52 protein-coding genes, 2 tRNA genes, 2 pseudogenes and 1 other annotated feature (2 of these 57 cut by a window edge) are annotated in these 57,671 nt (G+C 41.8%); of the genes and pseudogenes, 23 read left to right on the forward strand and 33 right to left on the reverse strand.

Annotated elements, in window-relative coordinates; translation table 11 throughout:
• Positions 1 to 517, forward strand: partial view of a purine nucleoside transporter PunC gene (gene punC / locus Xsto_RS03430; protein WP_099124105.1) — the 3' end only. The gene continues 662 nt to the left of window position 1, outside the view; 517 of the gene's 1,179 nt are visible here — the last part of the coding sequence; its start codon lies beyond the left edge, outside the window; its stop codon occupies positions 515 to 517.
• 352 nt (positions 518 to 869) lie between these two features.
• Positions 870 to 2,021 carry a cyclopropane fatty acyl phospholipid synthase gene (gene cfa, locus Xsto_RS03435; protein ID WP_099124106.1) on the forward strand — a complete coding sequence of 384 codons (1,152 nt, stop codon included), beginning with the start codon at positions 870 to 872 and terminating at the stop codon, positions 2,019 to 2,021.
• Positions 2,022 to 2,094: 73 nt separating this feature from the next.
• Here the strand turns inward: cfa and Xsto_RS03440 are convergent, their stop codons facing one another.
• On the reverse strand, positions 2,095 to 2,739 hold the full coding sequence (locus Xsto_RS03440; protein WP_099108158.1) for a riboflavin synthase subunit alpha: 645 nt from the start codon (positions 2,737 to 2,739) through the stop codon (positions 2,095 to 2,097).
• 243 nt (positions 2,740 to 2,982) lie between these two features.
• Between Xsto_RS03440 and Xsto_RS03445 the strand changes: the two genes are divergently transcribed.
• The 3 genes from Xsto_RS03445 (at position 2,983) to Xsto_RS03455 (ending at position 4,704) form a co-directional block, all read left to right on the forward strand.
• Positions 2,983 to 4,356 carry an MATE family efflux transporter gene (locus Xsto_RS03445; protein WP_099124107.1) on the forward strand — a complete coding sequence of 458 codons (1,374 nt, stop codon included), beginning with the start codon at positions 2,983 to 2,985 and terminating at the stop codon, positions 4,354 to 4,356.
• A 160-nt stretch (positions 4,357 to 4,516) separates the two neighbouring features.
• A tRNA-Val gene (locus tag Xsto_RS03450) sits at positions 4,517 to 4,593 on the forward strand.
• Between the two features lie 34 nt (positions 4,594 to 4,627).
• A tRNA-Val gene (locus Xsto_RS03455) sits at positions 4,628 to 4,704 on the forward strand.
• 1 nt (position 4,705) lies between these two features.
• Here Xsto_RS03455 and Xsto_RS03460 read toward each other — a convergent pair.
• On the reverse strand, positions 4,706 to 4,924 hold the full coding sequence (locus Xsto_RS03460) for a hypothetical protein (protein ID WP_099124108.1): 219 nt from the start codon (positions 4,922 to 4,924) through the stop codon (positions 4,706 to 4,708).
• Between the two features lie 295 nt (positions 4,925 to 5,219).
• On the opposite strand from Xsto_RS03460, the gene pykF reads away from it, so the two are divergent.
• Both pykF and Xsto_RS03475 read left to right on the forward strand, forming a co-directional pair.
• The gene (gene pykF, locus Xsto_RS03470) at positions 5,220 to 6,629 is read left to right on the forward strand and encodes a pyruvate kinase PykF (protein WP_099108161.1); all 1,410 of its coding nucleotides are present in this window, start codon (positions 5,220 to 5,222) and stop codon (positions 6,627 to 6,629) included.
• 510 nt (positions 6,630 to 7,139) lie between these two features.
• Positions 7,140 to 7,379, forward strand: coding sequence for a major outer membrane lipoprotein (locus Xsto_RS03475; protein WP_099108162.1), 240 nt, complete (start codon positions 7,140 to 7,142; stop codon positions 7,377 to 7,379).
• A gap of 79 nt (positions 7,380 to 7,458) precedes the next feature.
• On the opposite strand, the gene Xsto_RS03480 is transcribed toward Xsto_RS03475, so the two are convergent.
• The 3 genes from Xsto_RS03480 to ydiJ all read right to left on the reverse strand — a co-directional run bounded on the left by Xsto_RS03480 (position 7,459) and on the right by ydiJ (position 12,136).
• Positions 7,459 to 8,523, reverse strand: a complete 1,065-nt coding sequence (locus tag Xsto_RS03480) for a L,D-transpeptidase family protein (protein ID WP_099124109.1) — start codon at positions 8,521 to 8,523, stop codon at positions 7,459 to 7,461.
• A 116-nt stretch (positions 8,524 to 8,639) separates the two neighbouring features.
• Positions 8,640 to 8,996 (reverse strand): hotdog fold thioesterase, encoded by a 357-nt coding sequence (locus tag Xsto_RS03485; protein WP_211284283.1) that lies wholly within the window; start codon positions 8,994 to 8,996, stop codon positions 8,640 to 8,642.
• 71 nt (positions 8,997 to 9,067) lie between these two features.
• Entirely contained in the window at positions 9,068 to 12,136 is a 3,069-nt protein-coding gene (gene ydiJ / locus Xsto_RS03490; protein WP_099124110.1) for a D-2-hydroxyglutarate dehydrogenase YdiJ, read from the reverse strand.
• Between the two features lie 206 nt (positions 12,137 to 12,342).
• Between ydiJ and ydiK the strand changes: the two genes are divergently transcribed.
• Positions 12,343 to 13,410, forward strand: a complete 1,068-nt coding sequence (ydiK, locus tag Xsto_RS03495) for an AI-2E family transporter YdiK (protein WP_099108165.1) — start codon at positions 12,343 to 12,345, stop codon at positions 13,408 to 13,410.
• Between the two features lie 503 nt (positions 13,411 to 13,913).
• On the opposite strand, the gene ppsA is transcribed toward ydiK, so the two are convergent.
• On the reverse strand, positions 13,914 to 16,292 hold the full coding sequence (gene ppsA, locus Xsto_RS03500; RefSeq protein WP_099124111.1) for a phosphoenolpyruvate synthase: 2,379 nt from the start codon (positions 16,290 to 16,292) through the stop codon (positions 13,914 to 13,916).
• Between the two features lie 236 nt (positions 16,293 to 16,528).
• On the opposite strand from ppsA, the gene ppsR reads away from it, so the two are divergent.
• From ppsR to Xsto_RS03535, 7 genes are all read left to right on the forward strand, one after another.
• The gene (gene ppsR / locus Xsto_RS03505) at positions 16,529 to 17,392 is read left to right on the forward strand and encodes a posphoenolpyruvate synthetase regulatory kinase/phosphorylase PpsR (RefSeq protein WP_099124112.1); all 864 of its coding nucleotides are present in this window, start codon (positions 16,529 to 16,531) and stop codon (positions 17,390 to 17,392) included.
• A 160-nt stretch (positions 17,393 to 17,552) separates the two neighbouring features.
• On the forward strand, positions 17,553 to 18,599 hold the full coding sequence (locus Xsto_RS03510; RefSeq protein ID WP_099124113.1) for a 3-deoxy-7-phosphoheptulonate synthase: 1,047 nt from the start codon (positions 17,553 to 17,555) through the stop codon (positions 18,597 to 18,599).
• Positions 18,600 to 18,969: 370 nt separating this feature from the next.
• Complete coding sequence (locus Xsto_RS03515) at positions 18,970 to 21,042, forward strand: TonB-dependent hemoglobin/transferrin/lactoferrin family receptor (RefSeq protein ID WP_099124114.1); 2,073 nt, start codon at positions 18,970 to 18,972, stop codon at positions 21,040 to 21,042.
• A gap of 55 nt (positions 21,043 to 21,097) precedes the next feature.
• Positions 21,098 to 22,171 carry a hemin-degrading factor gene (locus tag Xsto_RS03520; protein ID WP_099108169.1) on the forward strand — a complete coding sequence of 358 codons (1,074 nt, stop codon included), beginning with the start codon at positions 21,098 to 21,100 and terminating at the stop codon, positions 22,169 to 22,171.
• Entirely contained in the window at positions 22,168 to 22,986 is an 819-nt protein-coding gene (locus tag Xsto_RS03525) for a heme/hemin ABC transporter substrate-binding protein (RefSeq protein WP_099108170.1), read from the forward strand. The genes Xsto_RS03520 and Xsto_RS03525 overlap by 4 nt, the downstream gene beginning before the upstream one ends.
• A complete protein-coding gene (locus tag Xsto_RS03530; protein ID WP_099108171.1) occupies positions 22,983 to 23,984 on the forward strand; it encodes a FecCD family ABC transporter permease in 1,002 nt (333 codons plus the stop codon). The genes Xsto_RS03525 and Xsto_RS03530 overlap by 4 nt, the downstream gene beginning before the upstream one ends.
• A gap of 8 nt (positions 23,985 to 23,992) precedes the next feature.
• Positions 23,993 to 24,778: a heme ABC transporter ATP-binding protein gene (locus tag Xsto_RS03535; RefSeq protein WP_370630587.1), complete on the forward strand. Its 786-nt coding sequence runs from the start codon at positions 23,993 to 23,995 to the stop codon at positions 24,776 to 24,778.
• 86 nt (positions 24,779 to 24,864) lie between these two features.
• Here Xsto_RS03535 and Xsto_RS03540 read toward each other — a convergent pair whose 3' ends face one another.
• Positions 24,865 to 25,482 carry a hypothetical protein gene (locus Xsto_RS03540; RefSeq protein ID WP_099124115.1) on the reverse strand — a complete coding sequence of 206 codons (618 nt, stop codon included), beginning with the start codon at positions 25,480 to 25,482 and terminating at the stop codon, positions 24,865 to 24,867.
• A 561-nt stretch (positions 25,483 to 26,043) separates the two neighbouring features.
• On the opposite strand from Xsto_RS03540, the gene Xsto_RS03550 reads away from it, so the two are divergent.
• Positions 26,044 to 26,409, forward strand: coding sequence for a helix-turn-helix domain-containing protein (locus Xsto_RS03550; protein WP_099108175.1), 366 nt, complete (start codon positions 26,044 to 26,046; stop codon positions 26,407 to 26,409).
• 79 nt (positions 26,410 to 26,488) lie between these two features.
• Here Xsto_RS03550 and lplA read toward each other — a convergent pair whose 3' ends face one another.
• The 22 genes and pseudogenes from lplA to Xsto_RS03655 form a co-directional block, all read right to left on the reverse strand.
• Positions 26,489 to 27,505 carry a lipoate--protein ligase gene (gene lplA, locus Xsto_RS03555; protein ID WP_099124116.1) on the reverse strand — a complete coding sequence of 339 codons (1,017 nt, stop codon included), beginning with the start codon at positions 27,503 to 27,505 and terminating at the stop codon, positions 26,489 to 26,491.
• Positions 27,506 to 27,582: 77 nt separating this feature from the next.
• Positions 27,583 to 28,068, reverse strand: a complete 486-nt coding sequence (locus Xsto_RS03560) for a C40 family peptidase (protein ID WP_099108177.1) — start codon at positions 28,066 to 28,068, stop codon at positions 27,583 to 27,585.
• Complete coding sequence (arnF, locus tag Xsto_RS03565) at positions 28,068 to 28,463, reverse strand: 4-amino-4-deoxy-L-arabinose-phosphoundecaprenol flippase subunit ArnF (RefSeq protein ID WP_099124117.1); 396 nt, start codon at positions 28,461 to 28,463, stop codon at positions 28,068 to 28,070. Before arnF ends, Xsto_RS03560 begins: the two co-directional genes overlap by 1 nt.
• A complete protein-coding gene (gene arnE, locus Xsto_RS03570; RefSeq protein WP_099124132.1) occupies positions 28,460 to 28,807 on the reverse strand; it encodes a 4-amino-4-deoxy-L-arabinose-phosphoundecaprenol flippase subunit ArnE in 348 nt (115 codons plus the stop codon). The genes arnF and arnE overlap by 4 nt, the downstream gene beginning before the upstream one ends.
• The gene (arnT, locus tag Xsto_RS03575; RefSeq protein ID WP_099108179.1) at positions 28,807 to 30,468 is read right to left on the reverse strand and encodes a lipid IV(A) 4-amino-4-deoxy-L-arabinosyltransferase; all 1,662 of its coding nucleotides are present in this window, start codon (positions 30,466 to 30,468) and stop codon (positions 28,807 to 28,809) included. Before arnT ends, arnE begins: the two co-directional genes overlap by 1 nt.
• Before the next feature lie 6 nt (positions 30,469 to 30,474).
• Complete coding sequence (gene arnD, locus Xsto_RS03580) at positions 30,475 to 31,368, reverse strand: 4-deoxy-4-formamido-L-arabinose-phosphoundecaprenol deformylase (protein WP_099124133.1); 894 nt, start codon at positions 31,366 to 31,368, stop codon at positions 30,475 to 30,477.
• A gap of 5 nt (positions 31,369 to 31,373) precedes the next feature.
• Positions 31,374 to 33,371: a bifunctional UDP-4-amino-4-deoxy-L-arabinose formyltransferase/UDP-glucuronic acid oxidase ArnA gene (arnA, locus tag Xsto_RS03585; protein ID WP_099124118.1), complete on the reverse strand. Its 1,998-nt coding sequence runs from the start codon at positions 33,369 to 33,371 to the stop codon at positions 31,374 to 31,376.
• Positions 33,368 to 34,348, reverse strand: coding sequence for an undecaprenyl-phosphate 4-deoxy-4-formamido-L-arabinose transferase (gene arnC, locus Xsto_RS03590; protein ID WP_099108181.1), 981 nt, complete (start codon positions 34,346 to 34,348; stop codon positions 33,368 to 33,370). The genes arnA and arnC overlap by 4 nt, the downstream gene beginning before the upstream one ends.
• A 5-nt stretch (positions 34,349 to 34,353) precedes the next feature.
• Positions 34,354 to 35,493, reverse strand: a complete 1,140-nt coding sequence (gene arnB / locus Xsto_RS03595; RefSeq protein WP_099124119.1) for a UDP-4-amino-4-deoxy-L-arabinose aminotransferase — start codon at positions 35,491 to 35,493, stop codon at positions 34,354 to 34,356.
• Positions 35,494 to 35,645: 152 nt separating this feature from the next.
• Entirely contained in the window at positions 35,646 to 36,413 is a 768-nt protein-coding gene (gene btuD, locus Xsto_RS03600; protein WP_099124120.1) for a vitamin B12 ABC transporter ATP-binding protein BtuD, read from the reverse strand.
• 53 nt (positions 36,414 to 36,466) lie between these two features.
• Positions 36,467 to 37,486 carry a vitamin B12 ABC transporter permease BtuC gene (gene btuC, locus Xsto_RS03605; RefSeq protein ID WP_099124121.1) on the reverse strand — a complete coding sequence of 340 codons (1,020 nt, stop codon included), beginning with the start codon at positions 37,484 to 37,486 and terminating at the stop codon, positions 36,467 to 36,469.
• Between the two features lie 65 nt (positions 37,487 to 37,551).
• The gene (gene ihfA, locus Xsto_RS03610; protein ID WP_086953402.1) at positions 37,552 to 37,848 is read right to left on the reverse strand and encodes an integration host factor subunit alpha; all 297 of its coding nucleotides are present in this window, start codon (positions 37,846 to 37,848) and stop codon (positions 37,552 to 37,554) included.
• 4 nt (positions 37,849 to 37,852) lie between these two features.
• On the reverse strand, positions 37,853 to 40,240 hold the full coding sequence (pheT, locus tag Xsto_RS03615; RefSeq protein WP_099124122.1) for a phenylalanine--tRNA ligase subunit beta: 2,388 nt from the start codon (positions 40,238 to 40,240) through the stop codon (positions 37,853 to 37,855).
• A 14-nt stretch (positions 40,241 to 40,254) separates the two neighbouring features.
• Positions 40,255 to 41,238, reverse strand: coding sequence for a phenylalanine--tRNA ligase subunit alpha (pheS, locus tag Xsto_RS03620; protein ID WP_099108186.1), 984 nt, complete (start codon positions 41,236 to 41,238; stop codon positions 40,255 to 40,257).
• An 85-nt stretch (positions 41,239 to 41,323) separates the two neighbouring features.
• Positions 41,324 to 41,448: a sequence feature (Phe leader region), on the reverse strand.
• The gene (gene pheM, locus Xsto_RS22805; protein ID WP_139204069.1) at positions 41,398 to 41,445 is read right to left on the reverse strand and encodes a pheST operon leader peptide PheM; all 48 of its coding nucleotides are present in this window, start codon (positions 41,443 to 41,445) and stop codon (positions 41,398 to 41,400) included. It overlaps the preceding feature by 48 nt.
• 120 nt (positions 41,449 to 41,568) lie before the next feature.
• Positions 41,569 to 41,925: a 50S ribosomal protein L20 gene (gene rplT / locus Xsto_RS03625; protein ID WP_010847342.1), complete on the reverse strand. Its 357-nt coding sequence runs from the start codon at positions 41,923 to 41,925 to the stop codon at positions 41,569 to 41,571.
• 46 nt (positions 41,926 to 41,971) lie between these two features.
• The gene (rpmI, locus tag Xsto_RS03630; RefSeq protein WP_006118955.1) at positions 41,972 to 42,169 is read right to left on the reverse strand and encodes a 50S ribosomal protein L35; all 198 of its coding nucleotides are present in this window, start codon (positions 42,167 to 42,169) and stop codon (positions 41,972 to 41,974) included.
• A gap of 93 nt (positions 42,170 to 42,262) precedes the next feature.
• Complete coding sequence (infC, locus tag Xsto_RS03635; RefSeq protein WP_099108187.1) at positions 42,263 to 42,802, reverse strand: translation initiation factor IF-3; 540 nt, start codon at positions 42,800 to 42,802, stop codon at positions 42,263 to 42,265.
• Between the two features lie 3 nt (positions 42,803 to 42,805).
• Positions 42,806 to 44,734: a threonine--tRNA ligase gene (gene thrS, locus Xsto_RS03640; protein WP_099108188.1), complete on the reverse strand. Its 1,929-nt coding sequence runs from the start codon at positions 44,732 to 44,734 to the stop codon at positions 42,806 to 42,808.
• Positions 44,735 to 45,064: 330 nt separating this feature from the next.
• Positions 45,065 to 45,703 (reverse strand): hypothetical protein, encoded by a 639-nt coding sequence (locus Xsto_RS03645; protein WP_099108189.1) that lies wholly within the window; start codon positions 45,701 to 45,703, stop codon positions 45,065 to 45,067.
• Between the two features lie 165 nt (positions 45,704 to 45,868).
• A pseudogene (locus tag Xsto_RS03650) lies at positions 45,869 to 46,378 on the reverse strand (cupin domain-containing protein).
• A gap of 346 nt (positions 46,379 to 46,724) precedes the next feature.
• A complete protein-coding gene (locus tag Xsto_RS03655; protein WP_422646214.1) occupies positions 46,725 to 47,402 on the reverse strand; it encodes a transglycosylase SLT domain-containing protein in 678 nt (225 codons plus the stop codon).
• Between the two features lie 292 nt (positions 47,403 to 47,694).
• Between Xsto_RS03655 and Xsto_RS03660 the strand changes: the two genes are divergently transcribed.
• From Xsto_RS03660 to Xsto_RS03680, 5 genes are all read left to right on the forward strand, one after another.
• Positions 47,695 to 48,609 (forward strand): metal ABC transporter substrate-binding protein, encoded by a 915-nt coding sequence (locus tag Xsto_RS03660; protein WP_099124123.1) that lies wholly within the window; start codon positions 47,695 to 47,697, stop codon positions 48,607 to 48,609.
• Entirely contained in the window at positions 48,606 to 49,505 is a 900-nt protein-coding gene (locus tag Xsto_RS03665; protein ID WP_099124124.1) for a manganese/iron ABC transporter ATP-binding protein, read from the forward strand. The genes Xsto_RS03660 and Xsto_RS03665 overlap by 4 nt, the downstream gene beginning before the upstream one ends.
• Positions 49,502 to 50,377, forward strand: a complete 876-nt coding sequence (locus Xsto_RS03670; RefSeq protein ID WP_099124125.1) for a metal ABC transporter permease — start codon at positions 49,502 to 49,504, stop codon at positions 50,375 to 50,377. Before Xsto_RS03665 ends, Xsto_RS03670 begins: the two co-directional genes overlap by 4 nt.
• Positions 50,374 to 51,249 (forward strand): metal ABC transporter permease, encoded by an 876-nt coding sequence (locus Xsto_RS03675; RefSeq protein WP_099124126.1) that lies wholly within the window; start codon positions 50,374 to 50,376, stop codon positions 51,247 to 51,249. Before Xsto_RS03670 ends, Xsto_RS03675 begins: the two co-directional genes overlap by 4 nt.
• Before the next feature lie 144 nt (positions 51,250 to 51,393).
• Positions 51,394 to 52,257: a fructosamine kinase family protein gene (locus tag Xsto_RS03680; protein ID WP_099108195.1), complete on the forward strand. Its 864-nt coding sequence runs from the start codon at positions 51,394 to 51,396 to the stop codon at positions 52,255 to 52,257.
• A 360-nt stretch (positions 52,258 to 52,617) separates the two neighbouring features.
• On the opposite strand, the gene Xsto_RS03685 is transcribed toward Xsto_RS03680, so the two are convergent.
• Positions 52,618 to 53,157, reverse strand: coding sequence for a YniB family protein (locus tag Xsto_RS03685; RefSeq protein ID WP_099108196.1), 540 nt, complete (start codon positions 53,155 to 53,157; stop codon positions 52,618 to 52,620).
• A gap of 361 nt (positions 53,158 to 53,518) precedes the next feature.
• Here Xsto_RS03685 and Xsto_RS03690 point away from each other — a divergent pair.
• Positions 53,519 to 54,058, forward strand: a pseudogene (locus tag Xsto_RS03690) (metal-dependent hydrolase); the annotation flags it as partial.
• Here Xsto_RS03690 and Xsto_RS22810 read toward each other — a convergent pair.
• Positions 54,034 to 54,132 (reverse strand): pentapeptide repeat-containing protein, encoded by a 99-nt coding sequence (locus Xsto_RS22810; RefSeq protein WP_422646215.1) that lies wholly within the window; start codon positions 54,130 to 54,132, stop codon positions 54,034 to 54,036. The pseudogene Xsto_RS03690 and the gene Xsto_RS22810 sit on opposite strands and share 25 nt — an antisense overlap.
• Before the next feature lie 410 nt (positions 54,133 to 54,542).
• Here Xsto_RS22810 and Xsto_RS03695 point away from each other — a divergent pair, with 410 nt between their 5' ends.
• Positions 54,543 to 55,910 carry an L-cystine transporter gene (locus tag Xsto_RS03695; RefSeq protein ID WP_099124128.1) on the forward strand — a complete coding sequence of 456 codons (1,368 nt, stop codon included), beginning with the start codon at positions 54,543 to 54,545 and terminating at the stop codon, positions 55,908 to 55,910.
• A gap of 101 nt (positions 55,911 to 56,011) precedes the next feature.
• Here Xsto_RS03695 and htpX read toward each other — a convergent pair whose 3' ends face one another.
• Together htpX and prc are read right to left on the reverse strand one after the other, a co-directional pair.
• Positions 56,012 to 56,896 carry a protease HtpX gene (gene htpX / locus Xsto_RS03700; protein WP_099108199.1) on the reverse strand — a complete coding sequence of 295 codons (885 nt, stop codon included), beginning with the start codon at positions 56,894 to 56,896 and terminating at the stop codon, positions 56,012 to 56,014.
• Between the two features lie 209 nt (positions 56,897 to 57,105).
• Positions 57,106 to 57,671, reverse strand: partial view of a carboxy terminal-processing peptidase gene (prc, locus tag Xsto_RS03705; RefSeq protein ID WP_099124129.1) — the end only. It continues 1,534 nt past the right edge of the window; 566 of the gene's 2,100 nt are visible here — the last part of the coding sequence; its start codon lies beyond the right edge, outside the window — the gene reads right to left on this strand; its stop codon occupies positions 57,106 to 57,108.

Here is a 57,671-nt window from a genome sequence, read left to right on the forward strand (position 1 = left end):
CGCCGGCTTTTTTGCCTGGTTAACAGGTTCACCAACTATTTTGAATAGTATGGGTTATGACGCGACAGATATCGGTTTAAGTTATATTCCACAAACTTTGGCATTTATGGTGGGTGGGTATGGCTGCCGTATTTTGTTAGAAAAAGTTAAAAGTGAAACTATATTCCCTATCTTATTGGCAGGTTATGCCATAAGCATGATACTTATCTATTTAGCTGCTTGGTTCTATCCTTCTTTCATCGTTATTCTTATTCCTTTTTGTGTTATGGCAGCAATGAATGGCGCTTCTTATCCGATTGCTGTAGCAAATGCTCTTTCCATTTATCCGAAAGACAGCGGTAAAGCTGCCGCATTGCAAAATGCTTTACAATTAGGCCTTTGCTTTATTGCCAGTATGCTTGTTGCTATGTTTATGAAAAGTCCTCTCTTATCAACGACAACAGTGATGGTAGGTACCATTATCCCAATGGTGATAGGTTATTATTTACAAAAGAGAAAGGATGATATTGTTAACTAATTATCAATCAATTAGTTACTCTACAATATAATACCTAAGAATATTCTCAACGAATGGCCATATGATGATATGGCCTTTTTCTTGCTTATTGTTTAAATATTATTTCACTCATATACTCATATGGATTCATTATTCTAAAAACTCGGAATTTGAGGTTTAGAAGAGCAATGAAGCTCTCTTTTATATCACGGACGAACGGCATAACTGCCTTTAAGTCATTTTCTGATTAGTTTCAATATTCCTACGGATTTCAAAATGCAGTTTAACGGCAAGAAAACAAATCCCGGGAAGCATAAATAACCAGTAACAAAGAGGTACCTCAAAATTCCACCACATAAATGTTGGAGAGTATATGAGTTCATCTTTCGTTGAAGAAAATAAAAAAATCACTGACCAGTGGCATAGGATTGCGAATGACCTGCTTCAGGAGGCGGGTATTCAAATTAATGGAAAACGCCCTTTTGACATACAAGTCAAAAACCCTGATTTTTATAAAAGAGTATTGAAACAGGGATCTTTAGGATTAGGCGAAAGCTATATGGATGGCTGGTGGGATTGTGAGCGTTTAGATGTTTTCTTTTATAAAATATTACGGGCTGGTCTGGAACACAAAATTCCAAAAAATTTTAAGGATATTTTGATGGTTATGACTTCCCGCCTGTTTAATTTACAGTCCCCTAAACGGGCATGGATTGTAGGGGAAGAACATTACGATTTAGGTAATGACCTATTTACACTCATGCTTGATCCCAATATGCAATATTCATGCGGCTACTGGAAAGATGCGAATTCACTGGAAGAAGCTCAGTCTAATAAACTTCGGCTGATTTGCGAAAAATTACAGTTATCGCCGGGTATGACTCTGCTGGATATCGGTTGTGGTTGGGGCGGATTAGCCGCTTACGCAGCCAAACATTATTCCGTTTCCGTCACTGGAGTCACTATTTCAGTGGAGCAACAAAAATATGCTCAGGAGCGCTGTAAAGATCTGGATGTGAAAATTATCCTTGAAGATTATCGGGATCTAAACCTCCAGTTTGACAGAATCGTTTCTGTCGGCATGTTTGAACATGTCGGCTCCAAAAATTATGCTAACTATTTCGACGTAGTACGTAGGAATCTGAAGCCTGATGGTCTTTTCTTACTGCACACCATTGGTTCCAACCGGGATAAAGTGAATGTCGATGCGTGGATCGGTAAATATATTTTCCCTAATGGGCATTTGCCATCGATTGCAATGATTGCCAAAGCCAGTACCGGGAAATTTGTGATGGAAGACTGGCATAACTTCGGAGCTGACTATGATCGTACTCTGATGGCATGGTATGAACGTTTTATTACAAATTGGGATAAAATAGCTCATAATTATAGCCCCCGCTTCAAACGAATGTTCAGTTATTATCTGAATGCCTGCGCCGGGGCATTTCGCGCCAGAGATATCCAGTTATGGCAGGTTATGTTCAGCCCACGTGGAATTGAAAATGGATTAAGAGTTCCGCGTTAATATTTTACTCGTGGGTTTGGAATACCATTAAAAAGCTACAGAAGTGAAAACTGTAGCTTTTTTCTGCAATATTTTAATTACCTTCCAACTGTGATAATACTTTTTCTTGTTCTTTCTGAGCCATGAAGCGTTCAACAGTATCTACAATCGCCTGAGTCTGTGGATCAATTTCAATATTCACTTTATGGCCGATACGCTTTTTACCCAATGTCGTGCGCTCTAATGTTTCCGGTATCAAATGAACACAAAAACGATTATTTACTACATCTCCGATGGTCAGACTAATCCCGTCAATGCCAACAAATCCTTTATGCAGGATATATTTCATCAATTGTTTGTCATAAATACGGAACCATATTTCATGGTTATTTTCTGAAGTGAAAATTTTCGCAATTTCAGCTGTTGTAATCACATGCCCGGACATTAAATGCCCGCCAATTTCATCACCGAATTTTGCTGCCCTTTCCAAATTAACTAAATCACCAATCTTAAGCTCACCAAGATTAGTCAGACGCAATGTCTCTTTCATCAAATCAAAGCTAATCAAGTCACCATCAATTTTTGTGACAGTCAGACAACAGCCATTATGAGAAACGGAAGCTCCCGTTTCAATATCAGGTAATAATTCAGCCGGAAATTTGACTATATGAGTCCGAAAATGTGTTTTTTCTTCAATAGCAACTATAGGCGCCTTTCCCTGAACAATGCCTGTAAACATGGGGAACCTCTTTCATCGTTTTACATAATAAGTTAGTGTAACCCACTAATCTCTTTTAAACACTATTTCACGTGTAATGTTATTCCTCATTTAGACTAAATATCAAACAATGATTGGATTAGTAAAATGAGTCCTATACAATACCTATGTTAACAAGAGGTTGCTTTTCAAACAGTTCTGTTTGCTCGCAGAAATATTCCTTGTTTTTTCTATCGTCAATTTTTCAATTAAAAGGTGTAGTACGTGCAGAAATATTTAAATGAAGCGCGTAGTTTGCTCGCTCTGGGGATCCCCGTCATTATCGCTCAGTCTTCACAAACTGCGATGGGAGTCGTCGATACAGTCATGGCCGGTAAAGCAGGTGCAATAGAAATGTCCGCTGTTGCTATAGGGACATCAATCTGGCTGCCAGCGATTTTGCTTGCTCAAGGGATTTTGATGGCTTTAACGCCGATAGTTGCCCATATGAATGGCTCAGGTCAGAGAAAAAATGTTGCAGGCCAGATCCAACAAGGTTTTTGGCTGGCAACATTTCTTTCTATCTTTGTAATGACGATTTTATATAACTGCCGATTTATTATAGAAGCGCAGCATAATGTCGATCCTGTTCTGGCACAAAAATCCATCGATTTTATCCATGCAATTATGTGGGGAGCACCCGGTTGCCTGTTCTATCAGGTTTTACGCTGCCAGTGTGAAGGGCTGTCAAAAACCAAACCAGCGATGGTTATTGGCGTTATCGGGCTATTAGTGAATATCCCTGTCAACTATATTTTCATTTACGGTAAGTTTGGTGCACCAGAACTTGGTGGTGTAGGTTGTGGGGTTGCAACCGCGAGCGTTTACTGGGTTATGTGTCTGTTACTACTTACCTATGTTAAACACGCACCATCCCAGAAAGATATTCATACATTTGAGAGTTTTTCTCGTCCTCATTGGCATACACAAAAACGCATTACTCTGCTGGGATTGCCTATCGGTCTGGCTATGTTCTTTGAGGTGACATTGTTTGCTGTTGTCTCCTTACTGCTCTCACCTCTTGGAGTAGTGGATGTTGCAGGACATCAAATCGCGCTTAATTTCAGTTCACTGATGTTTATGTTCCCGCTGTCATTTGGTATCGCAGCCACTATCCGGGTGGGTTATAACCTCGGACAGAAATCAACTGAAGGTGCCAAAGTATCAGCTTATACGAGCCTTGCGCTCGGGTTAATAATTGCTAGCATAACCGCCGCATTCACGACAATATTCCGTGAACCGATTGCTATGATGTATAACGATAATCCTGAAGTGGTCATATTAGCATCTAATCTGATGCTATTTGCTGCTATTTACCAGCTTTCAGATTCTGTTCAAGTCATTGGCTCAGGTGTATTACGTGGATATAAAGATACGCGCTCTATTTTCGTTATCACTTTCATCGCCTATTGGATGTTCGGATTACCAAGTGGCTACATTCTGGCATTGACCAATTTTGTTACTGAACCTATGGGTCCACAAGGTTTCTGGATTGGGTTTATTATCGGATTGACCGTTGCAGCAATTATGATTGGCTACCGGATTTTGTGGTTACAAAAGCAGCCTGATCATGCTGTCCTCGCTCGTTCTACCCGTTAATTTAGTCCATTAAATTAATATCTCAAGGGAAAAAAGCTGCAAATTCACACTAAAAGATGTAAATGCGAGCAATTAAACACGAATTTGCATTTTTTCCCTTGCCAGATAGCTCAGCGATCGTTAATATTCGTCCCCGTTGTCACCCATAGAAATTTAGATTGCGTCCGTAGCTCAGTTGGTTAGAGCACCACCTTGACATGGTGGGGGTCGGTGGTTCGAGTCCACTCGGACGCACCAAATCTCTGGTTGGCATAGCAACTCAAATTTATGTGCGTCCGTAGCTCAGTTGGTTAGAGCACCACCTTGACATGGTGGGGGTCGGTGGTTCGAGTCCACTCGGACGCACCATTCACTTGATATCCTCATTTTTATCATCTGTAATACCTTTGCTATTTTTCTGATAACCACTCGAATTTTTTATAAAAACACTTTTTTCATCTGCAATATTCAAGCTACTAAAAATTATTTTTTCACTGTTGCGCAACAACTCTCTGATTTTTCTGATATGAGTATGTTCATTTTTTATTCTTCCCAGATAAATTTTTTTAAGAATCACTTTTTGATTCATTTCACAGAAATTAGCCTCTATAATACGGCCCTGTCATTAGTTGAATGGTTTCAGCCAATTAATTTACCGAATCCAGAAAAAATTGCAGATGATTAATCGCTCTAAATCCACATGGTTAATACATGCCTGGCTTGATGAAAAACAACCAATTGACACTTTTCTGCCATCCGTTTTCCATGTATGTTGCGCAACTTAAAATGCCAGACTAACAGAGCCAAGTGACACTGGCATATAATGTCAATGGTTGGTAATACACTCTTTTTAATCCATTAAAACCAGTAGTAGATAGATTGTCATGAAAAAAACCAAAATTGTTTGTACTATCGGGCCAAAAACTGAATCCGAAGAAAAACTGACCGAACTGCTTAACTCAGGCATGAACGTTATGCGCCTGAATTTTTCTCACGGTGACTACGAAGAACATGGTCAGCGTATTAAAAATATCCGCTCAGTCACTGCAAAAACCGGTAAAAAAGCAGCTATCTTACTGGATACTAAAGGCCCTGAAATCCGTACCATGAAGCTGGAAGATGGTAATGATGTTTCCCTGACAGCTGGTCAGACTTTCACCTTTACAACTGATCAATCCACTATCGGCAATCAGGAGCGCGTTGCCGTAACCTATTCAGGCTTACCAGCCGATTTATCTGTAGGTAATACAGTTTTGGTCGATGATGGCCTGATTGCCATGACAGTAAAACAGATCACCGCCACTGAAGTTATCTGTGAAGTTCTGAACAACGGTGACTTAGGCGAAAACAAAGGCGTCAACCTGCCGAATGTTTCTATCAACCTGCCTGCGCTGGCAGAAAAAGATAAGCAAGATCTCATCTTTGGCTGTGAACAGGGTGTTGATTTTATCGCTGCCTCTTTCATCCGTAAGCGTTCTGATGTTCTGGAAATTCGTGAACACCTGAAGGCTCATGGTGGTGAACATATCCAGATTATTTCTAAAATTGAAAACCAGGAAGGTTTGAACAATTTTGATGAGATCCTGGAAGCCTCAGACGGTATCATGGTTGCCCGTGGTGATCTGGGTGTTGAAATTCCGGTAGAAGAAGTCATTTTCGCGCAGAAAATGATGATAGAGAAATGTAACTCTGCACGTAAAGTTGTCATCACTGCGACTCAGATGCTGGATTCCATGATCAAAAATCCACGCCCTACCCGTGCCGAAGCTGGTGATGTTGCCAACGCAATTTTGGACGGAACTGACGCAGTAATGCTTTCTGGCGAAAGTGCGAAAGGAAAATATCCAGTTGAAGCCGTTTCCATCATGGCAACTATCTGTGAACGTACAGATCGCGTTATGGGCAGCCGGATTGAAAATACCAAAACACAGAAATTGCGTGTAACTGAGGCAGTTTGCCGTGGCGCAGTAGAAATTGCGGAAAAACTGGAAGCCCCTCTGATCGTTGTTGCAACTTATGGCGGTAAATCAGCAAGATCTGTGCGTAAATACTTCCCTAATGCACGGATCCTCGCATTAACTACCAATGAAATCACTGCCCGCCAGTTATTGCTGGTTAAAGGCGTTTCTACACAGGTTGTCAAAGAAATTGCCTCTACCGATGACTTTTACCGTATCGGTAAAGAAGCTGCATTAGCCAGCGGTATGGCAAGTAAAGGTGATATCGTTGTGATGGTATCCGGTGCATTAGTACCAAGCGGCACAACAAATACATCTTCTGTTCATGTACTGTAATTATTTTTGATTACAAAGCAGATCGCTCGGTAATTGAGCGATCTGCACTTATAAATAATCCCTCCATATTTTTGTCCCTTCCCCGCTAATAAAAAATGTGCTCCTGTAATAAGCGCAAAAAACAGCAATAAAAGATGTATAATAAACACACTAATTATTTTAAAGTTATTGACGCTAATTCGCATCCTTAAAGCATTTTACTCACTTAACCCACGGATTCTGCCAGAGAAAAATGTGTCAAAATAACAAAATAGGCAATGGGATATTATTGGTTTATTACATCAGTACAGTGAAAAACTGGAAGATACATCACGTAATGTTTGAGATTTTTCTGATTTAATTATTCCTCTCATTACCGTTTTATTGTAGTTATCTAAAAATTATTAACTTATTTTAGAGCGAAAAACAGTAGAATTTGTTTATCCGGACAAAATTTATTCTCTTTCTAAAAAAGTTTGTGTAATAATTAGATAGCTACTTGAAGATTAACTTAATCTAGAGGGTATTGTGATGAATCGTACTAAAATTGTACTTGGCGCAGTAATTCTCGCTTCTACGATGTTAGCAGGTTGTACAAGCACGGCTAAAAAGGTTGACCAGCTTTCTTCTCAGGTTCTAACTTTGGGTTCCAAAGTGGACCAACTGAGCAACGAAGTTGGCTCAATGCGTTCTGATGTACAAACAGCTAAAGACGAAGCAGCTCGTGCTAACCAACGTCTTGACAACCAAGTTCGTTCCTACAAAAAATAAATTTGTAGCATTTTCAAGAATGGCGTACTTAATAAGTACGCCATTCTTTATGTATATCTTGGATTATCTACAGCTTAGGTCAGGACTTAGTCTGATAGACCGGTGTGGGCTGATTCAACAGGGGTAGTTTAACTGGCTGAACGTTCAGAGTTTCGTCTTCACGCTCCTCCACTAACTGTGATATCTCTTTCTCCCTGTGACTGGATGAAAGCCCTTTCTCATTTACCGCTACTGGTATTCCAGAACGACGAATAATTTCCTGATCGACCAAAACAACATTGGTTCCCTTGTTTCCAATAAATTTTAATAACCCTTCCGTGCGCTTAATTGGCATGGTCTGAGGATCATCCGATTCTGTTTTTGACAAAGGCTGATGGACTTCAACATAACGTTTTCCATCCGGCTCTACTGCATATTTGATCGGTTCATTAATAATCTGAACACGGGTTCCTCTTGGAACATTGTGAAAAAGTGCTTTAATGTCATCAGGACGTAAACGTATACAACCGGAGCTAACACGCATGCCAATACCAAAATTGGCATTGGTGCCATGTATCAGATATTCCCCTCGCCCAGCGGACAGACGCAAAGCAAAATCGCCCATTGGATTATCTGGCCCGGCGGGTATTACAGCGGGCAGGATAATCCCTCGACTCGCATAATCCTTACGAATATTTGTAGTAGGCGTCCATGTAGGATTTTTAATAAGCTGGCTGACTGAAGTTGTCATTGTTGGCGTATTGCGCCCAAGCTGCCCGATGCCGATTGGATACACAATGACACTATTTTTCCCTTTCGGATAATAATAAAGCCTCATTTCAGCCAGATTAATAACAATACCCTGACGGGGAGTATTGGGAAGCAACATCTGTGATGGGATGACCAGCTTGGTTCCGGGTTTAGGTAAATACGGATCAACACCAGGATTGGCTTCTAACATCGCCAACAAACCTATTTGGTATTTAGCGGCTATGGCTTCCAGAGGAAGTCCATCATTAGGTACGACATAGATGGAATTCTCACCAATCAGGCTACTGTTAGCAGGTGGTAGCGGATATTCCACCGCATAAGCCATATTAGCTATCCCGCAGAACGACAACATGCCGATCAAGAAAGTACTGATAAAAGTCAAAAATCGCTTCATACACACTTCCTCAATGATATTTGAATGCCAGTGGTTAATTAATAGCCTCACATAAGGCTATTTTACCCCCCTTTGCCACAATAAAAACTAAGCAAACTGCTTTTATATACCAAATATTAGGACAATATCGCTGTAGTCAAACGAGATGTGCAACATAATTGTTGCTGTCCGTTATAAATATCAATCTGCCAGACCTGATGAGAACGTCCAAGATGGATTGCTTTGCAGACTCCTTTAACTATACCATCACGCACGGCTTTAATATGATTCGCATTAATTTCGACACCGACAACTTTTTGTTCACCTTCTGAGCAAAGATAGCCAGCGAGTGAACCCAGTGATTCTGCCAACACCACAGATGCCCCACCATGCAAAATCCCGAATGGCTGTTTAGTTCGTTGATCAACCGGCATTGTGCCTTCAAGGAAATCATCACCAAGCTGGGTTATTTCTATTCCAACATATCCTAACATGCAGTCATTTCTCAATTGATTTAGCATGCTGACATCTGCGCTACGTTTCCAAATTTGTTGTTTCTGAATCACTACACTATCTCCAATAAAGCTTGTAATGGGTGTTTAAGTACTTTTCCTTCTATTCGCTTCACCTGACTACGGCATGAATAACCGGTGCTAAGGCAATGCTCCAAAACAAGGTTGTTCAATGCTGGCGCCCATGAAAGCCGGTAAATACCAAGCGAGTTTTCGAGATTCTTTTTTTCGTGACCATACGTTCCAGCCATACCACAGCACCCCACGTTGACGTTATTTAAATTACCGCCAAAATGGTGAAAGATGTCACTCCACTGTTTACCGCTGTTAGGTAACGCTGTCACTTCTGTACAGTGCCCAAACAGATACCAGTCATGACTAGGTGTTACATTGTCACGTTTTTCTGTTGGAATAATTTCTGGCAATATATTAACCAACCATTCATGAACTAATTGGACATTAAAATTACCCCGATGTTCACCGAGAATATCCCTGTATTCATCCCGATAACACAGAACTAAGGCTGGATCGACACCCACCATCGGAATATCCAATTGTGCCGCCCGATTCAGAAAATCAGCCGTTTTCCGGGCTGTCTTGGCAAACTTATTTAAGAAACCTTTGACGTGTTGCGCTTTTCCATTGGGAGAAAACGGTAACAACACTGGCTGATATCCAAGTTTCTCAACCAGTCGCACAAAATCAGTGACCACTTTTGCATCGTGATAACTGGTGAAAGGATCCTGAACAATAAGTACATGCTGTTTACGCTGAGGTAAGGATAAGGTTTCAAGCTGTTCCAGTGTCGTTCCCACCGCATAGTGTCCTGCCAATTGCTGCTGCAATGTCGGATAGGAAAGCTGAGGCAGATCAGCCATACCAATAGTATGCTGGCTGAGTTTTTGCACCCATGGCTGCCGCAGGAAGAAATTAAATACGCGGGGTGCTTTTGCCATTAATGGAGTACTGTCTTCAACGTTAGCGACGATGTGATCACGCAACGGGCGTAAATAACGGCTATGATACAAAGCCAGAAAACGGGAACGGAACGATGGCACATCAATTTTAATCGGGCATTGTGTCGAACAGGCCTTACAGGCCAGACAGCCTGACATCGCTTCTTTTACTTCATGTGAAAAATCATACTCTCCCCGCCATGCCTGCCAACTATAACGTGTTTTTTCAATCAAACCACGCAGGCTGGGGCGCGACTGGTCAAGCCCATGCTCCAGTAATTCAGGTTTAACACCCTGCTCCGTCAAAAGCCGCAGCCATTCCCTGACAAGAGTAGCTCTCCCTTTGGGTGAATGGATCCGATGCTGGCTGATTTTCATTGAAGGACACATCGGGCTTTTAACGTCAAAATTGAAGCATAGGCCATTACCATTACACTCCATTGCTCCACGGAATGTGCTTCTGACATTAACGGGGATCGTTCTGTCAAAAGTGCCTCGCTTGGCCTCATCAACCTTCATCATGGGAGCATCAATGCCGATCGGCGGGCAGATTTTTCCCGGATTCAGCCTGTTAAGCGGATCAAATGCGGCTTTAATCCGACGCAGTTCGTCGTATAATATTTCACCAAAGAAAGAGGGACTATATTCTGCCCGAAAGCCTTTTCCGTGTTCTCCCCATAACAATCCACCATATTTGGCCGTCAGATGAACTATTTCATCGGAAATCTGCTTCATTAGCATTTCCTGCTGAGGATCGCACATATCCAATGCAGGCCGCACGTGTAAAACACCTGCATCCACATGGCCGAACATACCATAATTAAGCTGATGGCTATCCAAGAGCTGGCGAAATTCAGCTATATAATCAGCAAGGTGCTGAGGAGGAACACACGTGTCTTCCACAAATGGAATGGGTTTGGCTGCACCTTTACTATTGCCAAGTAAACCAACAGATTTTTTCCGCATCGCATAAATGCGTTCAATATCATCTAAATGGTGACAAGTCTGGTAACCGATTATCCCGGCCTGATTGTTCACCATCAGTTCATCAAGGCGCTGGCAGAGCGTACTAACCTGTTGATCAATTTGCTGTTCATCATTGCCACTGAATTCAACAATATTCAGCCCTTGCATATCCTTATCAGGCACATCGGTAATCAGCTCTTTTACTGAGTGCCAGATGATATCTTCCCGTGCAAGGTTGAGAACTTTAGAATCCACTGTTTCAACAGAAAGTGCCTTCGCTTCAACCATAAATGGAGCATTACGCAAGGCTGAATCAAAAGAATCATATTTTACATTTACAAGCCGCCTGACTTTTGGCAACGGCGTAATATCTAACGTTGCTTCAGTAATAAAAGCCAGAGTACCTTCAGAGCCGGTTAAGATGCGTGTTAGGTCAAAAGATTGCAGATCATCGCTATAGACATGGCGTAAATCATACCCCGTTAAAAACCGATTAAGTTTTGGGAATTTTTCAATAATTAATTCCCGTTGTTCACGACAGCGTTCGAGTACGGTTTTATAGATATGCCCAACAGTTGAATTTTCTTTCGCAATCGATTCCGCCAATGTTGTATTCATTGGGCGGGTATCAAACATTTCTCCACCCAGTAGAACAGCCCGAACACCAAGTACATGATCTGACGTTTTTCCATACACCAGCGAACCCTGACCGGATGCATCGGTATTGATCATCCCACCCAATGTCGCACGATTACTGGTTGATAATTCAGGAGAAAAGAAATAGCCGAAAGGCTTTAGGTATTGATTGAGCTGATCTTTGATAACTCCGGCTTCAACTTTAACCCACCCTTGCTCCGGGTTAATTTCCAGAATTCTTTTCATATAACGGGACATATCCACAACAATGCCATTGTTGAGTGCCTGCCCATTCGTACCCGTTCCGCCTCCCCGGGGGGTAAATGTCAGCGAATGGAAGCGCTCTTCTCCTGCAATTCTTGCCAACAGTGCAACATCAGCAGTTGAGCGGGGAAAGATAACCGCTTGTGGTAGCAACTGATAAATACTATTATCTGTCGCCATAGTGAGTCGATCAGCGTAATTACTGGCAGTATCACCTGTAAAACCGGCTTCTTTCAGTACAGTCAAATATTCCTTTACCAGTTCACTGACTCGGGGGGCTTGTGGTATACGTGGGATCATTGGCTCATTGCCCCTTTTCTAATAATTGTCCACATTGCTATAGTTATATACTACCTTCATTGTCGGGTTCAGACAGGGATCTGAACAGGCAGGCTTTTAACAATATCACAATATTTGCCAGTTTTGAGCAACATGTGAAATAACGTTATATTTATTTACCATTGTGGATCCCGACAGTATTTTTAATCGCCGAGAGAAATCATTTCATGGAAAAATCGCAACCACATCAGGATTTACCCAAGCTGCTATTTGTACTGTTCTTCATTTTACTGCTCATTACGACCAGCTTTTGGGTTTTAAGTCCATTTGTTTTAGGATTCATCTGGTCAGGAATGGTAGTTATCGCAACTTGGCCGCTAATGGAAAAAATACAGCGACGTTTATGGGGAAAACGTTGGATAGCAGTTTCCATTATGACGTTACTGCTCATTTTATTATTTGTTATCCCTATAGCATTATTGGTCAGCAACCTGCTGGAAAACAGCGCACCACTCATTGAATGGGCAAAATCTCCATCCAATATGCACCTACCTCAATTGGAATGGCTAAATAAAATTCCGGTCGTCGGTCAGGATTTATATATTAAATGGCAGAACATCATCTCTGAGGGCAGTAATATGCTCATGGCTAAAATTCCGCCTTATATCGGAAAAGCAGCCACATGGTTTTTTGCTCAGGCTGCCAATGCCGGCCGGTTTTTATTCCATCTGACCTTAATGGTACTGTTCAGTGTTCTACTTTACTGGAAAGGTGAACACGTGATGCAGGGGATTCGCCATTTCGCCATCCGACTGGCAGGTAAACGGGGCGATGCGGTTGTTGTACTGGCTGCCCGTTCTATCCGCGCCGTTGCCCTTGGCGTAGTTGTAACTGCCCTTGTACAAGCCATCGCAGGCGGTATTGGGCTAGCAATTGCAGGTATTCCCTATGCTATGGTTCTGACCGTTCTGATGTTCGTACTTTGCGTTGCACAGTTAGGGCCTCTGTTAGTTCTTATTCCGTCTATTATCTGGCTTTACTGGACAGGCGAAACAACTCTGGGAACAATTTTAGTGGTCTGGAGTTTAATCCTGGTCACTATGGATGGTGTTCTTCGGCCTTTCCTTATTCGTCTGGGTGCCGATTTACCTATGGTTTTAATTCTTACCGGCGTCATTGGCGGCATACTTTCGCTGGGCGTAATTGGTTTATTTATCGGGCCGGTTGTACTGGCTGTTTCTTACAGCCTATTGCTGGCATGGATGGATGAAGTGCCCAAACCCGAAATTAAATAGAAGTCACTAAGCTGTATTTCAAAAAAGCTCATATGTAATAATAAAACACAAAGCGCGGAGAATTATTTTTCCGCGCAATTATCATTAAAGTAAATGTATTATCTCTTGCCTATAAAAAACTCATATTAATTCCAACAGTAAATAATCTCAGAAAATTTGTTACGAGAAAGTTGCTTTTTAAATTTGTTTTTCCAATTCTGATTTATTAAGAGAATTCTTAATGAATAAACTGATTTATTAAATTAGTATTCATTTCATCGAAACTATGTTTCCCATGAATAGCAGTCTTAGTTTGTAAACGCCACAAACTGAGATGTGTGAAGTAATATATATTGCTGTGTGTAGTCTTTGCCTGTCAGCCCATGATAGGCTTTTTTTTTGGAAAAAATTCCCGTTGGAATTATATAAAATAACCTTCGCATTAAAAAAGATCGTGTTATAAAGAAAAAAGCCTGAAAATGTTTTTAACAGGCTTTTTAATTCATGTCTGAATTAGATGTTTATTAATTATTTCCTGCTAAAGAAACCCAGGTTTTCACCACCGTATCGGGATTTAATGATAAGCTGTCAATTCCTTCTTTCATTAACCACTCGGCAAAATCCTCGTGATCTGAAGGCCCCTGACCGCAAATACCAACATATTTTCCCTGACGCTTGGCCGCCTGAATAGCCATAGAAAGTAGTTGTTTCACCGCATCATTACGCTCATCGAATAATTCAGAGACAACACCTGAATCGCGATCCAAGCCTAATGCCAATTGAGTCATATCATTTGAGCCGATAGAGAAACCATCAAAATGTGCCAAAAATTGTTCCGCTAATAATGCATTTGATGGAATTTCACACATCATAATGACTTTTAGCCCATTTTCACCACGCTTCAAGCCTTGTGATGCCAACTCTGATACAACGGCTTCGGCCTGCGCCACAGTGCGTACAAATGGGATCATGACTTCAATATTTGTTAATCCCATAACATTACGTACCCGTTTGACTGCCTCACATTCCAGAGCAAAACACTGGCGGAAACTGTCAGAGACATAACGACCAGCACCACGGAAACCAAGCATCGGGTTTTCTTCATGTGGTTCGTATAACTCGCCGCCCACCAGATTCGCGTATTCATTCGATTTGAAATCAGACAAACGTACAATAACGCGTTTAGGCCAGAATGCAGCGGCCAGCGTTGCAATACCTTCTGTCAGGCGTCCGACATAAAATTCAACAGGATCATCATAACCGGTCATTAAAGATTTAATCTGTGCCTGTAATTCAGGGGATTGCTCAGAAAACTCAAGCAGTGCACGAGGATGAACGCCAATCATGCGATTTATGATGAACTCCAGACGTGCCAGCCCTACACCTTCATTCGGCAGGCAGGCAAAATCAAATGCACGATCTGGATTACCAACGTTCATCATGATCTTAACATCCAATTGTGGCAGCTCATCAACCTGCGAACTTTGGATACTGAAATCCAGTTTATTTCGATAAACAAACCCCGTATCCCCTTCCGCACAGGAGACCGTGACCAGTTCACCTTCTTTCAGGCGTTCTGTTGCATCGCCACAACCCACAACAGCAGGAATACCCAGTTCACGGGCAATGATAGCAGCATGGCAGGTGCGCCCCCCTCGATTAGTCACAATCGCTGCTGCTTTTTTCATAATTGGCTCCCAATCCGGGTCAGTCATGTCTGTCACCAGCACATCACCGACCTGAATGCGATCCATTTCACTGAGATTGTGAATAACCTTAACTGTACCAATACCGATTTTGTGCCCAATTGCACGGCCTTCCACCAGCACACTGCCCTGTTCATTAAGCTGATAGCGTTCCATCACCTGCTGATTGGAACGGACTGTTTCAGGACGCGCCTGTACAATATACAGTCGGCCATTATGCCCGTCTTTCGCCCATTCAATATCCATCGGGCGACCATAATGTTTTTCAATCAGTAGGGCCTGCTTTGCCAATTCTTCGACTTCATTATCGGCAAGAGAAAAGCAATTACGCAATGCTTCAGAAACATCTTCTGTCCGAACCTGCTGACCGTGTTCTTTGCTGTCTGCATAGACCATACGTATTTTTTTGGAACCCAGATTACGTCGAACTATCGCTGGGCGATTATTTCTTAATGTAGGTTTATGCACATAAAATTCATCAGGATTTACTGCGCCCTGCACAACCATCTCACCTAAACCATAGGCAGATGTAATAAACACAACCTGATCAAAACCGGATTCAGTATCAATCGTAAACATGACACCGGATGATGCCAAATCAGAGCGTACCATCCGCTGTACACCTGCTGACAGCGCCACGCCACGGTGATCATAACCCTGATGGACACGGTAGGAAATAGCACGATCATTAAAGAGAGATGCGAAGACATGTTTAATGGCAACCATCACCGCATCAATACCCTGTACATTCAGGAAAGTTTCCTGCTGCCCTGCAAAAGAGGCATCCGGCATGTCTTCAGCCGTTGCGGAGGAACGGACAGCGAAAGAGGCATCAGGCTCTCCTTCAGACAATTGCAAGTAAGCTTCCCGGATATCTTTTTCCAGTTGTACTGTAAATGGCGTATCAATCACCCACTGACGGATCTGTGCACCAGCCTTAGCTAATTGATTGACATCATCAACATCTATTTCATCCAATAATTGATAAATACGCTGATTAACACCACTTTGTTCCAAAAAATCATTAAATGCCTGTGCTGTTGTAGCAAAACCATTGGGAACAGATACACCAAGGTCGGCCAGATTGGTGATCATTTCACCAAGCGAGGCGTTTTTACCACCGACCCGATTAACATCATTCATGCCTAGTTGGTTATACCAAAGTACATTACATGGGGTGAGGCCATTATTGGACATTGAAACTATCCTTTTTACATTCGGAGGTACAAATCGGAAAATTAGTGCTGCTCTTTACAGCAGGAAATAGCCTAGCACAATGTATTGCTATATATGGAAAGGTGAATCGATCAACCCAGCAATATTATTTTTTTACAGGTATAATCCAAAACGCTATCTGTAGTTATTATTTGCAATAAAAACGATTCAGCCAATATTTTAATATATCCATCTACCCAATAATAAAAGAAAATACAATGATAGAGATCCCATTCCCGCAGAATCAAGAAAATGAGCCACTGGAGCGTAGTGTCTTTTTCATCTCCGACGGTACCGCAATTACAGCAGAAGTCCTCGGCCATGCTGTATTATCTCAATTTCCGATTACGATGACGTCTTATACCTTACCTTTCGTCACCAGCAAAATAAGAGCCGAAGAAATCAGAAACCAGATAAATAATCTTTATCAGGCAACAAATATCAGACCACTGGTTTTTTATTCCATAATTTCCAGCGAGGTTAAAAATATCATTACCAGCAGTGACGGCTTTTGTCTGGATATTGTCCAGACTCTCGTCGCACCGTTGCAGCAGGAAATCGGGCTGGAACCAAAACCAGAGTTACACCGTACACACGGTTTATCTAAAAAAAATCTGAGTCAATATGATGCCCGTATTGCAGCCATTGATTATGCTCTGGCACACGATGATGGTATTTCACTGCGTAACCTCGATCAGGCACAAGTCATTATTCTGGGTGTTTCACGCTGTGGAAAAACTCCCACCAGCCTTTATCTTGCCATGCAGTTCGGTATTCAGGCAGCAAATTACCCTTTCACTGCTGATGATATGGATAACCTACAATTGCCGGCTGACCTTAAACCGTTTCAGCACAAATTATTCGGCCTGACGATAAACCCTGAGAGGCTGGCTGCCATCCGTGAAGAACGCAGAGAAAACAGCCGTTATGCTTCATTACGACAATGTCGTATCGAACTTGCTGAAGTTGAAGCTCTATTTCGTAAAAATAAGATTAATTACTTAAATACCACCAATTATTCTGTCGAAGAGATTTCAGCCAAGATTATTGACAGTATGGGATTGAAACGGCGTATGTTCTGATCCAAAGGATCAGCATAATTCAGGCATCATTAAAATTTCATACACAAGCGTTTCGCTTAAATTGACGTTAATGTTTTGTTGAATTTATCGGAGGCTGAGTTATTGTAATTTCTATCACGCCAGACTGCGCCTCAAAATGAAGTAGAATTCGAGAAAGTATATGTACAAAACAGATGAGCTACGAACCCGCTCTATTGATAAGCTGATAACACCTAAAACCCTTTCTGAACAGTATCCGATATCAGAAAAAATACGCCAAAATGTGACGCTGTCACGAAAACGCATTGAAGCCATTCTCAACGGTAACGATCAACGTTTACTGGTTATTATCGGTCCCTGCTCTATTCACGATACCGATGCTGCCCTTGATTATGCATCACGCCTGCAAGTATTGCGTGAAAAATATCAGCATAGTCTGGAAATCGTAATGAGAACCTACTTCGAGAAACCGCGGACTGTTGTCGGCTGGAAAGGATTAATTTCAGACCCTATGCTGGACGGTTCCTGTCAGGTCAATAAAGGGATCTCACTTGCACGTAATTTATTAATAAATATCAACGAATTGGGAATGCCTACCGCGACAGAATTTCTGGATATGGTGACCGGGCAGTATATTGCGGATTTAATTAGCTGGGGTGCTATTGGTGCAAGAACAACTGAAAGCCAAATCCATCGGGAAATGGCTTCCGCCCTCTCGTGCCCTGTCGGATTTAAAAACGGTACTGACGGCAATACTCATATTGCGATTGATGCAATACGTGCAGCAAGTGCCAGACATACGTTCCTGTCACCGGATAAAGACGGGCAGATGACAATTTACCAAACCAGCGGAAATCCCTACGGGCACGTTATCATGCGTGGCGGAAAAAAACCTAATTACTACGCTGAAGATATTACTGCAACCTGTCAGAAACTGCGTGAATTCCGCTTACCGGAAAGGTTAGTCATTGATTGCAGCCACAGTAACTGCCAGAAAATCCACCGTCGGCAACTGGATGTCGCCAGAGATATCAGCCAGCAGATTAATTCTGGTTCAACAGCCATCGCTGGAGTTATGGCGGAAAGTTTTTTAGTCGAAGGTTCCCAAAAAATCATGTTGGGAGAACCGCTGACCTATGGACAATCGATTACTGACCCATGCCTTAGCTGGCAGGATACAGAAGAATTCCTTCATATACTGGCCGAAGCAGCTAAAAAACGTTGCTGAATACCTCTTCTTTAGTATCTATTTTTGGCTTCTGTGCATAATGGAAGCCATAACCTGTTAAAAAGTCCTTAGATTACCCATTCTTCCTTATATAAAAAATAGCTTGAAGTTAATCATCATAGAAACGATAATTATTCTCAATATTAGAATAATTATTGTTCATATTGGCTATGAAAATACTAACTGACTACCCGTACTACCACATTACCCCTTTGCAACAGCAGATCCTTTTGGCATTACATCGTGGTTCAACCTTAAACAAAATCTTATTTTGACTTAATCATAATCCTGAAAATAAGGCATATTCATGTCATGGGATTAAAACCACTCGTATGTTTTAAAACACCATTAAATCATGGAGATAACTTGCATGTCCCGGATTCAACCACCAAACCTGAAATTGTCTGCATTAAGTATTGTTATTTTAACAGGGTTGTCTTCTGCTCACGCAGCCAGCATTCCAACTGACAAAAAAGACACAACCGAAAAAAGTAAGCATAAAGATACGATAACGGTTTATGCCACAGGCAATCAGCGTGACAGTTTTGAAGCTCCAATGATGGTAACAGTTGTTGAAGGGAATTCAGCCAGCAGCAAAGTTGCAGGTAATGCTAACGACTTACTGCGTAAAATCCCCGGGATTAATGCCGCTGATTACGGGCGCGCTAATGGGCAAGATATCAGCCTGCGTGGTTACTCCCAAAAAGGGGTTTTAATGCTGGTTGACGGTGTTCGTCAGGGAACTGATACCGGGCATATTAATGGTGTTTTTCTCGACCCAGCGTTGATTAAACAGGTTGAAATCGTTCGTGGCCCATCCGCCCTGCTCTACGGTAGTGGTGCATTAGGTGGTGTGATTGCCTATCAAACAGTCGATGCAGCAGATCTCTTGCAGGAAGGGCAAAATAGCGGTTTTCGTGTTTTCAGCCGTGCGGGAACAGGAGATCACAGTTGGGGGCTTGGCGCTGCTACTTTTGGCAAAACTGAGAATCTTGATGGCCTGTTTACTTTCAGTACCCGCGATGTTGGCAATATTCGCTATGGCGGTGGTGTAAAAGGTCGAAACGATGAAAACATCGGCAATGTGATGGCGAAAGGCACATGGAAAATTGATGATATCCAGTCAATTGGTGGTGAATTGCGTTATTACCACAACAAAGCCCACGAACCAAAAGATCCACAGGATATTAATGACCATAGCGATAACGTCTTGGCAGATCGCACAACAGCACAACGTGATATTCAGCTGACTTATAAACTGAATCCGTCGAGCTATGACTGGCTGGATCTGAGAAATGATATTTATTATTCCGATATCGCCATCAATACCAAAACGAAAGAAAAAGGCTTTGAAGGCCGCAGACAAGAAACTTTTGGTATAAAACTGGAAAACCGTTCTCATTTGAGTGCTATTCCTTTTGCTGCTCATCAATTTACTTATGGCACTGAAGTTTATAAACAGAGACAAAAACCAAGCAGCGATAATCTTAATGGCTTTCCAAAAGCAGATATCCGTTTCGCATCCGGCTGGGTACAGGATGAAATAACTATTCGTGATCTGCCCGTTTCAGTTGTCGTTGGTACGCGCTATGACAACTACAAGGCTTCAAGCGATAACAAAAACAATAAGTATAAAGATATCAGTGCCGACAAATGGTCATCAAAAGGCGCTATCAGCATTACTCCTACAGATTGGTCGATGCTGTTTGCTTCCTATTCTCAGGCATTCCGTTCTCCGACCATGGGAGAAATGTATAACGACTCTAAGCATTTCTCTATAAATAAAAAAACAGAAAGGGGCTCTTTCACCCTAACAAATTACTGGAAACCTAATCCTAATCTTCGCCCTGAAAGCAATGAAACTCAGGAATTTGGGTTTGGGTTACGTTTCGATGATTTATTGCTTTCCAACGATGGCCTGAAATTCAAAGCAAGTTATTTTGATACCAAAGCAAAAGATTATATTTCTACCACTGTCACTCCTGATATGAGGTTTACAACATCAATCAATATTCCTAACGCCAAAATCTGGGGTTGGGATGTTTCAATGAATTATGGCACTGACTGGTTCTCGTGGGATCTGGCTTATAACCGCACCACAGGTAAAGATGGACAAACTGGCAAATCTATTGATGAGCTCAACCCGGATACCGTAACCAGTACATTAGATATCCCTCTTTCTGATACCGGCGTATCTATTGGCTGGGTAGGCAAATTCACTAGCCAGACTAATTTTAAAGATAAAAATGGGAAGAAAAATGCTTTCCAACAGTCAGGTTACGGCGTCAATGATTTCTATATCAGCTACCACGGCGAAAACCAGCTAAAAGGTATCACAACTTCTGTCGTGCTCGGCAACGCTTTTGATAAGCAATATTACTCAACATTGGGTGCTCCACAGAGTGGCCGTAATGCCAAACTGTTCATCAGCTACCAATGGTAAATAATAAAAGTACTATTTTTAAACTATACCCCATTTTTTTAAGGAGCTAGCAACTGTGAATCAGTCACTTTATGAACGTTACCAACAGGCAAAAGCAGATAATAAAGCCAAATATGCACGCGATCTGGCGGCTTATCTTAATGTCAGTGAAGGAGAATTACTGCACAGTCGTGTCGGTATCGACGCGAAACGTCTGAACGTTGATGCTCCTACTCTGCTGCAAGAACTGGCAACTGTTGGTGAAACCAAAGCCATTACCCGTAATGACTTCGCAGTTCATGAGCAGGTTGGTCGTTACGAAAATACCAAGTTCAGCGAACATGTTGGCTTGATCCTCAATCCACGTGAACTTGATTTGCGTGTATTTTTCGATCACTGGAGCAGTGTTTTCTATCTGGTAGAACCAGCAAAGAACGGTCTGCGTCACAGCGTTCAGTTCTTTGATCGTCAGGGTGATGCGTTGCACAAAGTGTACACCACCTCTAATACAGATATGGCTGCATGGGAAGCACTGATTGAAAAATACCAGACAGAAGAAAACCCTGCTCTGGAAGTTCAACCGGCAAAAGCCCCTGAATATGCAGAAATGACTGAACAGCTGAAAGTGCAGTTGGATGAAGAATGGCGTGCAATGACTGACGTTCACCAGTTCTTCATTATGATGAGCCGTCATAATCTGAACCGTCAGCAAATCTTCAATGCTGTCAAAGATGATCTGGCTTATCGTGTAGATAACTCCGCTCTGACTCAGATCCTTGAAGTTGCACACAAAGATCAAAATGAAATTATGATCTTCGTCGGCAACCGCGGTTGTATCCAGATTTTTACTGGTAAACTGGAGCGCTTGATGCCTTATCAGGAAGAAAACTCTTCCCAGAAGTGGGCTAACATTTTTAATCGCAATTTCACATTGCATCTGATTGAAAGTGCTATCGCTGAAAGCTGGATCACACGTAAGCCAACAACAGATGGTTTCGTCACCAGCCTTGAGTTGTTTGATGCTGAAGGTAACCAAATCGCCCAATTGTATGGTCAGCGTACTGAAGGTACTCCTGAGCAGGCACAATGGCGTGATCAGGTTGCCGCTCTGCCTAAACTGCAACCAGAAAAGGAAAATTGTGTAGCATGAAAAAGTGGCTTCTAACATTTATGCTTACCATCTCTGCCAGTGCGTTCTCTGCTGAACGTATTGTCACAATCGGTGGTGATGTGTCTGAAATTGTTTTTGCACTGGGTGAAGGGCAGCATGTTGTTGCCAGAGACAGTACCAGCAAAAATCCTCAGGAAATACTTTCAATTCCTGATGTGGGATATATGCGCATGCTGAGCTCAGAAGGCGTTCTGTCTATGCGTCCATCACTGGTGCTCGCAAGCGAACTGGCTCAACCTTCTCTGGCACTCAAGCAAATCGAAGATTCCGGTGTAAAAGTCATTAAAGTGACAAGCAAAGCCTCGTTAGAAGCCGTTCCTGAAAAAATTAAGACCGTCGCTAAGGCGGTCAAACAGGAAAAACGTGGTGAAGAGCTGATCACTCAATATCAGCAACAGCTGGCTACAATCACCACGTCAGAGATCCCAACAAAAGTCATGTTTGTCATGAGTCACGGCGGGATCATGCCAATGGCTGCCGGTCAGAAAACAGCAGCAGATCAGATTATTCACGCCATTGGTGCTCAAAATGCCATGCAGGGATTCAATGGATACCGTCCTCTGTCTCAGGAAGGTGTTATCGCCAGCCAACCTGACTTGCTGCTTATCAGTACCGATGGGCTAAAAACTTTGGGTGGAATGGATAAACTGTGGCAACTTCCGGGGATAAGTTTCACGCCCGCTGGCAAGAAAAAACAGGTCGTCGTTGTGGATGAAATGGGCCTGCTCGGATTCGGTATCGAGACACCCGCTGTCATGAAAAAAGTCCGTGAGGCTGCGGAGAAAGTGCAATGAGTCGTTCTCAATCCCCCAGCCTTGGCTTGATGTTACTGACTGTATTGCTGTTTATTCTGGCAATCAGCTCAGCCAACATGGGGGCATTGCCTCTTTCTTTTAAAACGCTGTGGGAGTCCTCTTTGGAGGACCCACACTGGCAAATTTGGTTAAATATTCGCCTCCCGCGCATTTTGCTGGCTATTCTGGTTGGAAGTGCACTGGCTATGTCTGGAGCTGTCATGCAAGGGCTATTCCGCAACCCGCTTGCAGATTCCGGGCTATTAGGTATAAGCAGTGGGGCGGCACTGACGGTGGCATTGACTATTGTTGTGCCTCTTTCCTTACCTGCGGGTATTGCATTATACGCCCATATCATTGCTGCTTTTATCGGCAGTTTACTGGTTTCATTCCTGATATTTTCACTCAATAAATACAACCACGGCAATATGTCAAAATTGCTGCTTGCCGGTATTGCCATCAATACCCTGTGCGCATCGTTTATCGGTGTATTGAGCTATATCAGTGATGATCAGCAATTACGGCAATTCACCATTTGGATGATGGGCTCATTAAACCAGATTGAATGGCCAACACTGATTATTGCCGCTTCTATTATTATTCCTGTTTGCCTACTGACACTCAGCCAGTCACGAAAACTGAATCTCCTCCAGTTAGGAGACGAAGAAGCACACTATTTAGGCATTAATGTTCAACGGACTAAGTTTCAGTTACTACTACTGAGTGCCCTACTGATTGGCTGCGCTGTGGCATTGAGCGGTGTTATCGGTTTTATCGGTCTTGTCATTCCTCATCTTGTCAGGTTGCGCTTTGGTGGAGATCACTCTTGGTTACTGCCAATATCCGCATTGGGTGGAGCATGCCTGTTATTAACTGCGGATACATTAGCCAGAACGCTAGTGGCTCCCGCTGAAATGCCGGTCGGTCTTATCACTGGTTTAATCGGTGCGCCTTACTTTTTATGGTTGATTCTTAAACCATCAGGAGGCCGTTTGTAATGGAGCCAATAATGCAAAAAAGTTTGCTCGAAGCTAAAAACCTGAACTATTTTATCGGGCAACGCCAAATTATCAAGGATGTGTCCCTTTCTCTTAATCAGGGGGAAGTTGTTGCAATTATTGGGCCTAACGGCGCAGGTAAATCCACTCTGTTACGGCTGTTAACAGGTTATGTTTCGCCAGCCAGTGGTGAGTGCCTGTTACAGGGCACTTCCCTTGCTGACTGGGAACCGCAAAAACTCGCTCGTATTCGCGCAGTAATGCGGCAATATAGCTCGCTTTCCTTTCCTTTTAGTGTTGAAGAAATCATTGCGATGGGGCGTGTTCCTCATGAAAGCACCCATAAGAAAACGGCTATCAATGAAGCGATTGCATTGACCGAATGTGAAGAGCTGAAACATCGTAATTACCAACAGCTATCCGGAGGAGAACAGCAACGGGTTCAATTGGCCAGAACATTGGCTCAGCTCTGGCACCCAGAGCCTACTGGGTCTTGCTTGTTTTTGGATGAGCCAACATCAGCACTGGATCTTTACCACCAGCAGCACACATTACGGCTTGTTCATAACCTTACCCGGCAGCGCCCTCTGGCTGTCTGTTGTGTATTGCATGATCTGAACCTGGCTGCACTCTACGCAGACAAAATTCTTCTGTTACATAAAGGAGAATTAGTCGCCTCAGGTACACCGCAAGATGTTCTGCGTGATGATATTCTTAAACAATGGTATCGGGCTGATTTAGGCGTTATGCAACATCCTGAAACTCATCAGCCACAGATTTATCTCCGTCAATAGTCTATTCCCTTTCTAGAGGCAACTTTTGCAAATTTCAGCAAAACTTGCCTCAATAATCGCATCGGATATGCAATATCAGAGAAGAATTACTTCATATCCATCAGCCGTTGCTTACGGGCCGATGGTAGATACCAAAATATCGCTATCAGGCATAAAGCATAACCCAACATTTCACAGCCTTCTTCCACCATATTTTTGACTGCTCGATTAAAATGCTCATCCATCAACTCCTGCCAAAGTGCCCCCATACCAAACAAGCGGGAAAATACTAATACGCATAAAAGCCCGCAGATCATCATTGAATAACTTTGATGACGGGTGAAATGCACAAGCCCAGTAAGAGTTTTAGAACCCTGCATGACCGCGTAACTGATACAGAGCAGAGCCAGAGGAATAGCAAACCACGCCCATGCTCCGTGGAAAATAACATCAAAATATACATCCAGTTCTCTGATTAATAGGCAACTAAAAAAGCCAGCCATCAAAATAAGCGATGCCCGTAATTTCGAATTTCTCTTTGCTTCATAAAATAGCAAAATCGCAATTATAATTAGAGAAAGCTCCTGAAAAATTTCTGTAATTGACTCTTCCTGTACATTGTTATGTAAATAATTAACATCTAAAAATAACAAACCCGTTGTTCCCGCTATCACCAGTGCATATAAAATAAAAAACATCAATTTTTTGGCTAAAAAGATAAACATGCTAAATACCCACCAAGAAAAACAACAAATTCAAAACCACACAAAAATCACATACCCTTATATACACAATGGATTTCAAGATGCATCGTGACGGCAAAGGAGAGGCAGGGATCAACCTCTCAGTAACCCCCAAAAGCATAGATAACCTATGCCTATAAAAACGGTGGCTGGGGTGAACGAGCACAGCCAACAAAGAGACAACTTGAAAGACGGAGTATATATAACCAAAAAGCACCCAGTAATGAGTGCAGAAGCTGATTTTATCTGGTTCGGAAATATATTTTATACTTTCCATGCCCTTAAATTCCTTTCAGACAGTATCAGATAAAGTATTCGCCTCTATTTTGTCCAATATGAAAAATAGTGCTATGTGAAAACGGAAGAAAAAATATCCAGAGATATAATCAGGGATTAAATATAATTAATCCTTATTAATTTAAGATCGCACATTTTGCGTATACGCTATAAAATATATTATTAAAATGAGCCATTCCAATAATATTAATTATCATTTGTATATCACTCTTTTTTAGCACAAGCCCACATTAGTGGGAGGTATATATGTTAGAAAGTGTTATCAACGATATTGTTAAATGGTTAGAAAATCAGCTTCAACTGACTGAAGGTATTAAAATAGATGCCATTGCCCATAAAAGTGGTTATTCAAAATGGCATTTACAACGCATTTTTAAAGAATTGAAAGGCTGTACATTGGGTCAGTATGTACGTCGGCGCCGCCTTCATGAAGCCGCCAAGTCGTTACACGAGGATGACTTGCCGATTCTGGATATTGCCCTGCAATATGGTTTCAGTTCTCAGGCTACATTTACACGGATCTTTAAAAAGCACTTTAATACCACACCCGCTAAATTCCGAGAAAATGGCAAATTACCTGAGTTAAAGACATTCTTATTTTGCGAAGAATAACTCACAGTCATTATCATTCTTTATGGTCAACATCCCTGTTGTTGACCTTCTTTTAGGTCTAACCTCTGCCAATTATTTCCTATCTCAGTTCATTTACCAACCAATATGAAAATTGCTGCAACTCCGCATCCAGTAAGGGGTATTGTTCTCTGATAGCTTGAATTATCTGCTCAACAGCTTCTGGCTGATATAGCACACCTGTCAGTTTTTCTGCCAGTACTTCAAGTGGTGCGGGTTCGAGACTGTCAGTGAAAATTTGGCAACGACTGATAACTCCATGCTCAATATCAACATGTAACTCAATACCTCCCCAAGAAAACCGGGTATCCAGTGTATGGCTGAATGCGGGGGCCTGCCCGAAGTTCCATTCCCAGCTACTTTGCTTCTTAAAAACATCAACAAAACCGGGTAAATTTGGTAACGCTTGCGGTGAAATAATTTCCGGCTCTACCACTTCACCAAAATACTCAAAAAACGCCTCGGTGATCCCCGCACATATTTTTTCATGTGTGATGTCTGGCAACAAATCTGACAGGTTTGCCACTCTGGAACGAACAGAAGTAATGCCTTTAGCCTGTAATTTTTTAGGATCAGGGTTGAGATAATCAGCAAGGCGGTTCAAATCTGCATTAATCAGCAACGTCCCATGATGAAATCCGCGATCTTTAGTTTCCCGATATGCAGAGCCTGAAATTTTACGCTCTCCTTCCGGAGATGATAAAACCAGATCATTACGACCAGAAACCATCGCATGAATACCTGATTTTTTTAGTCCGTCCAGAATAATCTGAGTAGAAATCTCTTTGTTATAGGCTGGCTTACCAGCCATAAAGGTAAAACAGGTATTCCCCAAATCATGAAAAACGGCACCACCGCCACTACTGCGCCGGGCTAGCTTTACACCATCCTGCTCCATGCGCCGCGTATTACATTCCTTCCACGGATTTTGCGCACGCCCTATGACAACTGTATTGGCATTGCGCCATAGGAACAAAACACTCTGCTCTGGTGACATTTGCCGAAAAATACATTCTTCAACAGCGAGATTAAACCAGGGATCATAAGAATCAGACAGCAGCAATCGTAATCTAGACATTACTTGTCTCCAGACAAAGAAAAACAATGCCTTAGGATATCATAACGCTCAGATTAAATTGGTGATTCAGGTCGTGGTCATATTCTGCGGGCTTGCCAAAATACACGCTGCCAATAAACATTATCAAGAGAGGAACGCATAACACCATTGCTGGTAGAGGCATGAATAAATTCATTATTGATATCATAAATCCCAACATGTAATCCGTTAGCACCACTACCGGTTTTGAAAAATACCAGATCACCCGGCATCAAATCCTTTTTGCTGATCCGGGTTCCCAGTTGAGTTTGCTGATTTGTTGTCCGTGGAAGGAGGATATTAAAGCGATCATGAAAAGTACGATAAACAAAACCTGAGCAATCCACCCCTCGCCGATCCATACCTCCATAGCGGTAAGGTGTCCCCTGCCATTGTTCAAGTTGCTCTTTTAATTTTGCGATAACCATAATCGGATCAGACAGAGCTGCTCGCAATGGGGGTAGATTCGATTGCGAAACAGGGTTAGAACAACCAATAAGTAACAGACTCAGTAGCAGACATAAATGCCTGATTTTTAGTGACATCAATCAGCCCTCCTGCTTTCTGGCCTGCTAATAAACCAAACACCGAATAGAATGAGCAAGATGCCTATCGTTTTTAATGGCGAGGTATTTTCATTAAACCAAGGCAATAATACTGCCATTAAATAAACAAAAATGTAACTCAGGCTTAGTAGTGGATACGCTTTATTCAATGGCAGATATTTCAAAGTAAAAAACCAGCAGAACATTGATAATGCGTAACTGGTAAGCCCTGCCATCACCACCAGCAAAGGATTAATATTCAGCCATAACCAGTCTATATTGAACCAATGTAGCAATAAGGATAGTTCAGGTAACCGAGCCATTCCCCACTTCAAAAATAGCTGCGCGCCCGTAACTAGTAAAACATTTGCTACTCCCCAAAAATACCCCTTCATTGATTCAGACTCATTAACAAGATCCCCGACATAATGGCTAAAACACCGATCCAGTGTTTTAACCCTACTTTCTCCTTATACAAAAATTGCCCGATCAATGTTATTACCACAAAATTAATGCTCAGCATCGGATAGGCGATGCTGAGCGGTAAAAATTGTAGTAATCGCAGCCAGAATACCATTCCGGCTCCCAAAAGAAGCATAGCAGCCACTAGCCATACCGCCACGAGTGATGTTTTATAGGGAGTCTTTTTTCCCCAGCAGATAACCGCTTGTTTCTGACAAATTTGTCCTGCACAGGTTAATAAACTAACGAGTATCAATAATCCTGCACTACTGTTCATCATGGTTGCTTCTTATAAATAACAAGAACAAAACGGGATTTTCGCTGTACAAGATCCGGTTTGGGTAACTCAGGCAGTTTCCCTTTTGACGATAATAAAAAAACAACGGCAACCTGACCATCTTTCCGTGCGCTGGCCAGCCAAACGGGGAATTGCTCTAGTGTTATATATCGGTTTTGGCTATCTGGATAATCCAATCCATACGCCAGTTCACCCTTGTTTTGGAATAAATAGATATCATTGCGTTTTAATTCCCACGCCAGTGCCGCCCCTACCCCAACGGATGCCGATAAAATATATTTACTTTCTGCTAATTCTTTTTCGTATTGTTGGATGAAATCCTGTGGAAGTTTGGAATTAATCGTTTTATCAGGCAGTGCGCTACCTATTGATAAGCTAAGCATAATTGAACATGCTGCGGCCCATTGCCAGTGCTTACCGTTATGTCTGAAACAGAAATATCCGACGATACCCCAGACAGCAAATGTCAAAATTCCTAATACCCATTTATGTAATTCATTAGACTGATAAAGAGGATTTTTGGGAAATATCTCCAAAAATACCAGTGCCAGTATTGCAATCAGTCCAATGAAAACATTAACTAACCCATTAAACTTCAATGCCTTTATTTTGCCATTCCTCATACTATCAACGGCGTATTTTGCCATCATCAATGCTAAAGGCCCCATACATGGCAAGATATAGGTCAGTAATTTCCCTCTCGATATACTGAAAAATATCAAAGGAATACAGAACCAGCATAAAAGAAAAAACATTTCAGGATGATTTTTCTTCGCTTTCCAGCCGGTAAATAATGCACCGGGTAATAATCCTAACCACGGGATGACACCCAAAATCACTATCGGCAGATAAAACCAGAATGGTGATGCATGTTGTGCATTCTCGGAAGCAAAACGCTGTATATGTTCTATCCAGAAAAAATAATGCCAATAATCAGGCTCCCGAACAGCAACCGCAATCACCCATGGCAGACTAATTAAAACAGCGCCGATAACGGCAATCGGACCAAAACGGAGCATCTCCAGAAAACGTTTTTGGTATATCGTGACTGGTATCATCGAGATCACCGGCAGAACCAATGCCAGAAAGCCTTTTGTCATAAAAGCCATACCACAGGTTATACCCAGCACAAACCAGGCAAAAAACCGCTCTCGGCTACTGCTGGCTTTCAGTGCCCAATAGCAGCTGACAATTCCTGCCGTGACCCACAATGAAAACATAGGATCGAGAACACTATAAGTCCCTATAGAAAACACAATGAACATGGAGATATAAATCAGACAGGAGATAAAGGCTGTCTGACGGCACTGCCACATCATCATGGCTAATCGATAAAGAAAAAATGCGCTGAGCATAATGCTGAATACTGAGCCAAAACGCACTGCGAAATTGCTATCGCCAAAAATCCACTGGCTAATGTTATTTATCCAATATCCTGCTACTGGTTTTTCAAAATAACGGATACCCAGAAAATGAGGCACGATCCAATCACCACGCTGTAACATATCCCGGCTGATTTCAGCATATCGAGTTTCATCTGGTTGCCATAAAAGACGTCCATTCAAAGGGAGCAAGTAAGTAAAGATAAAAAAAAGAGCCATTAAAACGGCCCCGGCTCTACTCATTCGAACATTCGACATATTTCTTTATACCTCTTGTTGGCAACCTAACCAGCCTTCACGACCAGGAAAATCGGAACGAACAATTCTCCCAACTGGCAATGTTTCCGGGTTTTCAGGTAGTAAATGACCTAATTTACAAAACTGAATATCTTGCTGATGCAGCATATCCAATAGTGCCTCAAATTGTGATGATTTAGACATTCCTTCAACTTCTGCGTGAATAGTATAAACAGGAACACCGCGGGCATTTTGAATGGCATCCAGAATAAAATGGTTAAAATTGATATCACTGACCTGTGTGCCGATAACTTCATCATAAGTTGGCAATGTCACCGGGATTTGAACGGTTCCTAAACTTCCATCAGGCAAAAGTGGCCTGAATGGATGTGTTCCACGGCAATCACTGTTGTAATCAAAACCAAATTGCTGTTTAGCCACCAGCACCCGCTCATCTGCGCGCCAGCCAGCAACAGCCGAACATGTTACAGCCTGCCCTGTCTCCTTTTCTAAGGCATCAACACCAAGCTGTATCTGTTCTGCTAATTCTGATCCTGACCAACGACCTACTTTCGCCTGCCAGCTTTGATGATCCCAGGCATGCAGACCCACCTCATGACCTTCTTCTATCGTCTGTTTCATCAAATGACCCAAATCTTTTGCAATTTTCTTTCCCGGCCAAGCGGTACCCGCTAATAGAATATCCGGGCCATACAGAGAAACAGCGTTTGATCTCAACATTTTCCACAAAAATTTAGGTTTCAGCAGCCGCCACAAATGACGCCCCATATTATCCGGGCCAACACTGAAAAAAAAACTGGCCTGAATATAATGACGCTGTAAAATTTTAAGTAAACGCGGTACACCTTCCTTGGTGCCCTGATAAGTGTCTACGTCAATTCTTAAGCCCACTTTTTGCATCATATTTACCCTGTATGTTGCTTTTTCCTTTTCAGTTCCTGCACAGCATCACGCAAGAAGAAATCCAGTGTCTCATCGATCGTCTGTTCCATACCGATAGTGGGCTTCCACCCCAGCAGGCGTTCCGCATTCTTAATACTGGGTTTACGATGCTCAACATCCTGATAGCCTTGGCCGTAATAACTGCTGCTTTCGATTTTTTTAAATCCGGCAAAAGGAGGAAAATTCCCGCGTAATTCGTGTTTTTCAAAACTATTCAGCAATATTTCAGCTAATTGACGAATACTGGCTTCATTCGTCGGATTACCGATATTAATAATCCGCCCATCACATAAGCCATTTTTGTTTTCAATAATTCTGAACAGCGCTTCAATCCCATCATGAATATCAGTAAAACAGCGTTTTTGCTCTCCGCCATCAACTAATTTTATCGGGGAGCCTTCAACCAGATTTAAGATTAACTGAGTAATTGCTCTGGAGCTGCCAATACGTGCTGAGTTTAAATTATCCAACCGAGGTCCCATCCAGTTAAATGGGCGGAACAGGGTAAATTTCAAACCTTCTTTTTCGCCGTATGCCCAGATAACACGATCAAGTAATTGTTTGGATACGGAATAGATCCAGCGTTGTTTATTAATTGGTCCCACGATAAGGCGTGACGTGTCTTCATCGAATTCCTTATCATCACACATGCCATAAACTTCGGAAGTAGACGGGAAAATAATCCGCTTGTTATATTTCACACAATAACGAACAATTTTCAGGTTTTCTTCAAAATCCAACTCAAATACACGCAGTGGATTACGGGTATATTCGATAGGCGTAGCGATGGCGACTAACGGCAGAATAACATCACATTTTTTGATGTGATATTCAATCCACTCAGTGTGAATACTGACATCACCTTCAATGAAGTGAAAATGAGGGCTACCAATAAAGCGCTCTATCGCAGAAGAGCCAATATCCATGCCGTAAATATCATAATTACCATCATTCAGCAGACGTTCTGTCAAATGATTACCGATAAAGCCATTTACTCCCAGAATCAAAACTCGCTTACGGCGGGGGATCTGTGCGGTGGCTTTCTGCCCAACCTGAACACCGGTAACTATACCCATCTCCTGAGCAAGTCGGCTACCCTGGACGTAGATGCCTGATTCGCTCTGCCCACTAACAATTTCCAGAGCGCCTGTTCCACACGCAATAACCAGCGGGTCGGTGGAGAGCACTGTTCCGGCCTGTTTATCGTGTGTTGTATTCAGTGGAGCTGAGCGCCAGATCGTAATTTTTCGCTCACCGAGAAAAGTAAATGCACCGGGATAAGGTTCTGTCACTGCCCGGACAAGGTTATTGATCTCTTCAGCCGATTTATGCCAGAAAATTTCACCATCTTCAGCGGTTCTGCGACCAAAATAAGTAGCCTGACTTTCATCCTGTGGGATTGAAAGGTAATTATCTGCTTTAAAGCGAGGCAGAATATCATTCAGTAATTCAGTTGCTGCTTCACGGATTTTCCCATGTACGATCAATGAAGTATCAGTTTTCTCAATCTGTACGGCCTGTTGTGCAACAATATCTCCGGCATCGGCCTTTGCAGACATTTTATGTAATGTCACACCGGTTTCTGTCTCACCATTTAAGATAGCCCAGTTAACCGGGGCACGACCACGATATTTTGGTAGCAAAGAGCCATGCAGATTAAACGCGCCTTTTTTTGCCAATGATAAAATATCCTGGCTGAGCATATCGCGATAATAAAATGAAAAGATAATATCCGGCTGCATTTCACGAATATGTTCAACCCAAAGCGGGTGATTCACATTTTCCGGCGCAAATACGGATAAACCTAGATCCGCACCTGCACGAGCTACAGAAGAGAAAAAATTATTTTCATTTGGATCATCAACATGTGTAAAGATAGCCCGAATATCGAAACCTGCTTTCACTAATGCATTAAGTCCGGCGCAACCAATATCATGGTAGGCAAAAATCACTGCTTTCATTCTTTTTCTTCCTGATTATCGTTGGTCTTTTTATCTCCGACCACTTTTTGAATAAAGTAACGTGGGCGGGCACGAACATCGTTATATATGCGACCGATATATTCTCCGAGTAACCCCATTGCGACAAATTGAGCGCCAATAAACATAAAAAGAATGGCAAATAGGGTAAAGACGCCTTCAGCAGCCCATATAGCACCAAAAATCAGGCGCAAAGCGATCAGTAATACAGCCAACAGAAAACCCGTTACGGCAATAATACTTCCCACTACACTCAATAACCGTAACGGTGCTGTCGTCAGGCAGGTCAGCAGGTCATACATCAGATTTATCAACTTCATAAAACTGTATTTGGAATCACCGAATTCGCGTTCTGCATGAGTTACATCAATTTCAGTCGTTCGGCGAGCGAATGTATTGGCAAGAATAGGAATAAATGTACTGCGCTCATGGCATTGCAACATCGCTCGCACAATATGGCGGCGATATGCACGCAACATACAGCCGTAGTCGCCCATAGAGCGCCCCGTCACTTTCGTTATCATTGCGTTGATCATTTTAGAGGCCGTTTTACGGAACCATGAATCCTGTCGGTTGGCACGGCGTGTACCGACTACATCATATCCCTCTTCAGCAACCTTCACTAAACGGGGGATCTCTTCTGGCGGGTTCTGCAAATCCGCATCAAGTGTGATAACAAGATCACCGCTTGCCTGATGGAACCCCGCCATAATTGCAGAATGTTGCCCATAATTACGGTTCAGCAAAATTGCAATGACATAACTTTCGGGATCTTCAGCTGCCCGGGTTAAAATCTCCACAGAGCTGTCACGGCTGCCATCATCCACCAGAATTAATTCATATTCCTGATTGAGTTGCTGGCAGGCAGAGATAGTTCTTTTTAATAATTGAGGCAGACTTTCTTCTTCGTTATAAACAGGAATAACCACCGAAACTTTTCTAATTTCTTCAAATCCCACTGTTTTTACTCCGCAATAATTTCCAATACCGCATTAACAACCCGATCCACATCGTCGTTACTCATATCTGGAAAAAGGGGTAACGAACAAAGTGTCGCTGAATTCCATTCAGATTCAGGCAGAGACAGAGTTGGATAGCGTTCCCGATAATATTTTTGTGTATGTGCCGCTCTGAAATGTAACCCTGAGCCAATATTGCGTTCTTTCAAACGAGCCATGAAAGTGTCACGGTCAATACCGCAGACTGTTTGATCAACTCGTACCATAAATAAGTGATGAGAATGCTGGTGTTCATATTCAGGAACACTCAGTATTTTTAGAGGAGAATCATGAAGAGCAGAGGTATAACGGGCCACCAGCTCCCGACGGCGGGCATTCATAGATGCCAGTTTCCCTAACTGGACAACCGCTATGGCCGCATGAATATCTGACAGGTTGTATTTGAAACCTGGTTCAATGACCTCAGCCTGTGGCTTCCGGCCCTGAATCTGCCGATCAAACGCATCAACAGCCAGACCGTGGAATTTCAGACTGCGGATTTTTTGCGCCAGCTCATCATTATCTGTAACAAACATGCCACCTTCAGCGCATGTCATGTTTTTAATAGCGTGGAAAGAGAAAATAGCGGTTCCTCGCTCACCTACCCATTCATTTTTATAACGGGTTCCTACTGCATGAGCCGCATCTTCAATTAAGGGAATGCCCGCCTCTTCTGCAACCACACGTAAAGCATCAAGGTCACAGGGAGCACCAGCATAGTGGACTGGAATAATCGCTTTAGTTTTCGGAGTAATCGCCTGTCTAACCGTTTCCGCACTGACCATCAATGTATCACGATCAACATCGACCATGACCGGCTCAGCGCCTGACAGGCAAATCATATTAATGGTAGAAACCCAGGTTTGGGAAGGTGTGATAACTTCATCGCCGGGGCCTATTTTCAATGCCAATAATGCCAAGTGCATCCCGGCCGTAGCAGAATACAGGGCAATAGCATGTCTGCAACCAAACATTTGGGCAAAATTCTGTTCTAGTTGCTGGTTTTGTGGCCCCGTAGTAATCCAACCTGAACGTAAAACCTGTTCTACTGCCTCAATCTCTTCACGCCCAATCGATGGACGGGAGAATGGTAAAAAATTATTCATAATCGCCTTGCGTAGCCTGACTCATATTATAATTGGAAGACATTCTGACGAACACTTCATAAACAAAATATCAACAAGCAAACAAACTGAGGGCAATCAACAAAAAAAGAGTGAAAGAAACAATCATCCAAAGTGATTTCTACCTTTGAAGATCAGAGATGATCTACCCTCCATAATTTATAGCCAGTATTTTGGATATGTCTAATATTTACTTCAAAAATTTCGGATAAATTTCTTTCATTCATCACATTATGTGGTCGACCAGACATAATCAACTCACCACGAGCGAGCAACCATACATTGTCGGCCTGTTCATAAGTGTGATTAAGATCATGGCTACTCAATAAAACTGTCCCACCCAATACACAAAATTGGTTAATTAATTTATCTAAAATAGCTTGCTGTGTGATATCAAGATTATTAGTCGGCTCATCAAGCAACAGCAATTTCCCTACCGGATTAAGTTCAGGCCATACCTGCAAAAAAGCGCCCGCTAATCTCACCCGCTGCCACTCACCTCCAGATAATTGTCCAATCGTTGAAGCCAGTAACGCCGTCAGTTTCAGTTGCTGACAAATTTCATGTAATACCTTTTCACCTTCAGACAGGGAGGCCGACTCAGGGCGATACATATCCAGATATTGAAAAACAGGCATGGCGGGAGCTGAAACCGACTGAGAAAACCACGCCCGACACTGCGCCAGTTCCCTCTGCCGATAATCACTTAATTTTTTGCCGTTAAGGTGAATCGTGCCATCATGAGGTAAAACACCGGCAATAGCCGCAAGCAAAGTACTTTTTCCTGAGCCATTCAGCCCGACCAAATGAACTTTCTCTCCGGCCTTGACGGAAGCAGACAGTGAAGTCAGTCTGTTGTTGACAGTAACATTATCCAATACTAAAAGCGGTAGCCGAATCATACTATCTCCCTATTCTCGTTTTTTGGTACTTCCCCATCATTTTTTAAAGCTTTTTATATCCGTGGCGCTTTCAATAATAACCAGATAAAAACAGGTGCTCCCAGAGTTGCTGTAACAACCCCTATCGGTATTTCAGCATGGGATAAAGATAAACGAGAGAATAAATCTGCCAGTAATAAACAACTGCCACCGGCTAATGTGCAGGCAGGTAATAACGTTTTATGATCCGTCAAACCAATCAGCCTTAAAATATGGGGAATGACTAATCCGATAAAACTAATCGCTCCGGCAAGCGCCACACTCAAACCAACCAGTAATCCCACTGCGGATACAAATAAATTACGCCACTTATAATGCGAGATCCCTAATTGCTGTGCCTGTAATTCACCCAGAGAAAGGTAATTAAGTGTTTTTCCTGTTCTACTTAACCAAAGGATCAGCGGGCACAATGCAATCACCAGCCATATTTGGCGCCAGTCAATACCACTGAAACTACCCATCATCCAATACATCAATTGGCGTAAGTCGAGACTGGTACTGAAATAAACCATCCATGTCATTACAGCACCAAATACTACTCCGAAAGCAACCCCGATTAGTAATAAACGTGCATTGGTCATTTGGTGCTTTTTAGCAAATCCCAACAGAATTGCCGTCATAAAAAGTGCCCCTAAAACCGCACCAGCACTTAATAGCCATAATGGGGCAATACCATGAAAAATGAGGATCAAAAAAACAACCACTACCCCTGCCCCATTACTGACACCCAATAATCCGGGTTCGGCCAAAGGATTCTCAAATAACGCCTGCATAACTGCACCTGACACCGCCAGACTGGCGCCAACGACAAATACTGCCAATGCTCTGGGCAATCTCAACTGCCAAATAAACAACTGGGCGGAATCAGACAGCCATTGAGTTGGCCAAAACCATATTTCACCGGCAGACAGTGATAAAATAAATAATCCAATAGATAAAATAAGCAGGAGAGCTATTACTCGGTAGTCACGTTTTTTCTGACGAGTGAGAAGTTCAGAGACAGAATAAATCGGTAAACGATGTTTTGATAACATGAGAAGTGAAAATATTCAGGATAAAGAGCAAGAAAAAGACCGCTTAATCGCGGCCTTTTCATATTTTATTCTTTTGGTAACGCTTTTTCTACCCGACTCTTCAACTTTTGCCCAGGGCGAAAGGTGACGACCCGACGAGCAGTAATAGGTATATCCTCGCCAGTTTTCGGATTACGACCTGGACGTTGATTTTTATCTCTCAAATCAAAGTTACCAAATCCAGATAACTTAACCTGCTCCCCATTCTCCAAAGAACGACGCACTTCTTCAAAGAACATTTCCACTAGATCTTTAGCGTCACGTTTGCTAATACCCAGTTTTTCAAACAGATTTTCTGACATTTCAGCTTTAGTAAGCGCCATAAGTTCAGTCCCTCAAGGATGCTTGGAATCGCTGTTCTAATGCAGCAACGCATTTGCTAACGGTCGCAGCAATCTCTTCTTCTTCCAGTGTACGCGAGGTATCCTGCAAGATTAAGCTAATAGCAAGGCTTTTATAGCCTTCCGCGACACCTTTACCACAATACACGTCAAATAAGTTTATGCCAACTATATGATTTACGCCAACTTTCTTACATTCAACCAGAATATCTTCTGCAGCTACATTTTCCGGCACAACTATCGCGATATCACGGCGATTGGATGGGAAGCGAGAAACTTCCTTCATTTCAGGAATTATGCGGTCCGCAAGTTTGTCCCACAACAATTCGAATACCACGGTGCGGCCATTCAAGTCAAGTTTACGTTCCAACTCTGGATGAACGACCCCGATGTAACCAATGTATTTATTTCCCAGATAAATCCCAGCACTTTGTCCGGGATGCAAGGCAGGATGTTCTTCTGCTTTAAAGGAAATCTCGGATAGTTTACCCGTCAATTCTAAAACGGATTCTAAATCACCTTTCAAATCGAAGAAGTCAACTGCTTGTTTTTCAATCGACCAATGCTCATCGAAACGATTTCCGGTGATTACACCACCAAGCATCAATTCCTGACGAATACCATATTCTGCGCTTTCATCAGGCACAAAACGTAGACCTGATTCAAATAATCGCACTCGGTGTTGCTGACGGTTCTGATTATAAGCAACTGTCGTCAGCAATCCGGTTAGCAAAGACAAGCGCATTGCTGACATATCAGCCGAAATTGGATTTGGCAGAATTAATGCTTCCTGTTGCGGGTGTAATTGCTGCTGGAGCTTCGGATCAACAAAGCTATAGGTGATAACTTCCTGATAACCTTTGTCCACCAACATAGTTTTGACGCGCTTAAGAGATAAATCAGCTTCACGGTGTGAAGTCATAATCAAATCAGCGCGTACAGGTACATCAGGAATATTGTTGTAGCCATAAATACGGGCAACTTCTTCAACCAGATCTTCTTCAATCTGCATGTCGAAACGCCAGCTCGGAGCTACTGCTTCCCAATTACCATTCTGAACTGTTACCTGACAGCCCAGACGGCTCAGGATGTCCGTTACCTGCTCATCAGCAATATGATGACCAATCAAACGATCCAATTTATTACGAGTCAGTGTAATAGTTGCTGGCTTTGGTAAATGAGAGTCACTGGTAACATCGATAATCTCACCAGCTTCCCCACCACAGATAGCAACTAATAACTGTGTTGCGTATTCCATTGCTTTAAATTGCAACTGTGGATCAACGCCACGCTCGAAACGATGAGAGGCATCTGTATGCAAACCATAACGACGGGCACGGCCAGTAATTGCCAATGGTGCAAAGAAAGCACACTCCAGCAGAATATGCTGTGTTTTTGTATTAACACCAGAATATTCGCCGCCAAAAATCCCTGCCATTGCAAGTGGTTGCTTTTCATCAGCAATCACAAGCGTATCAGCAGAAAGTTCCACTTCATTTCCATCCAACAGGGTTAATTTTTCACCCTGTTCTGCCAGACGAACAATAATAGAACCGTCTAAACGCTCTAAATCGAACGCGTGCAATGGCTGGCCCAGCTCAAGCAACACGTAATTAGTGACATCAACAACAGGATCGATAGAACGAACACCACCACGACGCAGTTTTTCGCGCATCCACAGTGGCGTTTCTGCTTCGACATTGACGTTATTGATAACTCGCCCTAAATAACGCGGACAAGCTTCTGGTGCGTCAACACGAATAGAGAATGTCGCATCTGTAGCCGGTTTAACAGCCTCGATTTCCGGCTCATTCATGGACAATTTATTGATAACGGCAACATCGCGGGCAACGCCCTGAATGCTCAAGCAGTCTGCGCGGTTCGGCGTAATGCTGATTTCAATCGCACTATCATCCAATTTCATGTAGTCGCGCAAATCGGCACCAATTGGCGCATCAGCTGGTAATTCAATAATACCATCGTGATCATTGCTAATTCCCAGCTCAGAAAGCGAGCAAAGCATGCCTTCTGACGGCTCACCACGTAATTTGGCCGCTTTAATTTTAAAATCACCCGGCAAGACAGCACCAACGGTAGCAACTGCTACACGCAGGCCCTGACGGCAATTGGGTGCACCACAGACGATATCGAGGAGGCGATCACCACCAACATTAACTTTTGTGACACGCAATTTGTCTGCGTTCGGATGTTGAGCGCATTCAACAACTTCACCGACGAAAACACCATTAAATTGACCCGCTACTTTTTCAACGCCATCAACTTCCAAGCCCGCCATAGTGATTTGATCAGACAATTCTTCGCTACTGATGGCAGGATTCGCCCATTCGCGTAACCAGAGTTCACTGAATTTCATGAAATATTCCCGCCTTATTTAAACTGTTTAAGGAAACGCAAATCATTTTCGAAGAAAGCACGTAGATCGGTGACACCATAACGCAGCATCGTCAAGCGTTCCATTCCCATACCAAAGGCAAAACCAGAGTAAACTTCAGGATCAATGCCAACATTACGCAATACGTTCGGGTGAACCATGCCACAGCCTAATACTTCCAGCCATTTGCCATTTTTACCCATCACATCAACTTCTGCGGATGGTTCAGTAAACGGAAAATAGGATGGACGGAAACGAACCTGCATATCTTCTTCAAAGAAGTTATTCAAAAAGTCATGCAACGTGCCCTTCAGATTGGTGAAGCTGATATTCTTATCAACAATCAACCCTTCTATCTGATGGAACATTGGGGTATGTGTCTGATCGTAATCATTCCGGTATACCCGACCTGGTGCAATGATGCGGATAGGTGGCTGACCCTCTTTCATTGTGCGGATCTGAACACCTGACGTTTGCGTACGTAGCAAACGTTTTGCATCAAACCAAAATGTGTCGTGATCAGCACGAGCCGGATGATGTGCAGGGATATTCAGCGCGTCAAAGTTATGGTAGTCGTCTTCAATTTCCGGACCAGCTTTAACAGAAAAGCCTAACTCACCAAAGAAAGTTTCAATTCGTTCAATCGTACGAGTGACTGGATGTAATCCGCCATTTTCCATACGACGGCCAGGCAATGAAACATCAATTTTTTCTGCTGCCAGACGGGCATTCAGAACATCTGCTTCCAATTTGGCTTTACGTGCATTCAAAGCTTCCTGGACTTCTTGTTTTGCCTGGTTAATAACAGCCCCTGCCGCTGGACGCTCCTCGGCAGACAAGTCACGCAGCGATGACATCTGGAGAGTTAAATGGCCTTTTTTTCCCAGGTATTCAACTCGCACCAAATCCAACGCGGCAACATCCTGGGCTTCTTCTACGGCTGCTTTTGCATTTGCAACCAGCTCAGTAAGATGTGACATCGTTTTCCTCTTCCTTCGGCCAGATGGCCTTTTAGTTGTTATCGACTATGCCCTCAAAATTTTTGTCTCTTAATGAGGTCATAAAAATAAAAAAGCCTCCAGACCGGAGGCTCAAGCGCTGTTTTTCGTTTCTTTTCTTACGCGCAAAGCCCCCTTATTTCAGGCGCTAAAGTAAAAAAAGAAACGAAAAAAGGCTAACTTCATCATTTTTATTCTCTCTCCTGTACTCTTTTCAACCTAACTATTTATGAGCGGGCAAATCTAGCTAATAGTAAGCATATTTTGAAAAAAAGTAAAAGAGGGAGCAAAGGCTCCCTCTTTTAACCTGACTTATGCCAGAGCGCCCTTCGCTTTTTCAACCAGAGCAGCAAATGCTACTTTGTCGAATACAGCGATATCAGCCAGAATCTTACGGTCGATTTCAATCGAAGCCTTTTTCAGGCCGTTGATGAAACGGCTGTAAGACATGCCGTTCTGACGTGCAGCAGCGTTGATACGAGCAATCCACAATTGACGGAACTGACGTTTACGCTGACGGCGGTCACGGTAAGCGTACTGACCAGCTTTGATAACTGCCTGGAAAGCAACACGATAAACGCGCGAACGGGCACCGTAGTAACCTTTCGCTTGTTTCAAAATTTTCTTGTGACGTGCACGGGCAATAACACCACGTTTTACGCGAGCCATATACTTCTCCTATCGTCTCTGAGTTCTAATCTAAAAAAATGCTTGCTTATGCGTATGGCAGACAAGCAACAACCAGGCCCAGATCACCTTTGGAGACCATGCCTTTTGGACGTAAATGACGTTTACGCTTAGTTGATTTTTTAGTCAGAATGTGACGAAGGTTAGCGTGCTTACGCTTGAAACCACCACTGGCAGTTTTCTTGAAGCGTTTAGCTGCGCCGCGTACTGTTTTAATCTTTGGCATTTTAATATCCACTTCGCATTGTTAATTACAACGAACTAGTAAGGCGAACAGACCCCTTCCAAACTGGTTGGAGCCTGCTACTTGTATGCCTGACTATTTCTTCTTAGGAGCGAGCACCATGATCATCTGGCGGCCTTCGATCTTCGATGGGAAGGATTCGACCACTGCCAGTTCACTCAAATCTTCACGAATGCGGTTAAGCATTTCGATGCCAATCTGTTGATGCGCCATTTCACGTCCACGGAAACGCAGGGTGATTTTGGCTTTATCGCCATCTTCCAGAAAACGAATCAGGTTGCGTAGTTTGACCTGATAGTCGCCTTCATCTGTACCAGGACGGAATTTAATTTCCTTGACCTGAATAACCTTTTGTTTCTTTTTCTGTTCTTTGATTGACTTACTCTTCTCATAGAGGAACTTGCCGTAATCCATGATACGACAAACCGGCGGTTCGGCATTTGGGCTGATTTCCACCAAATCAACACCAGCTTCCTCAGCTTTTTCAAGAGCTTCTCTCAGATTGACAATACCAATCTGCTCGCCATCTAACCCAGTTAAACGAACTTCAGAGGCGCGAATCTCTTCATTAATGCGATTTGGGCGCGCCGGTTGAATTCTTTTTCCGCCTTTAATACCTTATTCCTCCAATTGACGAAGATTGCGACTGCGTATTTCTGCCAGCAACTTCTCTGAGAACTCGCTGACATCGATGCTACCTAAATCTTTACCGCGGCGGGTACGAACGGAAACTTTTCCTGACTCGACCTCTTTATCACCACAGACAAGCATGTAAGGTACACGACGCAGAGTGTGTTCGCGAATTTTAAAGCCAATCTTCTCGTTTCTCAAGTCTGCTTTTGCACGAATGCCTACATCTTGAAGTTTTTTAACCAATTCCTGTACATAATCTGACTGACCATCGGTAATATTCATGACAACCACCTGTTGAGGTGCCAGCCATGTCGGGAAAAACCCGGCATATTCTTCTGTCAGGATACCAATAAAGCGTTCAAGGGAACCCAGAACAGCTCGGTGGATCATTACAGGAACCTTACGTTCGTTATTTTCACCGACATACGACGCACTCAAACGCGCCGGCAATGAAAAATCGAGCTGCACAGTACCACATTGCCACGCTCGATCCAAACAATCATACAAAGTAAATTCAATTTTAGGTCCATAAAATGCACCTTCACCCGGTTGGTACTCAAATTCAATACCATTTGTTTTCAAGGCCTCAGCGAGATCTGCTTCTGCTGCATCCCACTGTTTATCAGTACCAATTCTTTTTTCCGGGCGAGTCGATAGTTTAACAACAATCTTCTCAAAACCAAATGTACCATATACATCATAAATCATTTTTATGCAGCTGCTGACTTCCTGAAGAATTTGATCTTCAGTACAGAAAATATGCGCATCATCCTGAGTAAAGCCACGAACCCGCATCAAGCCATGCAGAGCGCCTGAAGGCTCATTACGATGACAGCTACCAAATTCAGCCATACGCAGCGGTAAATCACGATAGGATTTTAGCCCCTGATTAAAAATCTGGACGTGCCCCGGGCAATTCATCGGTTTTACGCAATATTCACGGTTTTCCGATGAGGTAGTGAACATATTTTCTTTATAGTTTTCCCAGTGCCCCGTTTTTTCCCACAGGATGCGGTCCATCATAAATGGGCCTTTTACTTCCTGATATTGGTACTCTTTTAACTTGACACGGACAAACGTTTCCAGCTCACGGAAAATTGTCCAGCCATCATTGTGCCAGAAAGCCATACCCGGCGCTTCTTCCTGCATATGATATAGATCAAGCTGCTTACCAATTTTACGATGGTCACGCTTTGCCGCTTCTTCCAGACGCAATAAATAAGCACTCAGCTGCTTTTTATCTGCCCATGCAGTACCATAAATACGCTGCAACATTTTGTTGTCACTGTTGCCACGCCAGTATGCGCCGGCAACTTTCTGCAATTTGAAATAATGGCAGAAACGCATATTAGGTACATGTGGGCCACGGCACATATCTACGTATTCTTCGTGGTGATACAAACCAGGTTGATCATCACGGCTGATATTCTCATCCAGAATCTGAATCTTATACTCTTCACCACGAGCTGCAAAAGCATCACGAGCTTCCTGCCAGGTTACCTTTTTCTTGATAACATCATAATCTTTCTTGGCAAGCTCCATCATGCGTTTTTCAAGCAGCTCGATATCTTCCTGCGTCAAAGAGCGATCCAAATCGATATCGTAATAGAAGCCATTATCAATCACCGGACCAATTGCCATTTTGGTGTCAGGCCACAGTTGTTTGATTGCATGACCCAGCAAATGCGCACATGAATGGCGGATAATTTCCAGACCTTCTTCATTTTTACTGGTAATAATGGCCAGTGTGGAATCTGTTTCAATTAATTCACACGCATCTACCAATTCGCCATTAACACGACCAGCGATACACGCTTTTGCCAAACCAGCACCAATATCGCGAGCAACATCCATGACAGAAACGGCGTGCTCAAATTGACGTTGACTACCGTCAGGAAGAGTAATTACAGGCATTTAAAATCCTTATCTACAGTGGTGACCCACACGAAAGATCACTTGTATGAAATATTTACCTCAAGAATTCAATACGTTAATTGCGGGCACTTGCTGCACCATGCAAGTTATGTACACAGTTAAGTACACAAAATGACAAACGACTCATGTACACCGCTTTAACTCGACGGAGGATGTTATCACCCATATCATTCAGCAACAAATAAAAAGAACAACATAGGTATTATTATTCAATGGACATAAATTCTTTTAGCCAAAAAAACGGCAGTTTTCCTGTAATTTCTCAGTCTCCAAGATTTCCTGACATCAAGGTTTGAAAAGACTTGAATGCTAATCACTCAACTTATGCTTAGACAATTCTGCATTTATTTTTTTTATTCTCCCCGGTGATACACTTAACGTTAAAAAGCAGATCCCCAGCAATTCTAAAATAATCATCAGAAATATCATGACTACCGTATTCAGGCTACTGATATCCTGACCATCCACATATAATATTTTAAATGCAATAAAAAGCATCAAAACAAAAATAACAACAGACATTAATTTTTCAATCCAATAATTGAAAACATAAGAAGCATCAATTTTTATTTTTGCAAAATCTGAATTCACCATGACATATCTTTTTAATCTTTTAATATCGAATATATATCCTGCTTCAATGCCTAGGCTGGTTAATTGTATCACTAAGTGCCTAAGATCCTTTGATTTAATCTTAGTCACTCTAAACATAATCTCAGAGGTAATAATATCTTTAATATAGGTTTTATCTTCCTGACTCAAGTATTCATCATATTTCTCAAGATAATCAATATTGTTTGTGAGTCTCCTATTCCTAAAAAAATTCAGGCTGCTATAGACATTTTTAAGCATTACCCAGATACCTCCGAGAAATGCTGTCAAAGCAGACAATATTGATGCTATAGCAGAGTAATTTTTTATTACCCAGTTCAGCAAGTCATCAAACATACATTCACCGTCATTGTTTACATAGATAGCTATAGTATGAATGCCATATTCAAATTTTCCTGTTTCATACCACTTGTATGGCTAATACTGATGCTGACGAGGTAATTCTGTCCTTATGTAAAAACCACCAAATGAAAGTGGTTAAAGATGATAGCCTGCGTCAATTTAGCTATTTTTATCTGGTTGACCATTATGGTTGCCAAAAATTTGTTCAGGCGGTGAATCCCATTCATCACTTCTTGTTTTTTGATATTCTTGATTCAGTGGATACCAGATTTTGTTTTCAGGTTTACTTTTTTCTCCGACAACCAATAAACTAACTTCGGATTCCGTATTATTTATTACTGTGTGACAAATCCCTGTGCCAGCGGGAAAACCAACGGCATCTCCCGGCTCTAATCGATACAACTCCCCATTAATCCACACATCAGGTGTTCCCTAAAGCACATACACGAATTCTTCTTCATTCTTTTCTGCATGAGGGTAAGATGTTCTGCGACCGGGTAAAAGACGCTCGTGGTGGATACCCAGTTTCTTTAATCCCAGAGATTCACCAAGAACAGAGCCTATAGTGAAAATTTTATTGCTATCGGGATATCCTGCTCTCTCTTCTTCTTCGTTTTGTGTCCAATGCTGAATAAATTCAGGTCTTCTGTTTTCTCGTTTTAATGACATTACACTTCCTTTATTATTAAAAAATTATTAGTAGTAGGATAATTACATTGTCCTGAAAAATATATTTAGGTAACTAAATGTTCATATCTAAAAAAAGAATTTTCTGAATATATAACCCACGAAATTATTTATAAATCTGTTAGTTACATTAGTTCTATACACAATGGATTTCAAGATGCATTGTGACTATAAAGGAGTATAGATAACTATATTGTGATGAATCAACGTAGCCAACAAAGAGCAACTGGAAAGGCGAAGTGTATATGTAAAGGAAAACTATTATTTCCTCTTGATAACTACCAGAGAAAAAATAATAAATCACATATTCAATTCAGTGTACCAAAAATCACTCTAAATTAAGATAGGCATTTTTTACTTTCCATAAATAACGAGGAGCCTGTGGTGCAGGATGATTATTCTGAACATATTGATAAAATTCATTCGGTGTCATTCGGTTAATTTTATTAATTGCCAACTTACGATCTGAATCAAATGTCCGCAATAATGCTCCAGCGCCATTAACATAGGCAACTATTGTTGCATAATATAAAGTTTCAGGGTTAATAATTCCGCTTAGATGCTGTTTTTTCAAAATACTGATATAGGCAGTACCAAGATCAATATTCGTTTCAGGGTCTTTCAATTCACGCATAGTAGGCTGCCCTGACTTACCTTTCAATCGATAGGCATCCTTACCTGCTGTAGAGGCTTTAATCTGCATCAATCCAACTGCATTAGATTTACTAATAACTTCTGGGCGAAAACCGGATTCAACCTGAATAATTGCCCTGATCAAAGTTTCATCCACCCCATAACGTTTTGCAGCCTGTGCAATAAAATTATCAAAGGGTGTTGCTCTTCTCCGATTATCCAATTTATTCTGTGATCCCATAGTGCCATCGCTGCCGAATATTCTTTTCGATATTGATTTATGGTCATTTTTTACTTGTTGAGATTCCTGATTTGTACATCCTGTTAGCAACATCATCAGAAAAATATGAACATGAATAAACTTTAATCTCACGAAAAGTTCTCCTAAACTAAAATTAACCTTATAAAGCATATATAATTTTATGAATAAAATGAAAATGTTTTTATATATCTCATCAAAATAAATTGAGACGGTTATATTCAATAAACTTCAAAACACTAGACAACATGTTGTTTTTTTGTTCGCATAGTGATTTTAGAAACCAGAAAAATTCAGGATAACCTGCAAAATTATCAATCATATCACGGTATCACCTTGACTTTACAAAGATGATATTGATAATCATTATCAACAATCACATGTATAACAAATAAGGTTTACAATAATGAACAAAAAACGTTCTTTTTCTGTTTTCCCGATACTCAGTATGACTTTTACCCTCTTCACTATGACCTTATTCAGCCTGCAAGCTCATGCAGATAAAAAATTCAGGGTTGTAACCACATTTACCATTATTCAGGATATGGCTCAAAATGTCGCAGGGGATGCTGCTATTGTTGAATCCATTACAAAACCCGGCGCAGAAATTCACGATTACCAACCCACCCCAAAAGATATCATTAAGGCAAAGCGAGCTGATCTCATCCTCTGGAACGGGTTAAATTTAGAACGTTGGTTTGAACGTTTTTTTGAAAATATGCAGGATATTCCTGTCGCTGTAATCACCGAAGGTATTACACCACTCCCGATCCGCGAAGGGCCTTATAATCAGAACCCTAACCCCCACGCTTGGATGTCTCCGAATAATGCTCTTATTTATATCGAAAATATCCGTAAGGCTTTAGTCAAAAATGATCCACAAAATGCAGATACTTATAACCGTAACGCCAAAATTTATGCTGACAAGATAGCCAAACTGGATGCGCCATTAAGAGAGCGCCTTTCTCGTATTCCTGAAAATGAGCGCTGGCTGGTAACCAGTGAAGGTGCATTTAGCTATCTCACACAAGACTATGGATTCAAAGAAGTCTATTTATGGCCAATTAATGCCGAAGCACAAGGTACACCACAGCAGGTCCGCCGTGTCATCGATACGATGATAGAACATAAAATCCCAGTTGTTTTCAGTGAAAGTACTGTTTCAGATAAACCAGCAAAACAAGTCAGCAAAGAGACCGGGGCACGATATGGCGGCGTACTTTATGTTGATTCCCTCTCTACAGCAAAAGGTCCTGTTCCTACCTATATCGATCTGTTGAATATGACAGTCGATACTATCGCAAAAGGATTTAATCAATGAAAAACGCATCGTCATTATTTGAAAAACCACATTTATTAGTCGATAACGCGACTGTCACTTACAACAACGGCCATACTGCAATTTATGATACGAGCTTTGATATCACAGGCGGTACCATATGTGCATTAGTCGGAATGAATGGCAGTGGGAAATCGACATTGTTCAAAACCATTATGGGGTTAGTTACTCCATCTCAAGGAAAAGTTACCCTTAATGAGCAATCCATAAAAACAGCACTGAAAAAGAATATCATTGCATACGTTCCACAAACTGAAGATGTAGACTGGAACTTTCCGGTTCTGGTTTCTGATGTTGTGATGATGGGGCGCTATGGAAAAATGGGCTTCCTTCGCAGGCCCAGTAAGCTCGACCATCAAATTGTAAACCGTTCACTCGAGCGGGTCGGTCTGATTGAACTGCGTGACAGACAAATCGGTGAACTTTCTGGTGGACAGAAAAAACGGGCATTTCTGGCACGCGCACTGGCTCAGGAAGGAAAAGTTCTACTTTTAGATGAACCTTTTACCGGGGTAGATGTTAAAACTGAGAATGCCATTATTGATTTGCTTCGTGACCTGCGTGATGAAGGACACTTAATTTTAGTCTCCACACATAACCTCGGCAGTGTTCCCGAATTTTGTGACCATGTTATTTTGATTAATCGCACCGTTCTGGCCAGTGGACCAACTGAAACCACATTCACGCAGAAGAATCTGGAAACCACATTTGGCGGTGTTTTACGTCATATCAATCTCTCTGGCCCTGAACTCCATGACGATGACGATCCTCGTTCCCTGACCGTCATTACAGATGATGAGCGCGCTGCCGTATTTTACGGTCATGACAATCATGTTCCTCCACGACAAAGTCAAAAACAGAAGGACGAACAGTTATGATGGAATTGTTGCTACAGCCATTTAATTATAACTATATGGTGAAAGCCATGTGGCTAAGTGCCATTGTCGGTGCTGTCTGTGCATTTTTGTCAGCCTATTTAATGCTAAAAGGCTGGTCACTAATGGGGGATGCCCTCTCCCACTCTGTGGTGCCCGGAGTTGCCGGTGCCTATGCTCTCGGTTTGCCTTATGCCGGCGGTGCTTTTTTTACCGGTATGCTTGCAGCATTGTCGATGACTCTCGTACGCCACATTACTCGATTACGTGAAGATGCCGTTATTGGGTTTATATTTTCCACTTTTTTCGCTGCCGGATTATTGATCGTTTCTTTAAATCCAACATCCGTTAATGTACAAACCATCATCCTCGGCAATATTCTGGGGATCGCTGATGAAGATGTATTGCAGGTAGAAATCATTATTGCTGTATCTTTTATTGTTCTGATGCTGCTCTGGAAAGATCTGCTAGTTGTGTTCTTCGATGAAAATCATGCCCGATCTATCGGGTTATCCCCATTACGCCTGAAAATTATTTTCTTCACTTTATTAAGCGCCTGCACTGTTGCAGCCTTACAGACAGTTGGCGCTATTTTGGTTATTGCTATGGTCGTGACTCCTGGAGCAACTGCGTATTTGTTGACAGACCGTTTTAAGAACCTGCTTATCATTTCAGTTGCCATAGGTGCTTTAACCAGTTGTATAGGTGCTTATATTAGTTATTTCCTTAATGGTGCAACCGGAGGAGTCATCGTTACATTACAGACGCTGATTTTCCTGCTGGCTTTCTTCTTTGCACCTAAGCACGGTATGCTGGCCTCTCGCCAACGCGCCAGAAAAGAATCTCAGGCACTTACTCAGGGAGAGCACTCATGAATACCTTGATTGAGTTCATCACGGAACCTTTTATGCATGATTTTATGCAACGTGCCATTGTGGCTGCGATTGTCGTAGGGACTGTCTGCGCCGTACTATCGTGCTATTTAGTGCTGAAAGGTTGGTCATTGATGGGAGATGCCATTTCCCACGCAGTATTACCGGGCATTGTTCTGGCATTTGTTGCAGGAATACCACTTGCAATAGGTGCTTTCCTTTCTGGAATATTTTGCGCATTTGCCACTGGATATCTGAAAGAGCATAGCCGGGTTAAGGAAGATACCGTCATGGGTGTTGTGTTTTCTGGCATGTTTGCATTTGGTCTGGTACTTTTTACCCGCATAGATACAGAACAACATTTGACCCATATTCTATTCGGCAGTATCCTCGGTATTACCCAAAATGAGCTGATCCAAATAATGTGCATTGCAGGGTTCACTCTGGCCATTGTTCTTCTGAAACGTAAGGATTTCATGCTCTATTGCTTTGATCCTAATCAGGCAAAAGTTGTCGGTTTACCAGTAAAACTGCTGCACTATGGCTTATTATCTCTTTTGGCTCTAACCATTGTTGCCTCATTACAAGCTGTTGGGATTATTCTGGTTATTGCAATGTTAATATCTCCCGGGATTATTGCTTTTATCTTATGTCGGAATTTTGAACGTATGATGATTGTTGCCATAATAGCATCAGTCACATCCAGTGTTCTTGGTACAATAGTCAGCTTCCACATTGATGGTGAAACCGGCGCATGCATTGTTATCATTCAGGCTATTTTCTTCGCATTTGCCGTTATTTATGACCAAATAAAATTAGCCAGAAAGAAAATGCATAGAAAACAGTCCAAGGATATATTATCCCCATCAGTGTGAGTCTTCAGTAAAATCAAATTAGGGGGCCTATATCTAATTTAAATATGGCCCGCTAATCAGGATTTAAATTCTGTTTTAAACTGTTCAACCACTGCATCTGTATGTAATATGAGCATAGTAATTGTCAACTTAATGAGGTGAGTCATGTGGCAAACTGTTAGCCGTCTATTAAGTGAACATTTTGAAGAGGCAGAAATCCGCAACAAAACGGAATTATCAGGAGGAGATATTCACCGTTCTTGGTCTGTTGAGTACGGCGATCAGCATATCTTTGTTAAATCCAATACGAAAGAAATGTTGCCTATCTTTAAAACAGAGGCAGAACAACTGGAATTATTAGCCCGTAGCAACACAACCAAAGTACCTGAGGTCTATGGCGTTGGGCATGACCGTAATCATAGCTTCCTTTTACTCGAATATCTTCCTATCAAGCCATTTGATGCCCACAACGCGTACTGCTTTGGCCAGCAACTTGCCCGGCTTCACCAATGGAATGAACAACCCAAATTTGGTTTTGATTTTGACAACATGCTTGGAACGACAATCCAGCCTAATGGATGGCAAAAACGCTGGAACCAATTTTATGCAGAAAAGCGTATTGGCTGGCAATTACAACTTGCATCAGATAATGGCATGGTATTCGGAAACATCGATGCAATTGTTGAAAAAATCAGTAATAAACTGCACTCTCATCAACCTGAACCATCTTTATTGCATGGTGATCTATGGCCAACGAATTGCGCATCTTTAAATCACAATTGTGTCGTTGCATTTGATCCTGCATGTTATTGGGGTGACCGTGAGTGTGATCTCGCTATGCTCCCTTTTTACCCTGAACTCCCTCTACAGGTTCTTGATGGCTATCAAAGCGTTTGGCCACTACCGACAGATTTCATCGAACGGCAGCCTCTCTATCAACTCTATTATTTATTGAATCGCTGTAACCTTTTTGGCGGTGATAATTTTATCACTGCACAAAGTATCATCGATAATATATTATCCGAATAAAAATCCGATCTGATTCAGAATAGCTAAATAATCAGACTTAAAATCTAATCGAAGAGTTAACTAGACCAATCGAAATTTGCTTGTTTATTATTTTATTAATAAAAATCAAAGGAGATAAGAAAGTTAAACTATAACAAAAGATTAATTATATTAATTTCTCTTTGTGAAATTTATGAACAGATATATATGTAATTAATAAATTTCAAACTGCAAAGTAGTGGCAAGAAAGCAAACCCACTGGAGTAGTGTTTATGAAAATACTGACAGGGAGGAGCAAACATTGCCAACAAAGAAGCAATCTGAAAAACAACAGATACAATGTAGCTGCGGAACTCAGTATCCCGCAGCTATGATATTGCATCACCAACCTAATAATTTTGATAAAAAATAAGCAATTGCACCAATAATAATAGGTGATATATAGAGAGTGAATATTTGACTGAATAATGAGTGGCGTGGGAATTCTACCTTAGCTTCCAACTGTTCTTTAGTGACATCACTTTCTTTTGCTTTCTCCAGAATCACATGATCTTCAATCTGTTCCCTAATAAATTTGAATTGACGGTATATCCTCAAACCAGATGCACTCATCGCCAAACCAACAAACATCAGGAAATAGATGACTAAAAAACTAACATTCGCTCCTGTGATAACTGCCATATAATCTGGTATTGGAGAATGTCTCCAGAAAAAATCTAAAAATGGTGTGTTGAACTTAATCACGTCAGCCATCATTTTTAAAAAATCATTCAAGACTGCGTTAATACCATCACCTTTAACTCCATGCAGCCATACCAAATTGACTACTGAAACTAGAGTTGACAAAAAAGCGGGTATAAAAATAACCCAACCCAATAGCCGCTTTGTGATGGCTACATACCTTGCCTGTGAATACGTCATTGATACTCCTCATGCGCATATATCCAAAAGATTTCAAGTCGTAACGCGAAAGTAAGTGAATTAATCACCAGAAGCATATACTCTTCGCCTTTCAAATTTCCTTTTTATTGGCTGGGCAAGTTCATTTTTGACTAATTTGCTGCTCCCTTGCCGCCACGATGCAATGTAAAATCCATTGAGTATAGATATATGCTCTGGGCAAGGGCCAGTTAAATATTAGTGTTATATGTTAATAAATAAAAGATTTTTCTTGTTTACCCCCTGTTCAACCAGGACAAAACTCTCTATACTAGTGCACTGTATGCATAAACAGCAATCAGCTCCAGTAATCATTACAACAAACAATCTAGTATAAATAATTATGACAGCAGAAGGACACCTTCTCTTTTCAGTTGCCAGCCTTGTATTGGCTCACCAGCTAGAAATCACTCCAGAAATAGCACAGGGGGATTGGTTCCATATGATTCCCGGTGTACTTTTGGCTTCTTTATTACCAGATATTGATCATCCACATTCAACTTTAGGTAGACTATTCCGCTTTATTTCCATTCCTATTGCACGGCTTTGCGGGCACAGAGGGTTCACTCATAGCTTACTGGCTCTGACAGTCGGTATTGTTCTGTTTCAGGCTGAAATACCCCCTGAGTGGCCTATACCAACTGATTTTATCCATGCCATGCTCATAGGGTATATTAGCCACCTAATCGCAGATATGCTGACCCCCGCAGGCATTCCTCTCTTATGGCCACTGAAAATGCGTTTTCGAATTCCTATCTTGAGAGGAAAAGAACGCAAAAAAGCAGAGCGCTTTATAGCAGTTTTACTTGTGGTAATTGCTATTCTTATTCCACAACATATCAATATTTCATTTATAGATTATTTAGATAAATTGCAATTCGATAAACTGCAACTTGATAAACTACACCTTGATAAATTACAAAATTTGTACAAATAATTGAGTTTACTTTTAATCAAATAATGGTCCTATTTTAATAATAGGACCAATCAAAAACATAAATATTATTTCTTTATTTTTGCTTATTAATTTCACTATCTGGTATCTAACTTCTGAGTTACAGCTTGCCATTGTTGATAAATAAACTTATATATTAATCAGATAACTCAAATGGCTTCATATTCTCTGAGGCGCCCCCACTCACATATTGGCTAACATTGAACGAAAGCAAAACAAATCCCATAAATACATATAACTAATAGTGCTATTTAGTGACAAATAATTATATTATATTCTCTAAAATTATAAGAAAGCTAATACTTATATTGATACCATAATTCTTTAATAAAATAATGGTAAAACTTCTCGCTATAACTCGAAGTGAATACATACCATACAAGAATATTAGTCAGAATATTGGAGACTAGGGATGAATTTACCACTCATTATTAATGTGCTGGTTTTTACAGCACTACTCGTTATATTAGCAAAAACGAGTTCAGATCAATGGAGTCTATCCAAAAAAGTTCTTATTGCCTTAGTTGTTGGTGTCTTTTTTGGATTAGCATTAAATGTTATCTATGGTGCACATAACCCGATCGTGAAAGAATCAATTAAATGGTTCAACATCGTCGGCAATGGTTATGTGCAATTGTTACAAATGGTCATTATGCCATTAGTCTTTGCTTCTATACTAAGTGCAGTTGCACGTCTGCATAAGGCATCTTCCTTAGGTAAGATCAGCTTGCTGACTATTGGTACTTTACTGTTTACCACAGCGATTTCTTCTTTAATCAGTGTTGTTATCGCCAATATGTTTGGATTGACCGCTGCTGGATTAGTTCAGGGGACACAAGAAACTGCTCGTCTGTCAGCAATTGAGACAAGCTATATTAATCGGGTTTCAGACCTGAGTGTACCGCAACTAATCCTCTCTTTTATTCCCAAAAATCCATTTGCAGATCTTACTGGAGCAAATCCGACCTCAATTATCAGCGTCGTCATTTTTGCAACATTTTTGGGAATTGCAGCTCTGCAAATGCTGAAAGATGACCATGAACGCGGTGAACGAGCTCTTATCGCGATTGATACTATGCAAGCATGGGCAATGAAACTAGTCAGGCTGGTTATGCGCCTTACCCCATACGGAGTAATGGCATTAATGACCAAAGTAGTTGCCAGTTCTAATATTCATGATATTGCCCAATTAGGTAACTTTGTTGTTGCTTCCTACATTGCTATAGGTTTAATGTTTGTTGTACACGGCATTCTTTTAGCTATAACAGGTATCAACCCGCTAAAATTCTTGAAAAAGGCAGGCCCTGCTCTGACATTTGCTTTTACCAGCCGTTCAAGTGCTGCAAGTATTCCATTAAATGTAGAAACGCAAACACGTCGCATTGGTGTTCCTGAATCTATAGCCAGCTTTTCCGCCTCATTCGGTGCGACTATCGGCCAAAATGGTTGTGCAGGAATCTATCCTGCTATGTTAGCGGCTATGATTGCTCCAACAGTTGGTATTGATCCTTTTGACCCTTTATGGATTGCAACTCTGGTGGGGATTGTAACTATCAGCTCTGCCGGTGTGGCTGGTGTTGGTGGTGGTGCTACGTTTGCCGCACTTATTGTTCTACCAGCGATGGGATTGCCTGTTACTTTAGTCGCTTTATTAATCTCTGTTGAACCACTGATTGACATGGGGCGTACTGCTCTGAATGTTAACGGAGCTATGACTGCCGGTACAATTACCAGTCAGTTAATGGGTAAAACTGATAAAAAGTTATTTGATCAGGATTAAATAATCTAATGGTAAAAAAGCCGAGATTTACCATGAATCTCGGCTTTTTTCATTTAACTGTTTAGATTCTCATCTTTTAAATAGATGCAAGCCAAGCAGTATTACTTAATATATTCGCCACTACGCAACGCTTCAATACGTTTATCCAATGGTGGGTGAGATAAGAATAACTCACTAAAACTCTTCGATTTGCCATTGATACAAAACGCCATCATGCTGCCTTCTTCCTGAGGCTCATAGCTTGTTTTGAGACGCTGTAATGCAGCAATCATTTTCTCACGCCCGACAAGTTTTGCTGAGCCTGCATCTGCGTGAAATTCACGATAACGAGAGAACCACATGGTAATAATACTTGCCAGAATGCCAAATACAATTTCCAAAACCATGGAAAGGATCATATAAACAATAGGGTTGCCATTACTACTGCTTTCGCTCTCATCGTCACTACTGGACAAGAAACTTGCAGCTGCTTGTGCAATGATACGTGAGATAAAGATAACGAATGTGTTTACAATCCCTTGCAACAACGTCATTGTTACCATATCGCCATTAGCGATATGGCTAACTTCATGAGCAATAACAGCTTCAGCTTCATCACGGCTCATATTATTCAGCAAGCCTGTACTAACAGCCACTAAAGACGCATTACGGCGCGCTCCTGTAGCGAATGCGTTAATATCCGGTGCATCATAGATAGCAACCTGTGGCATAGTGATACCGACTTGATCGGACTGACGGCGAACAGTTTCCATCAGCCAGAATTCCATTTCGTTAGACGGCTTTTCAATAACCTGCCCACCAACAGAACGTAATGCCATCCATTTTGACATTAACAAAGAAATAAATGCACCACCAAAACCAAACAAACCAGCCATAATCATAAGGCCGGCAACACTACTTCGCTGCACTCCCGTAAGTGAAAGTATTATCCCAAACACAACCATAACGGCAAGGTTGGTGAGCAGGAACAGGGCAATTCTCATCATATAAATTTGCTTCCTTTAATAATCAAACAGTTCAACTAAAAGTAAATCATAAGATGGGGACTAAGACCATATTATTCAATTTCTTTAAGATATTAAGCGATAGAATCAACGTAACTTTACAATTTTACATAAGATCCAGCCAATAATACAAAAGTAAAAAAACCGACTATAAAGTCGGCTTTTTTGTATTGTGATATTTAAAACCACTACTATTTATTCTGAGTTATTTCAACTGGCTGATGAGCCAGATCCAGAGCAATTTGTACGGACTCGTCTAAGTAAGGGTCTGGCCCTTTATAATCTTTTGCTAAGTCATCAAGTGACACTAGTGGTTTTTTGCCTTCTCGTTTGAAGCGCTCATTGATACGATTTAGTTTAATCGCCTCATACTCTTTATTTTCTTTCTCTCGCTCTGCATAGTTTAATGAATAAACACCATGGCGAGCTTTTAGTACCTTGTAATAGGCGATATCCTGGTCAATATATTTAAATTCAGGATCATTAGCGATACGCTGGCGATGCAGTTTAGTTAATGATGGTACTAACTCTGAAATATTCTTTGAAGAAGAATAAACTGCTGGCTGGATACTATCCCAAGGCAAAGCATTATCTTCCTTACTTTCACCTATATCAGTAGGCTCTGCCCCTGTTGGCATAAGAATATCAGGTGTCACACCTTTAAGCTGAGTACTACCACCATTTATCCGATAAAACTTCTGAATGGTATATTGCACTGAACCAATTGCCGGCCAGTCAGGGCTGAGCATTTGATCAT

Source organism: Xenorhabdus stockiae (genome assembly GCF_002632825.1).
In the GTDB taxonomy this organism is placed as follows: domain Bacteria; phylum Pseudomonadota; class Gammaproteobacteria; order Enterobacterales; family Enterobacteriaceae; genus Xenorhabdus; species Xenorhabdus stockiae.

What these genes read in the sequence shown, in the direction of transcription:
- cfa (WP_099124106.1), top strand. Translation starts at nt 870, where the DNA reads ATGAGTTCATCTTTCGTTGAAGAAAATAAAAAAATCACTGACCAGTGG.
- Xsto_RS03440 (WP_099108158.1), bottom strand. Translation starts at nt 2,739, where the DNA reads ATGTTTACAGGCATTGTTCAGGGAAAGGCGCCTATAGTTGCTATTGAA.
- Xsto_RS03460 (WP_099124108.1), bottom strand. Translation starts at nt 4,924, where the DNA reads ATGAATCAAAAAGTGATTCTTAAAAAAATTTATCTGGGAAGAATAAAA.
- pykF (WP_099108161.1), top strand. Translation starts at nt 5,220, where the DNA reads ATGAAAAAAACCAAAATTGTTTGTACTATCGGGCCAAAAACTGAATCC.
- Xsto_RS03475 (WP_099108162.1), top strand. Translation starts at nt 7,140, where the DNA reads ATGAATCGTACTAAAATTGTACTTGGCGCAGTAATTCTCGCTTCTACG.
- Xsto_RS03480 (WP_099124109.1), bottom strand. Translation starts at nt 8,523, where the DNA reads ATGAAGCGATTTTTGACTTTTATCAGTACTTTCTTGATCGGCATGTTG.
- Xsto_RS03485 (WP_211284283.1), bottom strand. Translation starts at nt 8,996, where the DNA reads ATGTTAGGATATGTTGGAATAGAAATAACCCAGCTTGGTGATGATTTC.
- ydiJ (WP_099124110.1), bottom strand. Translation starts at nt 12,136, where the DNA reads ATGATCCCACGTATACCACAAGCCCCCCGAGTCAGTGAACTGGTAAAG.
- ydiK (WP_099108165.1), top strand. Translation starts at nt 12,343, where the DNA reads ATGGAAAAATCGCAACCACATCAGGATTTACCCAAGCTGCTATTTGTA.
- ppsA (WP_099124111.1), bottom strand. Translation starts at nt 16,292, where the DNA reads ATGTCCAATAATGGCCTCACCCCATGTAATGTACTTTGGTATAACCAA.
- ppsR (WP_099124112.1), top strand. Translation starts at nt 16,529, where the DNA reads ATGATAGAGATCCCATTCCCGCAGAATCAAGAAAATGAGCCACTGGAG.
- Xsto_RS03510 (WP_099124113.1), top strand. Translation starts at nt 17,553, where the DNA reads ATGTACAAAACAGATGAGCTACGAACCCGCTCTATTGATAAGCTGATA.
- Xsto_RS03515 (WP_099124114.1), top strand. Translation starts at nt 18,970, where the DNA reads ATGTCCCGGATTCAACCACCAAACCTGAAATTGTCTGCATTAAGTATT.
- Xsto_RS03525 (WP_099108170.1), top strand. Translation starts at nt 22,168, where the DNA reads ATGAAAAAGTGGCTTCTAACATTTATGCTTACCATCTCTGCCAGTGCG.
- Xsto_RS03530 (WP_099108171.1), top strand. Translation starts at nt 22,983, where the DNA reads ATGAGTCGTTCTCAATCCCCCAGCCTTGGCTTGATGTTACTGACTGTA.
- Xsto_RS03540 (WP_099124115.1), bottom strand. Translation starts at nt 25,482, where the DNA reads ATGTTTATCTTTTTAGCCAAAAAATTGATGTTTTTTATTTTATATGCA.
- Xsto_RS03550 (WP_099108175.1), top strand. Translation starts at nt 26,044, where the DNA reads ATGTTAGAAAGTGTTATCAACGATATTGTTAAATGGTTAGAAAATCAG.
- lplA (WP_099124116.1), bottom strand. Translation starts at nt 27,505, where the DNA reads ATGTCTAGATTACGATTGCTGCTGTCTGATTCTTATGATCCCTGGTTT.
- Xsto_RS03560 (WP_099108177.1), bottom strand. Translation starts at nt 28,068, where the DNA reads ATGTCACTAAAAATCAGGCATTTATGTCTGCTACTGAGTCTGTTACTT.
- arnF (WP_099124117.1), bottom strand. Translation starts at nt 28,463, where the DNA reads ATGAAGGGGTATTTTTGGGGAGTAGCAAATGTTTTACTAGTTACGGGC.
- arnE (WP_099124132.1), bottom strand. Translation starts at nt 28,807, where the DNA reads ATGAACAGTAGTGCAGGATTATTGATACTCGTTAGTTTATTAACCTGT.
- arnT (WP_099108179.1), bottom strand. Translation starts at nt 30,468, where the DNA reads ATGTCGAATGTTCGAATGAGTAGAGCCGGGGCCGTTTTAATGGCTCTT.
- arnD (WP_099124133.1), bottom strand. Translation starts at nt 31,368, where the DNA reads ATGCAAAAAGTGGGCTTAAGAATTGACGTAGACACTTATCAGGGCACC.
- arnA (WP_099124118.1), bottom strand. Translation starts at nt 33,371, where the DNA reads ATGAAAGCAGTGATTTTTGCCTACCATGATATTGGTTGCGCCGGACTT.
- arnB (WP_099124119.1), bottom strand. Translation starts at nt 35,493, where the DNA reads ATGAATAATTTTTTACCATTCTCCCGTCCATCGATTGGGCGTGAAGAG.
- btuD (WP_099124120.1), bottom strand. Translation starts at nt 36,413, where the DNA reads ATGATTCGGCTACCGCTTTTAGTATTGGATAATGTTACTGTCAACAAC.
- btuC (WP_099124121.1), bottom strand. Translation starts at nt 37,486, where the DNA reads ATGTTATCAAAACATCGTTTACCGATTTATTCTGTCTCTGAACTTCTC.
- ihfA (WP_086953402.1), bottom strand. Translation starts at nt 37,848, where the DNA reads ATGGCGCTTACTAAAGCTGAAATGTCAGAAAATCTGTTTGAAAAACTG.
- pheT (WP_099124122.1), bottom strand. Translation starts at nt 40,240, where the DNA reads ATGAAATTCAGTGAACTCTGGTTACGCGAATGGGCGAATCCTGCCATC.
- pheS (WP_099108186.1), bottom strand. Translation starts at nt 41,238, where the DNA reads ATGTCACATCTTACTGAGCTGGTTGCAAATGCAAAAGCAGCCGTAGAA.
- rplT (WP_010847342.1), bottom strand. Translation starts at nt 41,925, where the DNA reads ATGGCTCGCGTAAAACGTGGTGTTATTGCCCGTGCACGTCACAAGAAA.
- rpmI (WP_006118955.1), bottom strand. Translation starts at nt 42,169, where the DNA reads ATGCCAAAGATTAAAACAGTACGCGGCGCAGCTAAACGCTTCAAGAAA.
- thrS (WP_099108188.1), bottom strand. Translation starts at nt 44,734, where the DNA reads ATGCCTGTAATTACTCTTCCTGACGGTAGTCAACGTCAATTTGAGCAC.
- Xsto_RS03645 (WP_099108189.1), bottom strand. Translation starts at nt 45,703, where the DNA reads ATGTTTGATGACTTGCTGAACTGGGTAATAAAAAATTACTCTGCTATA.
- Xsto_RS03660 (WP_099124123.1), top strand. Translation starts at nt 47,695, where the DNA reads ATGAACAAAAAACGTTCTTTTTCTGTTTTCCCGATACTCAGTATGACT.
- Xsto_RS03665 (WP_099124124.1), top strand. Translation starts at nt 48,606, where the DNA reads ATGAAAAACGCATCGTCATTATTTGAAAAACCACATTTATTAGTCGAT.
- Xsto_RS03670 (WP_099124125.1), top strand. Translation starts at nt 49,502, where the DNA reads ATGATGGAATTGTTGCTACAGCCATTTAATTATAACTATATGGTGAAA.
- Xsto_RS03675 (WP_099124126.1), top strand. Translation starts at nt 50,374, where the DNA reads ATGAATACCTTGATTGAGTTCATCACGGAACCTTTTATGCATGATTTT.
- Xsto_RS03680 (WP_099108195.1), top strand. Translation starts at nt 51,394, where the DNA reads ATGTGGCAAACTGTTAGCCGTCTATTAAGTGAACATTTTGAAGAGGCA.
- Xsto_RS03685 (WP_099108196.1), bottom strand. Translation starts at nt 53,157, where the DNA reads ATGACGTATTCACAGGCAAGGTATGTAGCCATCACAAAGCGGCTATTG.
- Xsto_RS03695 (WP_099124128.1), top strand. Translation starts at nt 54,543, where the DNA reads ATGAATTTACCACTCATTATTAATGTGCTGGTTTTTACAGCACTACTC.
- htpX (WP_099108199.1), bottom strand. Translation starts at nt 56,896, where the DNA reads ATGATGAGAATTGCCCTGTTCCTGCTCACCAACCTTGCCGTTATGGTT.